Consider the following 56,013-nt stretch of genomic DNA (forward strand, 5'->3'; position numbering starts at 1 on the left):
CTGGTGCCCTTGTTCATCAGAACGATGGTGGCGGTCGTCGCACCCCCGTCCCCGCTCCGCTCCGGGAGCGCGTCCTCACCCGTGGCGAACGCGGCCTCCAGGTTCTCGGTACGGCAGCGCTCGGCACCCGCGTGCGCACTGCCGCCGCCTTCGGGGGCCTTGGCGTCCGAACCCTGCGCACCGTTCGACGAACCCGACGAGCCGCTGGACCCGGCCGAGGCCTTGTCCTGACCCTCGGCCTTCGTGTCGTTGTTGCAGGCCGTCAGAGTCAGGGCGGCGGCTGCGGTCAGAACCGCGGCGGCGACGCGGAAGGAACGACGGCGGGCAGTGCGGGCAGCGGCGTTGGAACGCATTTCGGGTCCCCCCTGGGAGGTCGGTGTCGTGCTCTGCTCGGTACGACAACAACTCTGGCCGGGGCCACTACCGCAGCACTGCCGCCCCACTAACGTCCGGCTAACACGACCGTGACCAGGGAAAAGATGCCAAGGGGAACTGAGGAACCAGGGCCACCCTCAGTCGTTCAACCGGTTCGGTGAGTACTCCACACACGAGCTCGGCATCCAGCCCGACGCGTACGACCCGAAGCTCGATGTCGGCTTCACCCCACTGCGCGGCGGTGACCCGTCCCACTCCATCGCGCGGCGAGCAGCCGACCGACCCCGCTGAACCACCTCCGCGGCACGCGGGCCGCGGTCAGTCGTTGCTCTTCCGCTCACGCGCGGCGACGTTCGCCAGCCCGGCACGCCGCATGGCCTCGTAGAGGGCATCATCTTCCGGCGGATCCGGCAGGGGGCCCCGCGCAGGGGCCTCGAATGACTGGATCATCAGGGCCACGAGACGGCGCCAGGCGTCAGGGAGGGCGTCGCCGGCGAAGTTGACGACCCCGGCGTTGGCGACGAGCAGGATGACGAGATCCTGGCTCGCGAAGTCCTCCCGCAGCCGCCCGCTGTCCTTGGCGCGGCCGATCAGTTCCAAAAAGCCGTGGTAGGCCGCTGCGTGGCGCTCTTGCAGGGCCTCGGAGTCGGGGAAGGTCGCGGTCAGCACGTCGGCGAATCCGCGGTCGGCGGCCTGCATGGCGCAGATGGCCTCGATGAACCCGGTGAAGCCGTCCCAGGGATCGGCGGCCTTGAGAGCATCCTTGACGGCGGCGACGTAGGCATCCATACGGTCGGCGAAGACAGCGGCGATCAGATCTTCCTTGGCGCGGAAGTGACGGAAGAGGGTGGCGATCCCGACCCCTGCCTCCCGGGCCACGGAGGCCATCGACGCACCCAGGCCGTCACGCTCGAACACCGCCCGCGCAGTGGCGATGATCCGGCCACGGTTTCGCTCGGCATCGCTGCGCAGGGGCTGGGCATCGGGCCGCCGGGCGTCAGGGGTCATGCCCGCCACCCTACCAACCGGAATGACCTATCCATTTTCGGTGTTACGCTGAGCGGAGGTAATCGGATAGGGCTTTCCGTTTAAGAATCGGATAGCCCTATCCGGATGACCGAACGGCCCTGCGGTGACCGCGCCGCAGGAAGCCGCTCACCGCCCTGACCCCGCGCACGGTCCCTCGTGACCGTTTACGAAAGGATCACCATGACCAGCATCGCCATCGTCGGAGCCGGCCCCCAGCTGGGCCTGGCCATCGCGCGCACCTTCGGATCCCGCGGCTTCGACGTCGCCCTGATCTCGCGCAATCCCGACAAGCTCGACGCCCTCGTCGGCGAGCTCACCGCCGAGGGCATCTCCGCCGCCGCGTTCCCCGCAGACGTGCTCGACCGCGGCGCGCTCACCCAGGCACTCAAGGACGCCGCCACACGGTTCGGCGGCATCGACGTCCTGGAGTACTCCCCGGTCGGCGGGTTCGACTCGACCGTCCTGACCACTCCGAGTGCGACCGAACCGTCGCATGTGCAGCACGAGATGGAGTTTCAGCTCTACGGAGCGATCGCCGCCACTCAGGCGGTCCTGCCCGCCATGCGCGAAGCCAGCGCCGGCACCCTGCTGTACACCACCGGCGCCGGCTCCATCGACCCCGTGCCGCAGGTCGGCAACGTCAACGCCGCCGCCGCGGCGCTGCGCAACTGGGCGATCAACCTGCACAAGGAACTGGCCGATACCGGCATCCAGGCCGCCCACGTCGGCATCGACGTGTCGATCGGCATGTCGGTCATCCCCGGCTTCCCGACAGCCGAGCCCGAGGAGATCTCCCCCGTCTACTGGGAACTGCACACCACCCACCGCGACGAGGCCGAGCGCGTCTTCAGCCGCTGACACCTCACCAGGCCCCGGACCCGGCCTCTTGCGGGAGCCCCTGATCGGGACGCGGCCCATCGGCCGCGTCCCGATCCCCTGTCCGCCCGGCCGGCCTCGCTGTCAGCGCTCTGTGTCATTATGCGGACGCGTCCCAGAGGAGTGGGCCGCGGTCTGCTGATTGCCAGGGGGTTGGGGATGGGCGCGGGTACGGAGCCGGACGGCTCGTCCAGGTCCGACGAGGAGTGGGAGCGGTTTCTGCGCGAGTCGGTGGCGGGTGTCGCCGGCGCGCCCAAGGAGCCGTCGGCGCGGGCCCGCGACGTGGCAAAGCGGCTGCGCGCGGAGCCCGACCGCGGCCCGGAGGGCTGGCGCAGCTACACGCCCGCGCGGCCCAAGCGGCGCACGGGCTGGTACGTGGTCGGGCTGCTGGCCTTGCTGGTACTGCTGGTGGTGGCGCTCGCGCCGGGGCAGATAGTGGACCTGTTCGCCGGCGATGACTCCCAGCCGTCGGCGGCCGAGACCGCCCGCCCGACCCAGGCACCCCCGGCGGAGGCGGCCCAACGCCCCACCATGGAGGAGCCGTTCCGCGGCTCGCCGGCGGCGAGCTGGGCGAGCGGAGCGGCGGGAATCACCGTGCCGAAGGCCAGGGCGGTCGGCTGGATGAGCGCGGCCGAGGTCGAGCGGGCCCTCGCCGACAGCCGAGACTTCCTCGTCGTGTCCGGCCTGGACCGCGGGGTGCTGCGGGGCGAGCGCCCCGAGAAGGCGATTGCACTGATCAACCCGCACCAGAAGGACGTCCAAGACCTTCTGAAAACCGCTTTCCGAACCCCGAGCGAGAAGAACGACCCCCTCCTCCTCTTCAGCCGCTTCCAGCCCTCCCGCACCCACCTGGTCGGCGACGTCGTGAAGACCCGAGGCCGGCTCACCTACCGGGAGGGCGAGCGCGGCGCGCTCCAGGTGACCGCCGACGTCACCTTCGTCTACCCGGTCACCCGCGCGGACGCGGGCGGCGACGACGACGAGATCGTGCGCACGATCGTCCGGCGCGAGCTGGTCCTGAGCTGGGACGACCCTGACAAGGTGATCACCGAGCCGGGCACGTTCTCGATCGTCTCGTACAAGTACGACATGACCAACGGTGGCTGCGGCGCCCCCACGGGCTACTTCACCCCACCCTTCGGTACGGACCGCCGGGCGGACGAGGCCGGCACGGAGGTCGACCCGTACGACCGCAGCACACCGGTCGGGCGGGCCAAGTCCTCTGGGGACGAGTGCAGGAGGGCGACGCGGTCCTAGCGGACGGCACTCGGTGGCGGCCGTCGCCCCTATCGCCGTCCAGGCACGCGAAGAGATGGGGAATGAAGCCACGATGCCCTTCTGGGACACCGTCTGTCACATCGACGTCACCCGCGACGCCATCGCGCTGCCGGCCAGCCGCCCCCTCAGCGTGGCTGCAGCCAATGACGCGCGGAGGCCAGCGTCACCTCGATGTCATCGCTCCATGAACAGACTTCCAGCCACGACAGGTAGCCGCCCTGCGCGAAGGCCAGGACCTCGCCAGGGATCTCACCGGCCTCGGTGACGAGGCACGCTTCGGCCGCCACGACGGTGCGGGGGCCGGTGGGGGCGGGCTCCACCTTGCTGGTGTCGAGTTCGAAGTAGGCGGTACCACACCCGCATGTGCAGCGAGCTCGCACCCTGAGGTGCGGAACCTGCCTTCGAAGCGCGGCATGAATCGGATTGTCCGAGTTCAGGACTATCGCGAGCACGTCGGCTACGTCAGAAGACAGGCTCCCGGTCATTCCGGCACCGTATCTGACCAGAGGCTTGGGATTCCGACGAAGCCCGACCTTTCGCCGTTTGGCCGGGCGGCGTGGTCACGCGTCCAGCACCAGGTCGGTGCCGGCTTCGTCGCCTGCCGCCTACGCCGATCGGCCCGGTCACCCACTGATCGAGGGGCCGGGCCGACCAGGCGGAGGGGAGTGCTCAGCCCTGGCGGGCCTTGAATCGGGGGTCCTTCTTGTTGATCACGTAGGTCACACCCCGGCGGCGCACCACCTGCGCACCGGGCTTCGACTTCAGCGAGCGCAGGGACTTGCGTACTTTCATGATGTTCTCCTCCTGCTCACGCGCCGGTCCGCGGTCAGCGGCCGGCCGACGCCGTGCGGCCGTAGCGCCGCTCGAAACGCTCCACCCGGCCGGCGGTGTCGAGAATCCGCGAGGTGCCGGTGTAGAACGGGTGACTGGCCGACGAGGTCTCGACGTCGATCAGCGGGTAGGTGTTGCCGTCCTCCCACTCGATGATCCGCGACGTGTGCGCGGTCGAACGGGTCAGAAACGTCGCGCCCGCCGCGCGGTCGCGGAAGACCACCGGCCGGGAGACAGGGTGGATTCCAGGCTTCATGATGTTTCCTTCCTCGTGACCGTCCGCGAAAGGGCAACGGCTGGGTTCATCGCTCCTCGCGGAAGAGGACGTGTTCCCCGGCCACCGGGTCGAACTTGCGCAGGACGAGCCGGTCGGGATCGTTGAGACGGTTCTTGCGCGTCACGTAGGTGACGCCGGTCCCGGCCGTCGACTTCAACGTGACGACGGGGCGCACGGTGGTGCGTGCCATGAACTCCTCCTTCCGCTCACATCCGGCGGGCCCTTGACCCCGCCCATGTGAGCGACGTTCCTGTCAACGCCACCCCCCGCTCCTGCATTCCCGACGGCTGCCGAGCCTATCTGCCGCGCGGCCCACGAGGTGCAGTGCGGCGCCTCGGGCGCTCAGGAGGCGGGCGGCCTCGGTGCCCAGACCCGAGCTCGCCCCCGTCAGCACAATGGTCTTGCCCGTGAGGTTCATGGGAGCGTCATCCTTTCGGCGCGCCGCTGACCGAGAGGCGGCCGGCGGTGGGGCTGGGGGATTCGACGGCGTCCAGCAGGCACTGGGCCAGGTCGGCGCGGCTGATCGCCAGGGGCGAGGGGGTTTTGATGTCGGGGTGGGCGGACCAGGCGGGTGAGGCGGGCCGGTCGGTCAGCGAGCCGAAGTAGGCGATGGTGAAGTCGAGCCCCGAGGCGGCGAGGATCGCCTCCGCGGTGTCGAAGTCCTGGTAGTCGCGGCGGATGAGCAGCCGGGTCAGCGCCTTGAGCGGCCACGCGGTGTGCTGCCGTGAGGCGCCGCTTCCCCAGGCCAGCGGCATGGCGATACGCCGTACCTGATGCAGATGCATGGCGGCCATCAGATTTGCGGTGGCCCGGGCCATCACCGCAGAGCCGGTACGCGCCTTGAGCCAGAGCGGATTGCCCAGTGCGCTGACGATCGCGTCCTGCCCGTCGACGGCGCGGCGTACGGCGGGCAGGTCATCACCCACAGCACCCTCCACGACGCGCAGCCCCGGCGTCTCGGCCTGCCCTGCACTCCGTCGTACGAGCGCGGTCACCTGGTGTCCGCGCTCCAGGGAGTGGGTGACCACCTGCCTGCCAAGGCCGCCGTTGACGCCGACCACGAGGAGCTTCATCTCCGTCATCGCAAGGTCCACTCCACCCACGTTTCAGCTGGCCTGAAACTCAGGGCCCGGTCTTGTGTCGCGCCTGCCGGGACTGGAGCCTGCCCGGAACTCCAGTTAAAGTCAAACTGAAACTTTCCAAGGAGGAACGAGGAGTCGTGACCGCCCAGCCCCCGCCCAACAGCACCGCCTTCCTGCTCGCCGCCCTGGGACGGCGAACACGCCAGGACGTCGAGCGGGCACTCAAGCCGACCGGTTACACGCTGCGCCACCTCTCGGCCATCGGCCACCTTTTGAGGGAACCGGGAATGTCCTACAGCGAACTGGGCCGCAGGGCAGGGATCACCGCACAGAGCGCCCAAGCCACCGTTCGGCAACTGGAAGAGCGCGGTGCCGTCGAGCGCCGCACCGACCCTGGACGAGGCCGCACCGCAGAGCTCCACGTCACGGCAACCGGCCAGGAGCTGCTGCGAGCGGGGCGCGATGCCTACGCCGACGTGGATGCCGCCCTGGAACGCGTGCTCGGGAAGCAACGACGCCAAGACCTCACCGGACTTCTCCTGTCGGCGTTGTCCGGAGGCTCTTCAGGGAAGGACTGAGCTGGGGCGATCACCCTGTTACGACGCGCGCTTCGACGCCCCTGGGGAGCGGTGGGCGCCCGCCGGAAGAGCGAGGATGTCGTCGATCAGTCGAGGACGCCAAGGGGGATGTCAGACCTGGGCGGGCTCCTCGGGGATCGGTGACGTCGGAGGCACGGGGCCCCAGGCGAACGGCGGATCGGGGATCCCCCGGCGCAACACCGGAGCGACCTCGGACTGGAACAGTTCCAGTGAGTCGTGATGTTGACCGTCCGTCAGCCCACCGGCCTCTGCGTGGAGGTGCAGCACGGTGTGGCCGAACTGCTCGTGGTAGCGGTGGACCTTGTCGATGATCTGCTGCGGGCTGCCGATCAGTGCCGAGCTGCGTTCCACGAAGTCCTCGATGGTAGGGAAGACCGGCTCCAGGCCCAGCCGCTTCTGGAACGCCACGTTGCCCTCGAACACGGGCCGGTACGTGGCGATCGCCTCCTGGGACGTACGGGCCGCATAGATGCCCGCCGTTCCCGCGCCGACGGCGATGCCGGCCGGGTCGTGCCCGTAGTGCTCCCAGCGCTCGCGGTAGTGGCGGATCAGTTCGGCGTACGGTTCGATGGGGTTGGTGACGTTCGCCGAGAACAGCGGGTCGCCGTAGCGGGCCGCGAGGTCGACCGACTCCTTGCTGGTCGCGCTGCCGTGCCAGACCCGGATCGGTTGCTGCAGCGGCCTGGGCCACACCTCGGCGTCCGTCAGCTCCGGGCGGAAGCGGGTTTTGGCGGTGACCTTGTCCTGCCGCCAGATCTGCCGGAACACCTCGTAGCTCTCGGCGTTGCGCTCCCACTGATCCTCGGGCGTGACGTGGAACAGCTCGCGCTGGGCGGAGCCGTTGCCCTTGCCGATGATCAGCTCGAGGCGTCCGCCGGAGAGATGGTCCAGGGTCGCGTAGTCCTCGTAGGCGCGCACCGGGTCCAGCAGGCTGAGGGTGGTCACGGCGGTGAACAGTCGGATGTGGGTCGTCAGGGCGGCGATGTGGCTGAGCACCACCGGCGGCGAGGAGGAGATGAACGGCCGCTCGTGCCGCTCCCCCACCCCGAACCCGTCGAAGCCCAGTTCCTCGGCGAGCAGCGCGCCCGCGACGACCTCGCGGAAGCGCTCGCCGGTCGGTTTCCGCACGCCGGTCACCGGGTCCGGGGCGTGCACGATCAGCGTGATGGCGAGGAACTTCACGACGCCACCCGCTCACTGCGTACGTCGTCCGGGTGGGCGAGGCCGAGGTGGTCACGGAGGGTCGGGCCCTCGTACTCGGTGCGGAAGACGCCCTGTTCCTGGAGCAGCGGGACGACCTGGTCGGCGAAGACGTCGAGGCCGCCGGGGGTGATGTGCGGGACGAGGATGAAGCCGTCGGCGGCGTCCGCCTGGACGAAGTCGTTGATGGTCTTCGCGACGGTGGCCGGGGAGCCGACGAAGTTCTGCCGGTTGCCGGTCTCGATGACGAGATCGCGAATGGACCAGTTGTTGGCGGTGGCGAGCTCCCGCCATGCGCGGGCGGTGGCCAGCGGATCGCGGTACATGCGCACCTGCGCCCGGCCGCGGGCGATGTGGTGCTCGCCGGGTTCCGGGTCGATGTCGGGGAGCGGGCCGTCGGGATCGTACGAGGACAGGTCCCGGTTCCAGACGAATTCCAGGTGCTTGATGGCCGTGGCCCCGCTGACCTGTTGGCGGCGGACCTCCTTGGCCAGTTCCTCGGCCTCGGCGTCGGTGTCGCCGAGGACGAAGGTCGCGGCGGGCAGGATCAGCAGGTGGTCGGGGTGGCGGCCGTAGGTGGCCAGTCGGCTCTTCACGTCCGTGTAGAAGGCCTGGCCCTCCTTGAGGGTGGCGTACCGGCTGAAGATCGCGTCGGCGCCGGCGGCGGCGAACTCGCGGCCCTCGTCGGAGTCGCCCGCCTGGAAGATGACCGGGCGGCCCTGCGGGGAGCGCGGGACGTTGAACTGGCCGTGGATGTCGAAGTGCCGGCCGGTGTGGACGAAGGCCCCGGCCTTCGCGTCGCGCAGGAAGGTGCCGGTGACCTGGTCGGCGAGGATCTCGTCGCCGTGCCAGGAGTCGAAGAGATCGCCCGCGGTGGCCAGGAACTCCTTGGCGCGCGAATAGCGCTCGTCCTGCGGGAGGAAGCCGCCACGGCGGAAGTTCTCGCCGGTGAAGGCGTCCCAGGAGGTGACCACGTTCCAGGCGGAGCGGCCGCCGGAGAGGTGGTCGAGGCTGGCGAACTGGCGGGCGACCTCGTAGGGCTCGTTGAAGGTGGAGTTGATGGTACCGGTCAGGCCGAGATGCTCGGTGACGGCGGCCAGCGCCGCGAGGATGGTGAAGGTGTCGGGGCGGCCGACGACGTCCAAGTCGTATATTTTGCCGCCCTGTTCGCGCAGTCGCAGTCCCTCGGCGAGGAACAGGAAGTCGAACTTGGCGCGTTCGGCGGTGCGCGCGAAATGGACGAAGGAGCTGAACTCGATGTGGCTGCCGGCCTCGGGGGCGCTCCACACGGTGGTGTTGTTGACGCCGGGGAAGTGGGCTGCCAGGTGGATCTGCTTCAGCGGCTTGCTCATGGTCGTACGGTCTCCCTCGGGCTCAGGCGGCGGCGTAGCGGTTGGCGGGGCGGGCCAGGCCCAGCAGTCCGCGCAGGGTGTCGGCCTCGTAGGCGCGGCGGAAGGCGCCCCGGCGCTGGAGTTCGGGGACCAGGCCACGGGTGATCGCCGCAAGGTCGTGGCCGAGGACGGCGGGACGCAGCCGGAATCCGCTCAGTCCGGCCGACCTCCATTCCTCTAGCAGGTCGGCGAGCTGGGCTGGGGTGCCGGTGAAGATGCGGGCATCGCTGGCGTACGGGGATCCGGCGAGGGCGTCGAGGCGTTCGTGTCGGGCCGTCGCGGCGGCCGGGTCGTCGTCGAGGAAGACCACCAGGTCACCGAAGACGTGCAGGGGCTGGTCGGCGCGGCCTGCCGCTTCCTGCTCGGCGCGGATCTCCGCGACGATCGCGCGGGCGTGGTCGGCGTCGCGCGGAGTGACGTAACCGATGTCGGCCTGGCGGGCCACCAGCCGGTACGGGACCGTCCAGTGGGCGAGAGCGCTGACGACGGGCTGGCCCTGTGGCGGGCGTGGAGTGATGGACGGGCCCTTCACGCTGAAGTGCCTGCCCTCGAAGTCGATGTAGTGCAGCTTGTCGCGGTCGATGAAACGGCCGGTGGCGGCGTCCCGGATCTCGGCGTCGTCCTCCCAGCTGTCCCAGAGCCTGCGCACGACCTCCACGTAGTCGGCGGCCTCGTCGAAGAGGTCGGCCACCACCTCCTGCGCGGCCGGGCTCTCGTAGGCGTCGATGTGGGGGATCGTGCGGCGGCCGAAGTGGGCGGCCTCGTTCGGGCGCGCGGTGATCTGTGCCCGCAGGCCCGCCCGGCCGGTGCTGACATAGTCGAGGGTGGCGATGGCCTTGGAGATGTGGAACGGCTCCGTGTGGGTGACCACCGTGGTCGGGACCAGGCCTATGTGCCGCGTCAGCGGGGCGATACGGGCCGCGAGGAGGACGGCGTCCAGGCGGCCACGGACCTGGTCGGTGCGACCGTCCGGCTCGAGGAAGTGGGAGGACTGCAGGCCGAGGCCGTCCTCGAAGGTCACGAAGTCGAGCAGGCCGCGCTCGGCCTCGGCGACCAGATCGGCCCAGTATCGGGCGGCGAACAGGTCCCGGGGGCGGGCCACCGGCTCGCGCCAGGAGGCGGGGTGCCAGCCGGTGCCGTCGAGGGCGACGGCGAGGTGCAGCGGAGAAGAGGGTGCTGAGGACACGAGTGGGTGCCTTCCTGGAGGTCCGTACGACATCACCGGCCCGCATGTGAGGAGTGGCGGGCACGGCGGCGGGCGAGCGCGGCGGGAGGGGGTCCCCGGCCGGAGGCGGGGGGGGATGGGTCAGGCGCGACAGAGCGCGCCGGCCACGCGCCGCAGATCGATGTGCGGCCGGGAGTGGAGGCGGATACGGCGGCGCGGGTTCAGGGCGCGGGGACGGGGGTGGGGCAGGTGTCGCATGTGCCGCACCTCCGTCCGTCGCGCCGTACCGCGCACCTCATCGTGACTCATAACAGCCAAGCTCCGCGGCCTGTTCCCGGCGTGCGCAGGTGAAGGATGGTCGTCCGAGCCACAGAGACGGAGCGCTTCGCCCCGGCATGCGGCGCCTGGTGGCGGCGCCTCTCACCCGGTGAACTCCTTCGCGGACTTGCGCGGCGGCGTGCGGTGGAGGTCAGCTACACAGCGCGGTGGCGACGCGCATCAGATCGACAGCGCGCCGCTGGGTGAACCGCGAGGAAATCCGCATGTCGGCGACGCTATCCGCGCCCCCTTCGCACGTCAACAACGGCAGTCGGCCAACCCACTGTGCAACGACCGCTTGGCGCGCCCGCCATGCGCCCGTTACCCCGGCCGTCTGCTCGGATCCCGCCGAGCACGAGAGGCGGGCGAGTGGCCGCACCGCGGACAGTACACACCGTGGCACCGGGACCACTTGGTGATCGACACCGCGGGGCGTGACATCGCCCTCTGCGTCGCGGACCTCCGCAACGCCGTCGAAGGACTTCGCGCCGCGTCACGGTTGCGGCCCGCGCCGCGCGTGCATCGGAGCAGGCATCATCCCCGGCACCTCCTTCGCCGCCCCGCACGTGTCCGGCGCCGCGGCGACTGCCGCCCGCCGGATCTCACCGGCGGGCGGCAGCCCGGCGCGCGGGAGATCAGGGGTCGGTGGACAGGGGCGTCGGCCGGGGATTCGTCCAGGCCTCGGGGTCCTCGGCAAGGAGCAGGACCTCATCGGGCAACGTGGCGGTGGCCACGTCGGCCAGCGTGACCTCGCCCAGGATCTTACGGACATTGGCGCGTACCGCGACCCACAGCGGCAGCAGCGACTCCGCGGGACCGGTGTAGGAGAGCTGGGGTGGGCGCACGCCCCGCACCGACACCAGCGGCCCGTCGGCCACCCGGATCACGTCGGCGATGGCGATCTCGTCCGCCGGGCGGGCCAGCCGGTAGCCGCCGTTCCCACCGCGCCGGCTGGTCACCAGCCCGCCCCTGCGCAGATCGCCCAGGATGCCTTCCAGGAACTTGTGCGGAATGCCCTGCGCCGCCGCGATCGCCTCGGCCTTGAGCGAGGTGTCGTGTCCTGCCGCCGCAAGTTCCAACGCCGCACGCACCGCATAGTCCGCTCTCGCCGAGATCTGCATGCCGAGATTATCCGCCACTGTCGCGCCCACCCCGCCACCGGCTGCGCACGCCGTCAGGAGGGGATGGTGAACGGAGGGTGCGCACCATTGAGGAAGTAGTCCCCGACCTCGCGGAGTCTGTCGGCGACGGGCTCGCGCAGGGTGTGCGTCCGGGCGTTGCGCCAGAAGCGGTCGAATCCGTGCCGCAGAAAGGCGGCACGCGCGCCGATGACATCCAGGGCACGTGTGGTGATCTCCTGCGCGGCCCGGGCGGCGGCGGACTCGGCCACGCTCGCGAGTACGGCGATCTCCGCGCACTCGTCGTCGTCGAGGTCTTCGCCACGTGCGAAGCCACGTCCCAGCGCCTCGACCGCCTGGTCGGCGAGAGCGGACGCGGAACGTGCGGCAACGGTCAGTTCCCCGTACACGCTCAGCACGTACGGGTCCCGCGACGGACTGCCCGGCCAGGGCTGTTGCGAGGAGGGCTGCCAGGAAGAGTTCACCACCCTGCTGTACTCGCGGACTTCGGCAAGCAGCCCCTCGGCGACGCCGAGACAGAACTGCACGGAAACCAGGCGGGCGGTCGGTGCGGCCAAGCCGGCGAAGGGGGGCAGGGCGCCCTCGTCCGAGGAGACGGAGCCGAACACGTCGTCGGCCGCGACCGGTACGGAGTCGAACTCCACACTGCCGCCGGCCGCCAGGCGCTGCCCGAAGGTGTCCTCGTCGTCGACGTACACGACGCCGGGGTGGGCGGGATCGACGAGGACGGCCAGGGGATCACCGCTACCGGACCGAGTGGCACGGACGACCAGCCGATCGGCGATGCCGACTCCGGTGACACAACTCTGCCGCCCGTCCAGCACATAGCCGCGCGCGGTGGGGGTCAGTCCGGGAGTCGGTTCGCAGGAAACGAGACCGCCTCCCCACCACCACTGCCTCGCCGCGGACTCCTGCTCGACACGGGCGGCGAGGGCGGGACTGGCGAAGAACCGGGCGCTGGAGGACAGGAAGTAGTGGCAGCCGAGGAGGTAGCCGATCGCGCCGTCGGCCGCTGAGATCGTCCGGACGACCGCGTAGGCCGTACGCCAGTCCGCACCTCCCGCCTCTCCCGCGTCTCCCGCGCCGTGTCCGGCCGCCGCCGGCAAGGTGAGCAGCCCTGCCTCGCGCAGCCGCGCAGCCTCGTCGAGCGGTGCCTTCCCGGCCTGCTCACGGTCGACCGCGTCCGTGGCCAGGTCGTCCGCGATCTCCCGGGCTATGCGCAGCCAGTGGTCGTGTCCGGTTTCCGCGTCGATCGCCTCACCCACCGTCGTCACGCTCGCACCCGCCTCACGGAACAGCACGTGTCGCCAAAGCTCTTCTCCGCGTCAGGCATGTATGTGCGGCCCACCCGCCGTACGGTGACGAGGCGCTGCTGCGTAACGGACATGTAGAGCATGCTCACTCGCCCCGGCGGCCGGCGTCAACATTTCCCTACTAAATCGATAGGAAAACTGGAGAAAGCGCTGTGTCCTGGCTGATTTTCACCGGGCAGCGCGCTGCTGCCGCGAGGGGGCACGGCCCCTGTACATATGACTGACAAGAACCTGTCACACGCGGACCGGAATGCGGGTTCGCCCGACGCCCGTTCCGACTGGCATGACTATTGGCGTAACGCTCAACGCGTCCGACGCGCAGAACCAGGTCGATGCCACCGTGCTGCTGGCCCAGGAGGCCGCAGCCGCCGGTCTGCGGTCGGCTTGGTTCGGCCAGACCTTCGGCGCGGACTCACCCCAACTCGCGGCGATCGTCGGGCGGGCGGTGCCCGGACTGCATGTGGGCACCTCCGCGATCCCCGTCTTCGGTCGCCACCCGCTGCTCGTCTCCAGCCAGGCCCAGACCGCCCAGGCCGCGACACACGGCCGCTACCACCTCGGTCTGGCCCTGGGCACGAAACTGCTGACGGAGACCGGCTTCGGTCTGCCCTTCGAACGCCCCATCGCCCGTCTGCGGGAATTCCTCACCGCACTGCGGCAGTTGACGCAGAACGGCACGGCCGACTTCCACGGTGAGCTGCTCACCGCCACCACCCCGATCCCGGCGCGCGTACCGGGCGCCGAGAGCGGTGTCCCCTTGCTGGTCGCCGCGATGGGGCCGCAGGCGCTGCGGGCCAGCGGTGAGCTCGCGGACGGGATCCTGCCCTATCTGGCGGGGCCGCGCGCCTTGGCGGAACACATCGTTCCCGCCCTGACCGCCGCGGCCGAGGCCGCCGGCCGTCCCGCGCCCCGGATCGTGGCCCTGGTGCCCGGCGTGGTCACGGACGACGTGGACGCGGTGCGGGCGAAGGCCACCGAGAGCCTCGCGTTCTACGAACAGATCCCGTCCTACGCGCGGGTCATCGAACTCTCCGGCGGCCGACGGGCCGCCGACGTGGCCGTGATCGGGGACGAGAAGACAGTCGAAGCCGAGGTACGGCGCTACCGCGACGCCGGCGCCACCGAGGTCGTGTTCTCGGGCACCGAGATCGCGGGAGAAGCGGACCGCCGGCGCACCTGGGCACTCCTCGGCGAACTGGCCGGCTGAGAGCGACCGTCGGGCCGCCGGCCCGATGGATGTCCTGCACCTTGTGCGAGGCCGAGCCTCGCGGAACGAAGGAGAACGCATGACCACCGAGATCACCACGACGGACCTCCAGGCCTTCACCGAGAACTGGCTGGACTGGTACCGCGCCCAGGAGGCCCGGCTCGCCGACCCGCACGGGTTCCTGGCGATCACCGGCCTGCACTGGCTCGACGACCGGCCGCAGCGCTTCCCCGACGCGCCCGGCGCATGGCACACCGGTCGCGACGGGGTCGTCGTCACCCTCGACGCCGGCCAGGAACTGGTCGTCGACGGAACGCCGGTACGGGGCGAGCACCGCTTCGGCGTGCTTCCCGAGCGTGGCGGCATCGACGCGGTCTGGGGAGACGCCGTCATCGAGGTCGCCAGGCGCGGCGGCAACGACATCGTGCGCCCCCGGCACCCGGACGCGCCGCTGCGCACCGCCTTCACCGGAACACCCGCCTACGCCCCCGACCCGCGCTGGGTCGTGACGGGCCGATACCTCCCCTTCGGCACACCGCGGCCGACCACCGTGGGCGCCGCGGTGGAGGGCCTTGAGCATGTGTACGACGCGCCGGGCCGGATCGAGTTCGAACTGCACGGACGTCAGCTGTCCCTGACCGCCTTCCCCGGACGGGGCGCGGGCCGGCTGATGGCGCTGTTCACCGACGCGACGTCCGGGGTCACCACCTACGCCGCCAACCGGGTCCTGGCCCTCGAGCCGCCCGCCGCCGACGGCACGGTCGTCCTGGACTTCAACCGCGCCGCGAATCTGCCGTGCGCCTACACGGACCTGGCCACCTGCCCGCTGCCACCGGCCGAGAACCGGCTGTCGGTGGCGATCGAGGCAGGTCAGAAGACTCCCCGCGAGCGCGGCGGGTCCTGAGCCGGGCTGTCGGCCGACGGCATTGACGTACGGCGGGACCGCTCCGTACGATCACGAATGGCATTGAGCGTCAGCGTCAAGCCCTGGCTCGCTGACCGGCAACCCTCCCGCGCGGTGGGGTGCTCCAGGTGAAAGCCCGGCGGGATCACCGACGATCCCCGCAAGCGCGTGGCCCCGTGGGCGGGCCGGAGATGTGGAGGACCGGTATGCGGCACGGTGGTGACCTCAGTACCTCCTTCGCCGTCGCCACGGTGTTCTCCCGGCTCTCGCGTCGGCGCCACATCGACCTGAAGCGCGCGACCAGCTGTCTCTGTCAGGCCTGACGGCCCTTCCCGCCGCCGGTCGGAGTCCGGCCCCGGTGGTCGCCGCACTCGTTTCCGCCTGATCCCCGTTTCCCCCTGATCCCTGTCTGCACAGCGCTCCCCCGCCACCGGCGTCGCGCCGGCCGGGGCCGCACGCCCATGCGCGGCCGTGCCTCATACGGCACCCCATGCCTGGTGACACGAGTAGGAGAACCCCTCCGTGACAACACTTCCGGATTTCAGATCCTCCCGATGGGCGGCGCTGGCCGCCCTGGTGACCACCAGTGTGCTGCTGACCGCCTGCGGGTCGAGCGGCGACGGCTCCGGCTCCGGCAGCGGCCGGGCGAAGTCCGGCGGCACTCTGACCTTCGCGGTGGGTTCGGACGCCGGCTGCGTGGATCCGCAGCAGGTTGCCAGCAACGACACCATCTACTCGGTGCGCCAGATCGTGGACTCCCTGACGGACCAGGACCCCAAAACCGGCAAGATCGTGCCGTGGCTGGCCAAGAGCTGGGACATCAGCTCCGACACGACGACGTTCACCTTCCATCTGAGGTCGGGTGTCACCTTCAGCGACGGGTCGAAGCTGACTGCGCAGGTGGTCAAGGACAACTTCGACGCGGTGCCGAAGCTCGGCGCCCTGGGGACCCTGGCCGAGGGCTACCTGAGTGGCGTCAAGAGCACCACCGTGGTCGACCCGCTCACCGTCAAGGTGGCCTTCAAGGAGCCCAACGCCCAGTTTCTGCAGGCCACTTCCACGCATTCGCTGGGCATCGAGTCGTCGGCGAGCGTGCGGAAGACACCGCAGCAGAAGTGCAGTGACGGGGTGGTCGGATCCGGGCCCTTCGTGCTGAAGCAGTACGCGCAGAACCAGTCGATCACCCTGGCCAAGCGCGGCGGGTACGCATGGGGTTCCTCGCGGTGGCGCAAGAAGGGCGAGGCGTATCTGGACAAGCTGGTGTTCAAGGTCGTACCGGAAGCGGGCGTGCGGGCCGGCAGTCTCCAGTCCGGCCAGGTGGCCGCGATCAGCAGCGTGGGCAGGGCCAACGAGGCGACGCTCAAGGGCGGCCAGGTCACTCTCCAGCGACGGGCCAACCCCGGCATCGTGTTCGGTCTCGGGCTCAACAGCTCGCGGCCGGCGCTGAAGGACGCGAGGGTGCGCCAGGCGATCCTGTCGGCCATCGACCGGCGGCAGATCGCCGACACCGTGTTCCCCACCGGCACCAAGGCGGCGACCAGCGTCCTCGCACACACCACGCCCGACTACACCAACCTCGCCCCTGACCTGGCCTTCGACGCGGCCAAGGCGAAGTCCCTGCTGGACGAGGCAGGCTGGAACACCGGCAGCGACGGCATCCGCACGAAGAACGGCAAGAAACTGAGCCTGACCATCGACTGGATCCCCAACTCGGCAACCAACCAGCCTGCTCTGGAACTGCTTCAGCAGCAGCTCAAGGCCGTGGGCGTGGCCGTGACCCTCAAGCAGCTCCAGGTCACTCAGCTGGCGCCGACGCTGCAGTCGGGCGGCTACGACGCGGCTTGGGGGAACATCACCCGTGCCGATCCGGACATCCTGCGCAGTTCCTTCTCCACCGAGCTGGCCAATTTCTACCGTGTGCCGGCGGGCAGCCTGGATGCGGCGCTGTCCGCGCAGGCCGCCACCACGGACCCGGTCAAGCGCGAGCAACTGGTGGGCCGGGCCCAGCAGTTGATCGTACGGAGTGCCTACTACGCACCGGTGGTGGAGCTCCAGACCCAGCTGGGCGTATCGAAGAAGGTGCACGACCTGAACTTCGACGCCTCCAGCCGGATCCAGCTGCACGACACCTGGATCGGCTAACCCGTGCGCCGCTATGTGATCAAACGGCTCGCCCAGGCGGCCGGAGTGCTGTGGGCGGCCTACACGGTCTCGTTCCTGGTGCTGGACTATCTGCCGGGCGACCCGGTCACGGCGATGGCCAGTGCCGGAATGGACTCGGGGCAGGTCGATCCGGAGCAGATCGCCGCCCTGCGGCACGAGTACGGCTTCGACAAGCCGGTGCTGGTGCAGTACGCCGAGTACCTCGGCCGGGCGGTGCGCGGGGACTTCGGCGACTCGGTCGCCACCGGCCGGCCGGTCGCCGGGGCGCTGGCCGACGCGCTGCCGCAGACCCTCCAGCTGACCGGCGCGGCCCTGCTGCTCGCGGTGCTCCTCGGTGGCGGTCTGGCGGTGGTGGCGACGTACACCTCTCGGCGCTGGCTGCGACAGCTGCTGCTGTCGCTGCCGCCGCTGGGAGTGTCCGTTCCCACGTTCTGGGTGGGGCTGCTGCTCGTCGAGACGTTCTCCTTCCGGCTGCACTGGTTTCCGGCGTTCGGCAACGACGGCCTTCGGGGGCTGGTGCTACCGGCCCTGACGCTGGCGGTCCCGACCGGCGCGCAGATCGCCCAGGTGCTCGCCAAGAGCCTGCTCACCGCGCTGGACCAGGCGTATGTGGAGACCGCGCGGGCCAAGGGCGCCGGCCGGTGGCGGGTCCATCTAGGGCACGCGCTGCGCAACGCGTCCCTGCCGGCGCTGACGGTCGTCGGCCTGCTGGTGGGGCAGCTGATCGCCGGTTCGGTGGTGGTCGAGACCGTGTTCTCCCGTGACGGCCTCGGCCGCGTGACCGCGGCGGCGGTCACGGCCCAGGACATCCCGCTGGTCCAAGGGGTGGTGGTGTTCGGGGCACTGATCTTCGTGACGACGAACCTGGTCATCGACCTGGTCTATCCGCTGCTGGACCCGCGGATCGTGGTGGCCTCGGGCAGAAGGGCGGGCATCGCATGAGCCAGAGCCTTGACGAATTCCCGGCCAACCCGGCCAACCCGGCCAACCCGGCCGAGGCCGCCCCCGGCCTCGCCCGGCCGGCCGACCCGGGCCCCGCTCCCGGACCGGGGCATCGCATCGACGTACGGCGGGGCTTGCGATTCCTGGTGCGCCGCCCCGGTCTGCTGTTGTCGGTCGCCGTCCTCGTGCTGGTGGTGCTGGCCTCGTTCTGGCCGGACCTGTTCACCTCGCAGGATCCGCTGAAGGGGGTGCCGTCGCAGAACTTCCGCGGCCCGAGCGGCACCCACTGGTTCGGCACCGACGAGCTGGGACGCGATGTGTTCTCCCGCGTGGTGCACGGCGCCCAGTTGTCCCTGAAGGCCACGCTGATCGCGGTGCTGGTCGCGTTCGTGGTCGGCGGTCTGCTCGGCGTGGTCGCCGGGTTCGTGGGCCGCTGGGTGGACGACGTGCTGATGCGCTTCGTCGACGTACTGCTGTCCATCCCCGCGCTGTTCCTGTCCCTGGCCCTCGTCACCGCGCTCGGGTACGGGACGGTGAAGGTGGCGGTCGCGGTCGGCATCGCCAGTGTCGCCGCGTTCGCCCGAGTGGCGCGCGCGGAGGTGCTCCGGGTGCGTCAGGCGGTGTTCGTCGAGGCGTCGCGCTCGTGCGGGGCCCGCTGGTACTCGGTGCTGGGCCGGCATGTGCTGCCCAATGCCGCGGGCCCGGTGATCGTCCTGGCCACCCTCGACTTCGGCTCCTCCATCCTGGCCGTGTCGGCGTTGAGCTTCCTCGGCTACGGGGCGCCCCCGCCAGCCCCGGAGTGGGGCACGTTGATCTCCGACGGCCGCAACTACCTCGCCAACGCCTGGTGGCTGACCGCGCTGCCCGGACTGGCCATCGCCGCGACCGTGCTGGCCACCAACCGCATCGCACGGGCGCTGGACGGCGAATGGTCCAGGCAGCGATGACCGGCACCACCACGACCCCACCCGGAGCGGACGAGAACGTGACGCACACACCACAACCCCTGCTGGAGATACGCGGCCTGTCGGTTTCGTACCGCACCCGGGGCGGTACGGTCTCGGCCGTCCGGGGCGTGGACCTCGATGTATGGCCAGGACAGGTGACGGCGGTGGTCGGCGAGTCGGGCTCCGGCAAGAGCACGACCGCGCACGCGATCACCCGGCTCCTGCCGGGGAACGGCGGCATCGACGCGGGCACGGTCCGCTTCGGCCGGCGCGACCTGGCCACGCTGTCGGAGGTGGAGCTGCGCACCGTACGCGGGGCGCGGATCGGGCTGGTCCCCCAGGACCCGACGGTCTCGCTCAACCCGGTCAAGCGGGTCGGCGAACAGGTCGCCGAAGTCCTGCGCATCCACGGTCTGGCGACCCGTCGCTCGGCCCCCGCCGAGGCGATCGCCGTCCTGGACCGGGCCGGGCTGCCCGACGCGGCCGTCCGGGCCCGGCAGTACCCGCACGAACTGTCCGGCGGAATGCGGCAACGCGCCCTGATCGCCATCGCCATCGCCGCGAAGCCCGAGCTGATCATCGCGGACGAGCCGACCAGCGCGCTCGACGTCACCGTGCAGCGGGTCATCCTCGACCACCTCCAGCGCCTCACCGAGGAGTCGGGCACGGCGGTCCTGCTCGTGACCCACGACCTCGGGGTCGCCGCCGACCGGGCGCAGCGCCTGGTGGTCATGTCGCAGGGCAAGGTCGTCGAGGCGGGCCCCACCCGCGACATCCTGGCCGACCCGCGGGACGAGTACACCCGGCACCTGCTGGCCAGCGCCCCGAGCCTGACCACCACCCGTCCCCGCGCGGCTGTCCCCGCGCCGAAGACGGACACGGCGCCCCTGGTCGAAGCACGCAACCTGGTCAAGGAGTTCAGGCTGCCCCGCACCGGGGACCGGCCCCGGACACTGCGCGCGGTCGACGACGTCAGCTTCACCCTCCATCGCGGCCGGACCCTGGCACTGGTCGGCGAATCGGGCTCGGGCAAGTCCACCACCGCACGCCTGGTGCTCCGTCTCGCCGACGCGACCGCCGGACACGTCCTGTTCGACGGCACCGACGTCACCACCGCCCGAGGCCCCCGGGCCAGAGAGCTGCGCCGCCGCGCCCAGCTCGTCTACCAGAACCCGTACGCCTCGCTCGACCCACGCTTCTCCATCGGCGATGTGATCACCGAACCGCTGCGTGCCTTCAAGGTCGGCGACCGCTTCTCCCGCCTCACCCGGGCCCGCGAACTGCTCGACCGGGTGGCGCTTCCCGCCGCCACGCTGGAACGCCGCCCGGCGGAGCTGTCCGGCGGGCAGCGTCAGCGTGTGGCCATCGCCCGCGCTCTCGCCCTCTCCCCCGATCTGGTGGTGTGCGACGAACCGGTCTCCGCGCTCGACGTGTCCGTGCAGGCCCAAGTCCTGGATCTGCTGGCCGAGTTGCAGGCCGATACGGGCGTGGCGTACCTCTTCATCTCCCACGACCTGGCCGTCGTACGCCAGATCGCGCACCAGGTCGCCGTCATGCGAGCCGGCCGCATCGTCGAGACGGGCCCACCGGAGGAGCTCTTCACCCGCCCCCGACACGAGTACACCCGCGACTTGCTTGCGGCGATCCCCGGCGGTCGCGTCCTCTCCCCCGCCGCCGAGACCACCACGAGCTGAGGACCAGCAGGGCGCCGCCTCCGGTCATATCTCCTCCGGACTGCCGGTCAGGACGACTCGGCCGGTGATGTGCTGCGGGTTGACGAGGAGGTTGTAGATCGGGCATTTGCGCTCGACCGTCTCGTGCAGCTCGCGGATGCGCGCCTTGGCGGCCGGTGAGGTGATGTGCACGGTGTACGAGATGTTGTGCGGGTAGATCGGCACCTGCTCGAACCCGGGCGCTCCGGCGCGCGGGTCCTGGTCGGCCTGCACCTCGACCTCGAGGGAGTCCAGCGGGATCCGCAGGTCGGCGGCCTGGATGAGGAAGATGTGGGTGAGGCAGCTGGAGAGTACGCCGAGCTGGATCTCGGGCGAGGCGGGCCCGAGGTCGTAGCCGGCGAAGTCCAGCGGGGAGTCACTGAGGATCTGGTGGTGGCGGATCCGGATGCGCCGTACGCCGCTGCGGTCCTCGGCCTTGGTCCTGGCCCGCAGCCGGTTCGGTTCGGACAGGGGGCGGACCCGCTCGGCCTCCCGCTTGGCGAGCAGCGCGGCGCGCTTGACCTCGAGGTAGGCGCGCAGTCCGGGCTGCGGGTCGGGGGCGGTGTCGAGCAGTTGGTCCGCTGCCTGCCGCTCTTCGTCCTTGTTCTTGCGGGTGGTGTCGGCTGTCGCGGTGGGGGACATGGCATGGCTCCTTCGGTTCAGGGCTGCGCGGGCGATTCGGGGTCACCGAGGGTCAGCATCAGGCGGTTGGCCCAGGCGAAGAACGCGGCGGCCTGGACGGCGTCGAGGATGTCCAGGTCGTCGAGGTCGAGTTCACGCAGGGCTGTGACATGGGCCTGTGCTGCGGTCGGCGGTGTGGTGGTCAGGGCCGCCGCGAGGTCCGTGATGGCACGCCAGCGGTCGTCGAGGGGTGCGTCCACACCTTCGTCCAGAAGCCGCTGGACATCCCCGTCCCGCTTGCTGAGCTGGGAGGCGAAGCGGCTGTGCACCGAGGCGCAGAACACGCAGCCGTTCACGCGCGAGGTCACGGTGGCGGCGAGTTCGCGCTCCTGCCGGGGCAGGCCGCCCCGGGTGTAGAAGATGCCGTTGTCGGTGGCGGTGCGCTCACCGAGCACCGCCGGGTCCAGGGCGAGCAGCCGGAAGTACGGGGACTGCAGACGCTGTCCGGGCAGGACCGCGCGCTGCTCGTCCGTCACGTCCCCCACCGCGACGGGTTCCAGCCAGGGCGTCCAGCCCAGCTGTTCCTGCGTGAATCCGGTCTGGGGCGCGTCCAGCGGGCCGCGTACGGGGCCCGGCTCGGACCGCTCGTCCCCGCGGATCAGCGCCAGGCCGGCGAGCAGCCGGACCTGGAAGCTGACGTACGCGATGAGCTGCGACACCGTGATGATCTCAGCCGCGCCGAGCCCGGCCTCGGCCAGGGCGTCCAGGTCGGCAGGGGTGGCTGCCGCGGGCCGCAACACCAGCAGGTCGGCGTGCGCGAGGATGGCGCGCAATCGGCCTTGTCCGGACAGCGGTTCGGGGGCGGGCGGTTCGGTGGCGGGGCGCGGCGGTCGGACGTCCTCGACGGCCGTCACGAGCTCCTTCGTCGCACCGTCCGCACCGAGCAGCTGCCTGGCGTAGTGCTCGCCCAGGAGCTGGTCGCCGTGCAGCCGCGCCACCCGCAGCGCGGCGGCGAACCGCTCGGTGGTGGTCACGGTGGTGGCGGGGGCGGCGGATGCGAAGAGCGCGTCGTAGCTGCCCTGCGTGTGACCGGTCGCCTCCGGTCGGCGGGCGCGCAGCCGCGCCAGCGGTGAGCCCGGTTCGATGCCGAGCAGCGTGTCGATCAGATCGGTGGGTGTCCCGGATCGGGTGTTCATCGTGAGTGGCCTTCCTCGGCGGGGGAATCGGTGGTGGTGGGGACGTGCTCGGGGGCGGTTTCCGCGCCGGGGCGGGGAACATCGTCATGGCCGGGCCGCCAGCCCAGCGCCGGGGCGACCTCGGTGGCGATCAGCTCCAGTGACCGGAGCGTCTTCTCGTGCGACGGATCGATCGAGTGGACCTGGACGATCAGGTCGCTGGCCGGCGGGAGCAGCCGGTCGGCGCCGAGCGAGGCGATGACGTCCTCGGGGCTGCCGACATGGGCGTCGTCCTGCGTGCGCCGGGCCGCTGCCTCACCGGCCACCGCGGCGAACCGGCGAAAGCCGTCCTCGGCGTCCGCCAGCGCCTCCGCGCGGCTCGGGGCCACGTACACCGATCGGGACAGGCCGATCCGGGGAGCGGCATCCGGCCGCGCCCAGTGCTCCAGATAGGCCGAGGCCAGGGGGTGTTGCGCCTCGCCGAGCGGTACGCGGGGCGGCTCCGGCCGACCGTCCGGCACCGGGCTGAGAGCGGTACGGGCCAGCAGCAGACCACTGCCGTTCCGCGCGGCCCGTATCGCGCCCGCCACCCCGAAGGTGGCCTCCCAGAGCCGGTCACCGAGGGTGTCGGCGGGTGGGAAGAGCGGCGGGGCGCCGGGCACGGGCTCCTTGCCGGACAGCGCGTCGCGCACCACCCGCAGGGCCCGTTCGTAAGTGTCGCGGCGGTCTTCCGCCCGTTGACCGAAGACGGAGAACACGAGGTCACCGCCGCCGGTGCCGAAGCCGAGCTCCAGCCGTCCACCGCTGAGCGCGTCGAGCACCGCGGCGTCCTCGGCGAGCCGGAACGGGCTCTCCAGGGGCAGGGTGATGATCCCGGTGCCGAGCCGCAGCCGTGTTGTGCGAGCCGCGGCGGCCGTCAGGAAGACCAGCGGCGACGGTAGCCCGCCCTGGTCGCGCAGGTGGTGCTGGGCGACCCAGCCGGTGTCGAAGCCGAGTTCCTCGGCGGTGGTGAACACTTCCAGTGCCCGCGCGTACAGCTCAGCGGGCGGGACGTCGTCGACCAGGCGGGTGAAGACGCCGAGCCGGAACGGCTTTCGTACAGGCATCAGTTGGCCTTTCCGAGGTAGGACTCGCGGACGGACGGGTCGTCGAGCAGCTCGCTCGCCTGCCCGTGCAGCACGATCGATCCGGTGCGCAGCACATAGCCGCGGGAGGCGATGGACAAGGCCAGTTCGGCGTTCTGCTCGACGATGAGCACCGCGACGCCCAGCGTGCGGTTGACGTCGGCGATCATGTCCAGCACCCGGTCGACGAAGAGCGGGGACAGCCCCATCGTGGGTTCGTCCATGCAGATCAGCCGCGGTCTGCTCATGAGCGCACGGGCGAAGGCCAGCATCTGCTGCTCGCCGCCGCTGAGGGTGCCGGCGTGCTGGGTGCGGCGTTCGGCCAGGCGCGGAAAGGACTCGTAGAGCCGATCGATGTCCTGGCGGATCTCGCCGCGTCCGGCGCGGGTGAAGGCGCCGATGTGCAGATTCTCCTCGACCGTCATTCCGGTGAAGACCCGTCGGGCCTCGGGGACGGAGGCGATGCCCCGGCGCACCCGAGCCCTCGTGGGGAGGGTGTCGATCCGTTCGCCGTCCAGCAGGACCTGGCCGGCGGCCGGTCGCAGCAGGCCGAGGACGGTTTTCATGGTGGTCGACTTGCCGGAGGCGTTGCCGCCGAGCAGGGAGACGATCTCACCGCGTCCGACCTGGAGGGACACCTGGGTGAGCGCCTGTGAGGGGCCGTAGTGGACATCTACGTCCTTCAGTTCGAGCAGCGGCGCCCGTGTCTTCAGCGGCGGCGCGTGTGTCTCCGGCGCGGGCACCATCATCGGGACGCCTCCTCGCGCTGCGCACGGCGGCGGCCGAGGTAGGCCTCGACGACCCGCTCGTCGTCGCGGACCTCCGCGGGCGTCCCGGCGGCGATCGGCTGTCCTTCGTCCATCACGATCACCCGGTCGGAGACCGTCATCACCAGGTCGATCTTGTGCTCGACCAGCACGATCGTCTGCCCCTCGGCCTTCAACTCGAGGAGCTGGTCGAGAACTTCGGCCGTCTCGGTCTGGTTCATCCCGGCCGTCGGCTCGTCCAGGAGCAGCAGCGCCGGTTCGAGGGCGAGCGCGCGGGCGATCTCGGTGCGCCGCCGGTTTGCGTACGACAGGGTGTGCGCACGGTGGTCGGCGCGCGGCAGCAGCCGTGTCCCGAAGCGGGCGAGTTGCGCTTCGGTCCGCGCGGCGGCCTCGGACTGTTCGCGTCGTACGGCCGGCGGTTGTACGAGGGCCAGCAGCAGCTCGGCCAGCAGGGGGAGCCAGCGCAGCACGGGCAGGTGGCGCAGCCGGGGGAAGGGCCGGGTGCGCTTCAGCGTGGCGTACTGCCCGACGTAGACGTTGTCCGCGACGGGCAGGCTCGCGAAGACCCGGCCGTTCTGGAAGGTGCGGGCGATGCCCAGTTCCGCCCTGCGCTCGGCGGGCAGCCGTTCGATGCGGCGGCCGTGCAGCCGGATCTCGCCGCTGTCGGGGGTGAGCAGCCCGCTGAGCAGGTTGAGCGTCGTGGTCTTGCCTGAGCCGTTGGGGCCGATGATGCTGACCACTTCGCCCTGCCGGACCTGGAACGAGACGCCGTTCACGGCGCGTACGGCACCGAAGGAGCGGGCGAGATCGGCGACTTCGAGTACGGGCGCGGGCGCGGGTACGGGTGCGGGAGAGCGTTCGGCCGTCATGCCCGCCTCGCCCACAGGCCCTGTGGCCGGAATCGGATGAGCAGCAGCAAGAGCACTCCGTAGGTCAGAAGCCTGGCGTCCTGCGCCATCCGCAGGAACTCGGGGGCGCCCACGAGGACCACCGCGCCCAGCACGGCGCCGAACGGGCTGTTCATCCCGCCGAGCACGATGATGGTCAGGGCCAGCATGGACAATTCCGGGCTGAACATCGTCGGGTCCAGATAGCTGTACTGGTGGGCCAGCAGGCTTCCGGCGAGCCCGGCGACGAAGGCACCGACGGAGTACGCCAGCGCCTTGTAGTCGGCCGGGCGCAGACCCGAGGCGCCAAGGGCCGTCTCGTCCGCGCCGACCGCCGACCAGACGGTGCCGAGGAAGGACTTCTGCAGCCGTACGACGAGCCCGAGCGCGACCAGCAGGACGGTCAGGTCGAGGAGATAGGTCTCCGTGGGCGTGATGATCTGGTGGCCGAAGAGGCTGGGCGGTGGGATCGCCGTGATGCCCAGCGGGCCATGGGTCAGCCAGTCGAGGTTGAGGATCGCGGCCACGGTCACGGCGCCGATGCCGAGGGTGGCGATGGACACGTAGTGGCCGCTGAGCCGCCACGTCGGGGACATCAGAACAGTGCCGACGGCCGCGGCCGCCAGGCCGGCGGCGAACAGACCGGCCAGGAAGGGCCAGCCGTGTTCCCCGACGAGCAGCGCCGAGGTGTAGGCGCCCACGGCCATGGGCCCGGCCTGGCCGAGCGAGATCTGGGCCGCCGAACCGGAGACGAGAGTGAGGGAGAGGGCCAGGATCGCGAAGATCAGCACCTGGGTGCCGGTCGTCAGCTGGTAGTCGTCCGCCACCCACGGCACGACGCCGGCGGCGACGCCGACCAGGGCCAGGGCCTGCCACCACCTCAGCCGGATGGGCCGGCCGCCGCCGAGGAACGTCCCCGTCAGCGGCTCCGCGGAGATCAGGGGCACCTTGCCCAGCAGCCCCCCGGGCCGGAGCCAGAGCACGAGCAGCAGGACGCCGAAGATGATGAGGTTGTCGACACCGGCGCCCCAGTAGGAGATGCCGAAGGCTTCGACGATGCCCAGCGCCAGCCCCCCGAGCACGGCTCCGGGCAGATTGCCGAGGCCGCCCAGGGTCGCGGCGGTGAAGGCGGTCAGCCCCGCGGCCGTACCTGAGCTGGGCGAGATGTTGCTGTTGTACATGCCGACCAGGACACCGGCCAGGCCGCCGAGCGCCGAGGCGAGCATGAAGGACAGGTTCCGCACCCTGCCCACGGGCACGCCCATCTGCAGCGCCGCATCGGAGTCCTGGGCGGTGGCGCGGATGGCCTGCCCGTACTTCGTAAACTTGAGGAAGCCGCCGAGCAGCAGGATGCAGCCGACGCTCACCGCGAACATCACCACGTCGAGGGTGCCGAAACGGAAGCCCCCCACCTGGAAGTTGAGCGTGTCCAGAGCCTGCGGAAACCGCCGGGTGTCGGGGCCGAACACCACTTGGGAGAGGTTGTCCAGGACGACCGACACCGCGTACGTGGCCAGCAGCGCGGCGATGGGCGGAACCTTGGCCAGCGGCTGGACCGCGAGCACGTTGACGGCCAGGCCCAGGACGGCGGTGAAGGCGCAGACGCCGACGATCGCCGCCCACAGCGGCCAGTGCTGCTCGGCGATGAGCCACCAGCCGGACATGGTGCCGACCGCGAAGACCGACCCCTGGGCGAAGTTGACCACATTGGATACGCCGAAGATCAGCGAGAGTCCGATCGCGACGAGTGCGTAGGTGTTGCCGTGGATGATCCCGGCGAGCAGTGTGTCGATCATGGTTCGACCGTCATCCCTCGGCCGGGACCTGCTCGCCGTTCTTGACGATCACCGCGACGGGGGTCGGCGGGTCGGCAGGACGGCGGTCGGACTGGAAGCGGAACTTTCCGTACTGCACGCTCGGCAGATCGGTCGAGCTCTTCAGCCCCTGGAACACGCCCTGCCGGGTGGCCCCACCCTTCTTGGCCGCGTGCACCAACTGGGTCAGCGCGTCGTACGCGTACACCTCGAACGCGCCCGGCACATGCCCGTACTTCGCCTTGAACGCCTTGGTGAACGCCTTGACCCGGGGCTCGGTGGAATTGGGGAACCAGGTCGCCGTGGTGAGCGCGCCCTCGGCGTCCTCCCCCGCGAGCTTGATGCCCGTGGCCGTCAACTGCTCGGTGAAGATCTTGGCGGTGACCCCCGCCTTGGGCGCCTGGGTGAGGATCGCCGCCGCGTCGTTGTCGTAGCCGATGTCATAGACGAGATCGGGCTTGGAATCGCGGGCCTTGATCAGCAGCGGCCGGAAGTCGGTGGTGGAGGGGAGGTAGGCGGAGCTGTACGTGACCGTCAGCCCGAGCTTCTTCGCCCGCTTCTGGAAGATCTCGAAGACCTGCTTCCCCCAGTCGGTGTTCTGATAGACCACCGCGACCTTCTTGCCGAACTTCGCCAGCTCATCGGTCTGCTGAACCTCGGCGGTGGCCTGCGAGATGCCCGGGCTCCACATGTACTGCCCGCCGAGGGTGAACTTCGGCGAGGAGTTGGTGAAGCCGTACTGGACCAGCTTGTTGCGCTCGTAGACCGGTGAGGCGGCCATCGAGGCGGGGCTGGAGAAGTCGCCGAGCTCCGCGATGATGGAGCTGTCATTGACGAACTTCTGGGCGATCGGCACGGATTGCTTGGGGTCGGACTGGCTGTCCTCCCACTTCAGCTTCACCTTGCGGCCGTTGATGCCGCCGTCGGCGTTGATCTGGTCGAGCGCGAGGTCGAAGCCCTGCTTGTAGAACTTCCCGTACTCGGCGTACTGGCCGGTGACGGGGGCCGAAACCCCGAAGTAGACGGGGCCGGTGCCGTCGGCCGACGCGCCGGAGCCTTCGCCGCACGCCGCCAGGACCAGCAGGGAGGTGGTCGTCAGGGCCCCGATGAGCAGGCGTCTCTTGCTGGATATCACGGTCGTACTCCTGATGAGGACATGGCAACGCCGGGTCGCCGCCGCCCGGACGTGCGGGCGCACACGGCAGTGGCCGGAAGGAAAGAAGGGGAAGAGCGGAAAACGCCACATGGCGGGGTCTGAAGCCCGTAACGCAGGACAAGGCCGCGGACGAAGTCCGGACGCTACCTACCTGTCGCGGGGGCGGACCCCACCGAGGTCAGACGCGACAGAGCGTGCCGGAGACCCGCAGCAGATCGATGTGGCGCCGCAGGGCGCGGGCGAAGCCGACGAGGCGGACGGGGGCGTCGTACACGGCAGACTTCACGACAGCTCCCTCCCGTCAGATCCTCGGACTCGATGCGTTCCGACCGTAGCCGGGCGCGTTCTTCCACGTCAAGGCTTGAACGTATACACGCGTGTACGTAGTCTCCTCGGGATGAACGCCCATCCCGGACTCCTCGACCACATCGTCCTCGCCACACCCGATCTCGAGGCGACGGTCGCCGACTTCGCCCGGCGCACCGGCGTACAACCGGCCCCCGGCGGCGCCCACCCTGGCCGCGGCACCCGCAACTACCTGGTATCGCTGGGCGGTTCCGGCTACCTGGAGATCATCGGCCCGGACCCCGACCAGCCCGAACCCCCGCGGCCCCGCCCCTTCGGCATCGACCAACTGACCGGCCCCAGGACGGTGACCTGGGCCATCAGCCCACCCGACCTGGACAAGACCGTCGCCGATGCCCACGCGGTCGGCTACGACCCGGGGCCGGTACTCCCGATGAGCCGCCGCCGCCCGGACGGCACCCTGCTGACATGGCGCCTGACCTCCTTCGACACCGCACACCCCTCCGGCCTGGTCCCGTTCCTCATCGACTGGACCGGATCGGCCCACCCCACCGAGACCGCCCTCCCGCAGACCCCATTGCTGGACCTGTCCGCCCACACCCCCGACCCGGACGGGGTCCGTGCCCTCATCCTGGCCCTCGGCACCACCCTGCCACTGAGCTCGGGCCCTTTGAGGCTCTCCTTCACCGTTGACACCGCAGGTGGACCGGTGACCTTCGGATGAGCGTCTACGACTCCGCCGCCGTGCAGTACGAATCCATCCGCGCCATGATCGTCGGCGGTGAACTCCCCCCAGGGGCCGTCCTCCTGGAGACAGCGCTGGCGAAGAAGCTCGGCGTCTCCCGCACCCCCGTACGGGAAGCACTCGCCCGGCTGGCCCAGGAAGAGCTGATCAACCGCGAGATACGCGGCTACGTCGTCAAGACGCGGACCCCGGAAGAGATCCGCGAGATCTACGACGTCCGCATCACCCTCGAGTCCGCCTGCGCCGCGGCGGCCGCGGAACAGGCATCCCGTCGTGACCTGGCGTCACTGGAGCGCATCACCACCGAAGCCGAACACTGCACCGACCACGAGAAGCATCTCGAGCTCAACGCCGAGTGGCACCAGGCCCTGCGCGCCGCGGCACGCAACGGCACGATGTCCCGGCTGCTCGACGGGCTCGGTGTACTCCAACAGATCTACAACGCGCAGATGACACAGGTCGAGCACCTGAACGAGGCTCTCCGCGCCGGCCAGGAGGAACACGTCCTGATCCTCGATGCCCTCCGCCAAGGCGACGCGGAAACAGCGCGCACGACGATGATCCGCCATCTGTCCCGCACCCGGGACCTGAAGGTCGACGCCTTCCAGAGGAATCACTCAGCCATCCGGTGTTAGCGCCCGCTGCCTACCAGGCAGTGGCGATTCAGGACCAGGCGCTTTCAGGCTCCGTGCGGTGAGTCCAATGAGCGTTGTTCTTCTTGCAGGGGGGCCTCCCAGGTGGCGGTGATGTCGCGGGCGACATCACGTAGGAGGTCGATCAGCATATCCGCGAGTGGTGTGAGGCCGGCGTCGGTTCTGGTCAGGGCGTAGAGCTGGCGGTAGGGCCTGGGGCTGGCCAGTTCGCGATGGGTGGTGCCGGGCGCATGGGTCAGGGCCAGGCGCGATACCAGAGCCACAGCGCTGCCTGTGCCGACGAGGGCCTGGACGACGTCGTAGGACTCGGTCTCGAACCGCACGGTGGGAGTGAAGCCGGCCTCGCGGGCAGCGTCGTGGAACTGTTCGCGGGCGGCGTGGCCGGCCAGGATGGAAACCCACGATTCGTCGCGCAGTTGTTCCAGGTGCAGTTCGCTGTCCGCGGGCTGCCCGGTGGCCAGTGGGTGGTCGTCGGGGAGAACCACGACCATCGGGTCCAGCAGGAGCGGGTGGGCGCGTAGATGCGGGGGCGGCGCGAGCGGTGTGCCCCAGGACGCGACGATGGCGAGGTCCAGGCGCCCTGCGCTGATCTCGTCCGCTCCGCGTCCGGACACCACGTCCACGACGGAGACGTCGGCGTCCGGATGGCGGTGCCGCAGGGCCGTCAGGGCGGGTGGCAGCAGGTGCAGGGCAGCCGCCTGGAACGTTCCGATCCGCAGCCGTAGGGAGAGGTGACCGAGCAGTGCGGCCAGTTGCGCCTCGGCCTTGTCCGACGCCTCCTCCACGGTTCGACCGTGGGAGGCGAGCAGCGCACCGGCCGCGGTGAGTGTTGCTCCGCGAGGACCACGGATGACGAGGGGCACCTGCCAGTCGCGCTCGGCCTTGACCACCTGCTGTGTGACCGCCGCGGGCGTGAGCTGGAGGGCGTGAGCCGCCGCCGTCAAGGAGCCGTGCCGCTCGATCAACGCGAGAAGCCGGAGCTGTCCCGGGTCCACCACCATTCACTGATCCTAACGCTGCACCCTTCTCTTTTAACTTCTCTTATAAGTGCGGGAGAGGAAGCCTGGTGGTGCACCGTGCACCCATCGACCGCGATCCCTGGAAGGGTTCTTTCCCCATGCCTACGCATGTGCCCGTTTTCATCGCCACCACGTTGCTGCTGGCGATGCTGCCAGGCGCGAGTACAGCCATGATGATCCGGCAGGTTCTGGAAGGCGGGCAACGCACGGTCCGAGGCACGCTCGCGGGCAACGCCACCGGCTTCCTGCTGTGGTCCACGGCCGCCGCGGCCGGGCTGTCCGCTGTCCTGCTGGCCAGCCCGCCCGCGTACGCGGTACTCCGGATCGCGGGCGGCATCGTGCTGATGATCCTCGGGGTGAACACGCTGCGGACCGCGCTCACCGCCGTCTCCACCCGTCCGCCCCGCGAGGGCGGGCGCCGCACCGGCTTCGCGGGCGGATACCTCACCGGCCTGAGCACCAACCTCGGCAACCCGAAGGCCGGCGTGTTCGCCGTCTCGGTGCTGCCCCAATTCGTGACGGCGAAGGGCCCGGTGTTCCTGTCGACCGTCGCCCTGGGAGCTCTGTGGGCGCTCGTCAGTGCCTCTTGGTACCTGTTGCTCATCTGGGCCGTCGGCCGAGGGCGCGCCTTGGTATCGCGGCCGACTGTCCTGCGGGGGCTCAGTGTGACGACCGGGGTCGTCCTGCTCGGGCTGGGCGCCGCGGTGGCAGCGGGCGTCTGAGGGCCGGGCCGGTACTTCCTCCAGCAACCGACCGCGCGGGCCATCTGCCGCGCCCCCTGTGACGGCGCCCAGCGCGTGACCAGTCATCCAGATGCGCCACCCGCAAGGCAGAGGCGATCTCATGGGCGTCCGCTTCGCCCCTTGGCCTCTCGTCGTCGTCAGGGTCGTCGTCGTCAGGGTCGCCACAGCGTTCCATCGTCGTCAACGCTGACCGTAACGAGAACACCGTCCAACTCGACGACAGGCGTGGTCTCGTGGGCGCAGGCGTGGGAGTGGCCGGAGGGGCCCCACCGCACACCCGACCACCTCCTGGGTAACCCAGGCTGTGAAGAACCTGGTCATGGACCTCGAGGACGTAGGCTGCATCGACACCAGGATCGACGACGTCACATACTGACCCTCGTCAAAATCTGACAACCGGATCTTCTGCGTCCGGGCCTTCCAGGACAGCGACTTCTGCCGCAACCACGATGAGGAATCGCAGTGAACGCACCTACGTCGCCGGCCGTTTGGGCGACCGGCGAGACCATCGACGGCCGGTACCGGGTGATCGGCGAGCTCGGCCGGGGCGGGATGGGCGTCGTGCACCGGGTACGGCATCTCGCCTGGGGCATCGACATGGCGGTGAAGAGTTCGCGGCCCGAACTGTTCCCGAGCCCCGGCGATCAGGAGCTGTTCATCAGGGAGGCCGAGACGTGGGTGTCCCTCGGGCTCCATCCGAACGTCTGCGCCTGCCATTACGTGCGGGTGATCGACGGTGTTCCCCGCGTGTTCGCCGAGTACGTCGACGGCGGCAGCCTGGCCGATTGGATCGGCGACGGGCGCCTGCACGCCGGGGATGCGCGACAGGCCCTCGCCCGTGTTCTCGACACGGCGGTCCAAGCGGCCCGTGGACTCGAGCACGCCCATCGCAGAGACCTGGTGCACCAGGACGTGAAGCCGGCCAACATTCTGCTCGACGGCACGGGCGCCGCGAAGATCACCGACTTCGGTCTCGCCCGGTCCAAGGCCACCACGGCCCCGGCCGACCTCCACATGGCGCCGGGCATCAGCGTGTTGGTGCCGTCCGGCGGCATGACGGTCGGCTACGCGTCCCCGGAGCAGCTCGCGGGCGAGCCCGTCGGGCGGCGCAGCGATGTCTACAGTTTCGCGGTCTCGGTCCTGGAAATGTTCACCGGCGGTGTGCATTGGGCGGCTGGTTCGGTCGCGGGTCTCGCGCTGGAGGAATACCTGGCCGACCCGTCGAATCCGGTCGCGGCGCCGCCGGAAGTCGCCCACCTGCTCCGGCGCTGCCTGCGGCAGCACCCGGCTCACCGGCCGGCCTCGATGGCGGACATCGCGGATGTACTGACCGGAATCTACGAGCAGGCGACCGGCTCGGCGTATCCGCGTCCCATGTCGCAGGCCGCCGATCTGCGCGCCGACGAACTCAACAACCGTGGTCTGTCGCTCCTCGACCTGGACCGGGCCGCCGACGCCGAACATGCCTTCGACCAGGCGCTCGCGGTCGACCCGCACCACGTCGGGGCCGTGTACAACGGTGGCCTGTTCCGGTGGCGTACGGGGGCGATCACCGATGGGGAACTCATCGCCCAATTGGAGGCGATCCCACGTGGGTCCGGCGCGTCCTCCTGGCAGGCGCAGCTGTCTCTGGCCCGGGTCCACCTCGAACGCGGCGACCTCGCGGCGGCACGCGACCTGCTCGACGCCCTCGCGCGCGAACGGCCCGACGACACCGACGTACGGGCGGCGCTGCGGGTGGCGGCCTCCGGAACCGTGGCCGATGCCCGCCACACCCGCACCCGCGAGTTTCGCGAGCCGTTCGCGGTGCCGTTCGCGCCGGTGAAACTGCTCGCCCGGCACGAGGTGATGGGCTACCTGCCGATCCGGTTCACTCCCGACGCACGCCTCGCGCTGAGCGGCCACTGGGACGGCGTGCTCCGGCTGTGGGACACGGCGACCGGCGCACAGCGGTTGGCAGTCAGGGGCCACCGTACGCAGGTACTCGGCGTCGACCTCACCCCTGACGGCTCGTACGCGCTGTCCACGAGCCGCGACGGCACGGTGCAGTTCTGGGATCTCAGGGCGGGCAGGTGCACCCGCGTCATCCGCTCCGCCGCACGCGACACGGGGTGCCCGGTCAGGTTGAGTGCCGACGGACGCATCGGGGTGTGGCAGGGCGCGGACGGGCGCGTCCAGGTCTGGGAACCGCGGACCGGGACCTGTCGGTGGTCGCTCGGGGCGGCATTCAGGGACAACTACCTGGACGGCGCGCCGTACGAGGTGAGCGCCGACGGGCGCCATGTGCTCACCGCCGAGGAGGACGGGGCGCGGCTGTGGAGCGTGGCCGATGGCCGGTGCCGGGTGCTGCCCGCCGACTCGGAGACACATGCGCTGTGCTTCAGTCCCGACGGGCGGATGGTCGCGGTGGCCGGCCAGGACCGGGTGATCCGGTTGTGGGATGTGGGGGACGGCCGGCAGGTCCGTACGTTGCGTACGTTGACGGGGCTGACCGCCGCGGCCGGTCACCTGGCGTTCGGCGACGGTGGGCGGCTGCTGCTGTCCGGAACGACCGGCGATCACACCGTTCAGATCTGGGAGCTGAGCAGCGGCCGGTGTCTGCGGACCTTCACCGCCCAGGCGTACGGAATGCACCACGTCGGTTTTCCGGACAGCGACGACCGGTTCGGCGCTTCCGTCGGCGGGCATCCCGAACTGCCGATGCATCGCTGGCGGTTGCCCGACACCGAATACGCCGCCGAGCCGCACGTGATCAAGCCGCGCGAGTACGCGGAGGTCAACCGGCTCGGCGAACTGGCCGGGGAACTGCTCGCCGACGCACGCCAGGCGATGTCGAACGGCCGGCACCGGTCAGCCCTCGCCCTGCTGACCCGCGCCCGGGAGATACCGGGATACGAACGCGCGCCCCAGGTCCTGGCCGCCTGGCACGAACTGGGCCGCTCGGCGCGCCGCATACGGCTGCGCTCCGCCTGGTCGCGGCCACTGGACACCGGCCACCTCTCCTTCGGCGCCATCACGGCGATCGGTGTCGCCGCGGATGTCCGGCTCGCCGTCAGCGGGCAGAGCGACGGCACCGTACGGATCTGGGATCTGGACAGCGGCACGTGCACGCACATCCTCGACGATCACCAGGGCAGGGTGGGCGGGGTGGCGTTGAGTGACGACGGCCAGTACGTCCTGTGCCACGGCACCAAGCCGCTCGCGATCACTCGGCGGCGACTGGCGGACGGCGAGTGCCGTCGGGTGACTCCAGACTGGGACATGAGGAGGACCATCAGGTTCACCGGCGACGAAAGGTACGTCTGGCTCGGCGGCGGTGACGGTGTCCTCCGCCGATGGGACCTGGACGACGACCGCTGCACCGCGACGATCAGCGGGAACGGCCCGGTCAACGTGATCTCCATGTCCGCGGACGGACGGCTCGCGGCGGTCGGCGACAGCAACGGTGTGGTCCGGCTGCGGGATCTCGACACCGGAGCCTGCCTGCGGACCTGGACCGGCCCCCGGGAACCGATCCTGTCGGTGTGCCTGAGCGCCGACGGCCGCCTGGCCATGTCCACACACCAGGTCATGTCCTCGGGCGCCAAGGACGAACCGATCCGGCTGTGGGACGCCGGTGCCGACCGCTCCGTACGCGAGTTCGCGGGGTACGAGGGCTGGGTCTCCGCCGTGCGGTTCACACCCGACGCCCGGTTCGCCTTCTCGGCCGGCCACGACAGATCCATACGGATGTGGGAGGTCGCCACCGGCCGATGCCTGCACGTGTTCGAAGGGCACCACCAACGCATCCGGCACCTTGAACTCACCCCCGATCTGCGCAACCTGGTGTCGGCGGGAGACGACGGCATCCGGCTCTGGGACCTCGACTGGGAGCTGACGGCCGACTGAGCGGAGCGGGATGCGTACTGCCCGACGCCGCGGACGGCAGGCACACGTTCACCGTCTCGTCCCCCGATGCCCTGAGCCCTCCCCTCACACACAAGGAGACGATCCTCTGTGACGCCCTCGGCCACCATCACGCTCACGCTCGTCGAGGGCCGGGTGAAGCCCGGCGCGTACGTTTTCGAAGAGCGCACCACCTGCGTCCTCGGCCGCTCCACCGACTGTTCGCCGCAACTACCCGACGACTCCGACCACAAGACCGTCTCCCGCCACCACTGCCTGCTCGACATCAACCCGCCGGACATCCGCATCCGCGACTTCGGCAGCCTCAACGGCACGTACGTCAACGGCGAGAAGATCGGCCAGCGGCGCCGCGGCCTCACTCCCGAGGAGGCCGCCGCGGATTCCTACCCCGAGCACGACCTCAAGGACGGCGACCGGATCCGCCTCGGTGACACTGTGTTCCGCGTCGACATCACGCGGCCGCAGGTCGCCACGCTGAGGCTGGCGCGCTGCGCCAAGTGCGAGCGCGAGCTGGGCGACGAGGCGGGCGGCCGCCCCGGCGAGTTGTTGTGCGCCGCCTGTCAGGCCCGGCCCGACGCCGTGCTCAAGCTACTGCTCGGGCTGGCGCACGGCGGCCGCGCCGACCTCAAGGCCATCCGCGGCTACTCGGTGATCCGGGAGCTCGGTCGTGGCGGCATGGGCGCGGTGTACTTGGCCCGGCACGAGGCCACCGGCGTCGAGGTGGCGCTGAAGGTGATGCTGCCGAAGGTGGCGGCGAGCGAGACGGCGCGCGCCCGGTTCCTGCGGGAGGTGGCGCTCACCCGGGCGATGAAGCATCCGCACGTCGTCGCGCTGCACGACGCGGGCTTCGGATACGGAACCTTCTATCTGACAACCGAGTTCTGCACCGGCGGCAGCCTGGACCGGCTCGTCGCCGAACGCGGCGGGCGACTCCCGGTCGAGGAAGCGGTGCCCCTCGCGGTGCAGGCGCTCAAGGGCCTGGAACACGCGCACGGGCAGGGCGTCGTCCACCGCGACCTGAGCCCCTCCAACATCCTGCTGCACCGGGAGACCGACGGCTCGACGACGGCGAAGATCGCGGACTTCGGCATCGGAAAGGCCTTTGACCAGGCGGGCCTGAGCGGGCTGACACGCACCGGCACCACGGCGGGCAAACCGATGTTCATGCCGCGCCAACAGGTCATCGACTTCCGCAAGGCCACCCCCGCCGTGGACGTCTGGGCATTTGCCGCCTGCCTCTACCACACGCTGACCGGAAAGACCCCGCGCGAGTTCCCGCGCGCCAAGGACCCCTGGCAGGTGGTCCTGCAGAAGCCGGCGATCCCGATCCGCCGCCGCGACCCGGCCATCCCGCAACGCCTCGCGGAGGTCATCGACACGGCGCTGCGGGAGCCCCCCGAGATCGGCTTCGCGAGCGCGGCGGAGCTGCGCGAGGCGCTGGAGCGGGCGGGCCGGTGAGCCCTGGCCGGAGGCGCGACGTTCGGGTCGTCGTCAGGGGCACGTAGGCCGAGGCTACGCCCCCATTCCAGCTGCCCGGCCCCAGACGGCTCCCAACATGCCGGGAAGGCATCAGGACGCTCCGATTCGGCATTGGCGGCATGGCCTCCGTCTGCTCGACCATCGGTGTGCGGATGTCCGGTCCCCTCCGGACACATGCGGTCGTATCGAGTTGAGCCAGTGAGGAAACACATGAACGAGCAGCCCCCGCCCTCCTGGGTGACGAGCTATGTCGACGCCTGCAACAGGCACGACTCGCAGGCAGTCGTCGACATGATGAGCGAGGACATCCAGGTCGTCGACACCGCTTTCGGTGGCCTCTTCGAGGGCAGGGAAGCGGTCAAGGCGTTGATCGACGGTATGGACACGAATCTCTCGAGCGATTACGTCTTCACCCTGGGCAAGGTCGTGGAATCGGGCGACTCCTACTCGTTCGAGTGGGTCCTCTCCGGCACGCATGACCGCTCCAACTCCGACCTGGGGATACCGGCCACCGGCAAGAAGTTCGAATGCCCCGGCGTCACCATCGGCGTGCGGACCAACGGGCTCATCACCGAGAACCGCGACTACTGGAACCTCGCGGGCTTCCTCATGCAGACCGGCCTCATGCCGTCGCTGGGCTGAACCGTTCGCCACACGGCCGATCCACTGACGGTGACGGCCATGGCCGTCACCGTCGTGTCCGTAGCAGCCACGGCTCCGTTCAGTCCGTTCACGCCGGCGCCGCCGGGCGGCCGACGCCGGATGTCAGTCCGGGCCCGGGCCGAGCATGCGGCAGGAGAGTTCGGCGAACTGGCTCAGCTCGGGCATGGTCCGGTGCTTGCTGTAGGCCAGGGCGACCATGCGCGGCGCGACGCCCTCCAGCGTCAGGTAGGCGACATCGTCACGGCGGTAGAAGCCGGCCATGCCGGCCGGCATGACATAACATCCGGCACCGGAGGCAACACCTTCCAGGCACTCCTCGATCGTCACCGGAAACCGCCCGGCATCCATCTGCGGCGCGAGGGATTCGCGCGGCAGGCGCCCGCGCCATTCCGGGACGTCCTGCGGGTCCTGCAACAGGATCATGTCCCGCAGGTCCTCGACATGCACCGCCTTGAGCTCCGCGAACGGATGCACGCTCGACAGCGCCACCACACGGGGCTCCGGAAAGAGCGGGACCACCTCGAACATGCCCTCCGGCAGCGGCAGTCGGACGTAGCAGACGTCGACCCGACCATCGATCAAGAAGTCGACCTGGTCGGTGATCGAGGTGTGCACGACCTCGATCTCGAGTTGCGGCGCCATCGCGGCGAACTCCCGAACGATGGGGGTGACGACGATGCCCGGCATGAAGCCAATGGCGAAGTGGTTCACCTCCCGGTTCGCCATCCGCACCCGCTGCTGCACCGCATGTGACATCGCCAGCATCGGCCGGGCGTCCTCCAGCAACTGGTGTCCCGCCCGCGTCAGTACAGTGCCCTGCCGGTCCCGCAGGAAGAGGACCACACCCAGATCCTCCTCCAACGCCCGGATCTGGCGGCTGAGCGCCGGCTGGGTCATGTAAAGACGGCTCGCCGCTCGCACGAAGCTGCACTCCTCGGCCACGGCCACGAAGTAGCGCACCCGGCGCATATCGAGGTCCATGAGGCTCATGGTAGCCGCGCAAGCGATGGCATATGCCGAAACGGCTTCAGATTCGGACAGATAGGCGTGAGCCGTGCAGCCCTCGATCGATCCACCGTGATCCGGCCAGGTCCCGCCGGAACGGCCTTGACTGGCGCCCTACGGACAGGATGTCAGGGAGCGACGTCCCGGTTGCGCCAGCTGAGCGAATAGGCTGCCTTGCGAGCGCGCATCACTTCTCCGAGAGGTCGATGCTCCGTTGCCGCGATCCAAGGGTTGAAGCTGCTCTTCTCGACGGTCTCGGCCAATGCCTCGTCCGGTACTTGCCGAGGCAGGCGCAGTCGCGCCACGGTGAGCCACGGCGCGTCCCATCGGACCGAGGGGTCTTCGATCGGCGTACGACTCTCGTCCTCGAAGAACTGGGCCTGGAACAGGAACTCCAAGTCGTCGTCCGCAAGTCGCATATGGATATCGGCGGCCAGATCCTTGCGAGCTTTTTTGTTGATCTTCGTCGAGGCGGCGCACAGTTTCAACCGGGCCGCGTAGTCGCCGAACGCGATCGGCATGATGCTGAAGAAGTCATGCGTGGCGAATCCGCTGAACGGTTTCACCATATCCCGGAAGTTCGCGACGGCGCTGCGTGTGAGCTGTGGCTTCGTTGCGGCCTTGCGGAGAGCCGCTCCGGGTGCGCTCGTGGAGAGATCGACGATTTCGACGACGTCCGCGCTGCCGCCGACCTTCAGAGTCTCCTGACTGACGAGGGTGAAGTTCTGCTCGACATCGGCGGACGACGGCGTCGCGGCCCCGAGCACCTTGATCGCGAAACCGCGGATGTCAGGGGCCCGGTCGGTGGAGAAGTTTCCGTTGGACAGCCGAACATGTGCCTCGTAAACAGAGGGAGCGGCAAAAATCCCTTGCCTCGCATGTTCCGGAAGCCCCTTCTCCACCACGAGAGCCGCCCTCAGCGCGGCCACTTGCTTGCGGTGCAACGCCCTGCCGTGGCCATATTTCTTCAGGCGTTGACGTTGCAGTTCACTGAAAACGTGCACCTGTTCCGCATGCTGGGCACATTCGTCGGGCAGGAATACTTCGTACCACTGAGTGCTCGGCATATTCTGAAACCTCTTCAATGTTCAGGCCCTCCGTCAGGCGGAAGGCGGTTACAGCATGGCGCCGGAGTCGGCACCCATGAACGTCGACCCCGCCGTCAAGGCCTTCGGGGTTGTTGTGCGCTTGCACGGATGACGCCTATACGGGGCAAGCAGCGGGGCAGCCTGCATATGAGTGCGTAGATCACCGCCCCGAGGAGCGATTCGTCCACCTTTCGCCACAAGAACCTCACCGTTTCCGTTCCTTCACATTCATTTTTCCGTCTCCCGCCGAGCATTGCGGCCGACGACATGTCATGCCAATGCCGATTGCCCGAACCGTCATGCCGATCGGGCATGGAAGCAGCACGGCCGCCGCCCGGGGTGGCCAGCGCGGCGACCTCGCGGCGGAGAGCGAGGCCCCGGGCTCGGCCACCGGAGCAGTTCGAGCGCTCCCCACCCTTGGCAATCCTCATTAATTAATATTTAATCGTCGGACGGGTGGCAACAGCCTTCTTCCAGAGACTCATTCACGACCCCACCGGAGCCCCCTCTTGGACCTCGCAGACTTCCTCGGCCGTCTGAACCGTCGCAGGCTCGCCGCCATCGTGCGCGGACGCTCGGCGGACGCCGCCCTGCAGACCGTTCTCACTCTCGTCGAGGAGGGAGTCGACTTCATCGAGGTCTCCCTCAACACCGACGACGCCTGCGGTGTGATCGCGAAGGCCGCCCGCTCGGCCGGCCAGGACGCGTTCATCGGTGCGGGCACCGTCGTCACACGCGACGACTTGATGCGCGCCCAGGACGCCGGGGCCGCATGGGTGGTCACCCCCGTCATGGGTGAGGGCGTCACCGCCGCCGTGGAAGAGCGCCTACCCGTACTGGCCGGAGCCCTGACCCCCACGGAGGCCGCCGCCGCCATGGCCGCCAGCGCCACCGCGGTGAAGCTCTTCCCCGCCTCCCTCGGCGGACCCGCCTACCTCCGAGCCCTGAAAGACCCCTTCCCCGACCTTCCGGTGGTGCCGGTCGGCGGTGTGGACGCGCAGGCCGTCCCGGAGTACTTCGCGGCCGGGGCCCTCGCCATCGGCGTCGGCTCGCCGCTGGTCGGCGACGCGGCCCACGGCGGCGACCTGGACGGACTGCGGCTGCGGGCCCGCCGGTTCCGCGCCGTATGCCAAGGAGAGGAACCCGCCGCGTGACGTCCGGAGCAGCCGCCGATGTCCTGACCTTCGGCGAGACGATGCTGTCCCTCCAGTCCGAAGGGCCGCTGGCCACCGGTGCCCCGGCCCGTACCGCGGTGGCCGGGGCGGAGTCGAACGTCGCCGTCGGGCTGGCCCGGCTGGGACACCGCGTGTCCTGGGCGGGCCGCCTCGGCGCGGACGAGCCGGCCCGCCTGATCCTGCGGACGCTGCGCGGCGAAGGCGTCGACGTGCACCACGCCACCACCGACCCCGACGCGTCCACGGGCGCCCTGCTGCGCGAACACCTCGTGGCCGACGTGACGCGTGTGCACTACTGGCGATCGGGATCCGCCGCCTCCCGCCAGCGGCCCGAGCACCTCGCCCCGGCGCTGGCCGCGGGCGCCCGTGTGCTGCATGTCACCGGCATCACCTGCGCTCTCGGCACCGGCCCGCTCGCCTCGGTGACCACCGCCGTCGAACACGCGCGGGCACACGGCTGGACCGTGGTCCTCGACGTCAACTACCGCGCTCGCCTCTGGAGCAGGGACGAGGCAGCGGACACCCTGCGTCGGCTCCGCGGCAACGTCGACGTGATCATCGCGTCGGACGACGAACTGCGCCTGGTCGTGAGTGACGACGGCACGGAGGGCGAAGCCGCCCGGGTGAGCCGACTGCTGGCCGGCGGAGCACGCGAAGTGGTCGTCAAACGCGGAGGCGACGGCGCGGACCTGTACGGCGCCGACGGCCGTCACTTCCACCAGCCCGCCCACAGCGTCCCGGTCCTCGACACGGTGGGCGCCGGGGACGCCTTCTGCGCCGGATACGTCTCGGGCCTCCTGGACGGTCTGCCGCCGGCCGACCGCCTGCGACGCGCGGGCACCACCGGCGCGTTCGCGGTCGCCGCCCGCGGCGACTGGGAAGGCCTGCCCCACCGCGACGAACTCGCCCTCCTCGACGCCCCGCCCGGAAGCGCCATCCGCTGACGGCCCCGCCCCCGACCACCCACCACCGGAGTCCCCATCCATGTCCGCGCACACCCGCACACCCGAGGTCGGCACCGAGTTCACGCCCCTCGCCGCCGACCGGCTCGAACTGGGAGAGGGGGTACGTCTCCTGGACGACGGACGCATCGTGCTCGTCGACATCCTCACCGGCCGGCTGCTGACCCTGCCTTACGATCCCGACGCCGCTCTGATCGAGCTGGCCCGCCTCGACGAACCGCTCGGCGCGGTCGCGCCCTTGGGCACGGGGGCCGGCTTCCTCGCCGCGGCGGGCACCGGTTTCGCCTGGCTCGCCGAAGACTCCACCCTCACCAGCCGTAAGCGACTGCCGGACCTGGAGGGGCCACCACTGCGCCGGATGAACGACGCCGTATGCGACGCGCAGGGCCGCTTCTGGGCCGGCTCGATGGCCTACGACGCCGGTCCCGGCGCGGGTGCCCTGCACCGGCTGGCCCCGGACGGCACGGTCGTCACCGTCTTGAAGGACCTGACTGTGCCCAACGGCCCGGCGGTCAGCCCCGACGGAGCCACCCTGTACCTCGCCGACAGCGCCCACGGCACCGTGTACGCCTACCGCATGGATCCGGCAACGGGGGCGCTGTCCGGCCGCCGGGTCTTCTGCCGGCTCGCCCCTGGCAGCGGCAGCCCCGACGGGATGACCGTGGACGACGAGGGCCGGCTGTGGTCGGCGGTCTGGGGAGCGGCAGAGGTCCGCTGCTACGCGCCGGACGGACAGCTCCTGCTGACGCTCGGCCTCCCAGCCGGACAGCCCACGAGTGTCTGCCTGACAGGCAACCGGCTGATCGTGACCACCGCCCGGTACGGCCTCGACGCTCCCGGCCCGCTGGACGGAGCCGTGCTGTCCGTCCCCTGCGACGCCACGGCACCCACGGCGTCGCCTGCCGCTTCCCGTTCCGATCAGCTCATCGGACCGCTGGTGCCGAGGCCCTGACCGCGCCACGGCACACAGGGACCAGCAGTACCCATCGCGACCGCCGTCAACTCCCGTGTCCGACCTCCGCATCCGATCGGAAGCAGTGATGACGACACCTCCCTCTTCTGGAACCCGCCGGAACCCGCCGATGAGCGGCCGGCTCGCCGGGGAGACCGCCCTGGTCACCGGAGCGGCCCAGGGCATCGGCGCCGCGATCGCGGCCGTCGCCGCCCGCGAGGGTGCCGCCGTCGCGATCGTGGAGGCTGGTCAACAACGCCGGCCGCAACTCCTATGCCGGCCCGGTCACCATGACCGCCGCCGAGTGGGACGCGGCCCGCAACTCCGACCCGGTGTTGGAGCGGACCGTGGTCGAGGCCCATCCTCTGGGCCGCATCGGAACGCCCGACGAGGTGGCCGAGGTGGTGTGCTTCCTGGCTTCTCCGGCCGCGTCCTTCGTGACCGGGGCGGACTGGCGTGTGGGCGGGGGGCTCACGGCCCGCCATGCCGTACCGCCGGCCCCGGCGTCATGACGGAACCGGGACGGGATCCTCTCTTGGCACCCCTTAATAATTCATATTTAATCTAGGGGCTGCTGTCGCCCTTCCCGAGGAGTCCGCTCATGCATCCCACCGCCACCTCCCCGGCGGACCGCTTCCACGGCCGCTGCGTGCTGGTCACCGGTGCCGCCTCCGGGATAGGCGCGGCCACGGCGCACCGGCTCGCCGCCGAAGGCGCACGCGTCGTCGTCGCGGACATCGACGAGGAGGCGGGCAAGGCCGTGGCGGCGGCCGTCCGGGAGGCCGGCGGCCACGCGCTGTTCCAGCGCTGCGACGTCTCCGAGGAGTCGTCCTGGGACGATACGGTGCAGGCCGCCCGTGAAGCCTTCGGCCCGGTTCAAGCGCTGGTGAGCAATGCCTACGCGGTAAGGGTCGCGGCGGCCCATCAGACCAGCGCGGCCGAGTGGAACCGGCAGCTCGCGGTCACCCTCACCGGATCGTTCCTCGGCGTACGCGCCTGTCTCGACGATCTGATCGCGACCGGCGGCAGTGTGGTGCTGGTCTCCTCGGTGCACGCCCTGGTGGGCTTGCCCGGGCGGCCCGCATACGCCGCGGCGAAGGCCGGCCTGACGGGGCTGGCCCGGCAGTTGGCCGTCGAGTACGGCGGCCGCGTCCGGGTGAACAGTGTGCTGCCCGGCCCCGTCCTCACCCGCGCCTGGGACGGCATAGGCGAGGAGGACCGGCGGGCCACAGCCGCGGAGACCGCTGTCGGGCGCCTCGGCCGCCCCGAGGAGGTCGCCGCCGCGGTCGCCTTCCTGGCCGGCGACGACGCCTCGTTCATGACCGGTGCCTCACTCGTCGTCGACGGCGGATGGAGTGTCCTGAAGAACTCCTCGTGAACCTCTCCGGACCTCAGTGACCGGTCTCTTGCCCCCACGCCTCGCCTTTTGGAGCAAACCTCTTGAGAATCTCCCGGGTTGAAACGTTCGCCGTCCCGCCCCGCTGGCTGTTCTGCCGCATCGAGACCGACGACGGCGTGGTCGGGTGGGGCGAGCCGGTCGTGGAGGGCCGGGCGGCGACCGTCCGCACCGCCGTGCATGAGCTCGCCGAACATCTGATCGGCCAGGACCCCATGCGGATCGAGGATCACTGGCAGGTGATGACCAAGGGGTCGTTCTACCGCGGTGGCCCGGTCCTCTCCAGCGCCGTCGCCGGGCTCGACCAGGCTCTGTGGGACATCGCGGGCAGAACACTCGGAGTGCCGGTCCATGTGCTGCTCGGCGGTCCGGTGCGCGAGCGGGTACGGGCCTACAGCTGGGTGGGCGGTGACGAGCCCGCCGAGATCGCCGATGCCGTCAGGGCACAGGTCGAAGCCGGCTTCACCGCGGTCAAGATGAACGCCTGCGGGCGGATGAACAGGCTTGCCACCGCCGCGGACATCGCCGCCGTCGTCGAACGGGCCGCCACGGCCCGCGAAGTCCTGGGACCCGAACGTGACTTCGCGATCGACTTCCACGGGCGGTTCAGCGCCGCCAACGCACGCCGTGTCCTGCCCCATCTCGCCCCGCTGTCCCCGCTGTTCGCCGAAGAGCCCGTCCTGCCCGAGTACGCCCACCGCCTGGGTGAGGCGGTCGCGGCATCGTCCGTCCCGATCGCCACGGGCGAACGCATCTACTCGCGCACCGAGGCCCTGCCCGCACTGCAGGCCGGTATCGCGGTGCTGCAACCGGACCTGTCGCACGCGGGCGGGATCTCCGAGGTGCGGCGCATGGCGTCGCTGGCGGAGACCTTCGACGTGCTGCTGGCCCCGCACTGCCCGCTGGGCCCGATCTCCCTGGCGGCAAGCCTCCAAGTAGCCTTCAGCACACCGAACTTCCTCATCCAGGAGCAAAGCGTCGGCATCCACTACAACGAAGGCGCCGAAGTCCTGGACTACGTGGTCGACCCTGAGGTCTTCCGGTTCGACGAGGGGCACATCCGCCGGCCTCTCGGGCCCGGTCTCGGCATCGAGGTCGACGAGCAGGCGGTACGCCACGCCGACGGCAGGGCACCGGACTGGCACAGCCCCGTCTGGCGCCATGCGGACGGCTCGTTCGCCGAGTGGTGACCCCTCCCCCACCATGCCGTTCACACCGGTGGGCGGTGTGGACAAAGGCGTGACACACGGCTGCGCGGCGGTGGCTTCGGCCCCGCCGCGCAGGCGTGTTCCCGGGGCGGACCGGCACAGGCGGGCGGCGCCGGTCCGGGACCGTGCGCCGCCCATGGCGTGCGGCTGACCGCTGCGGGGATCAGCCGGGCAGGTCCGCGCCCTTGGCACGCACGGCCGTACGCGGTACGGCCACCAGCTCGGCGGTCTCGACGACGGCCCGGCTGTAGGCCGCTTCCAGCCCCTCGCGCACGGAGGCGTCCACGTAGATGTCGGCTGCGGGGTCCAGGGGCAGGACGCGGATCTCGATACCGTGCAGTCGAACGGCGTCGGCGAAGCGGCGCAGCCCGATCTCCCATTCCGGGCCGTACCAGAAGTGGTCGGCGACGAGTTGTCCGTCGATGTAGGCGCGGGCGGAGTCTCCCGTGTAGCGCAGCCGCAGCAGCACCTCGCCGTCACCGTCCAGGGCCGTTGCCGGGACGTCGACGCGGTACACGGCGGCCTTGTCGAAGTCCGCGTCGCGCGGGGCCGAGGCCCGCAGGTGGGAGCCGCCGGTACGAGCCGGCGCGGCGACCGCGTCCTCCCGCAGGCAGCGCAGGGCCGACTGCGGCAGCCGCGGCGCGGGGCTCAGCGGCCAGCGGGTGAACACACCGTCCCGGGTGGGCCGTCCGACGCCGTCTCCGTGCAGCGTGGCGGGTGCAGGCAGCAGGGCGATGGACGGCGCGGCGGAGGCGATGTGCAGGCGCAGTTCGTCTCCGTCCGCGAGGACCAGGTCGTCGCTGAGCACGAGCCGGTCCTGTCCGTCGAGGCGGATCCGGTTCAGGCGCAGCGCTTCGCCGTGCGACAGCACCAGGATCTGTGCGGTGCCGGACGGGCCGTTCAGGGTCAGCAGCGCCCCGGTGCCGGGCTCGGTCACCGTGACCAGCGTGCCGTCCGCACCCTGCTCCACCCGGGCCGGGCCCTCGACGTCCACGGCCCCGCCCAGGGACAGGGTGGCCGGGATACCGTCGACGGCGGCCAGCACGGTGAGCGTTCCGCCCTCGGAGTGCAGGCGGGTTACGGGCTGGGCGGTGGCCCAGTCCAGGCGCAGTCCGCCGCCGAGGTCCAGACCGATCGGCCAGACGAAGTGCGCTCCGGAGGCCACCCGGACCGGCTGCGCGGGAAGCGTGACGGTGCGGCCGCCGTCGAGGTGGACCCGGAACTGGACGCCGTCGTGGTCCGGCATTCTGTCGTGCGGTTGGTGGTTGTTGACGAACAGGAAGCCGCTCTCGCCCGCCGAGCGGACGGCCCAGCGCAGGGTGACGCGGTCGTCGAGCGAGGCGGGTTCGGTGTCGGGCAGCGCCAGCGGCATCCGCGCCAGGTCCGAGCCGTAGCCGTGCAGGAACAGGTGGAGCAGGCGAAGACCGTGGAAGGAGGGCCGGACCTGGCCGTACTCGCCGAGCGGTGCCTGGAAGTCGTAGGTCACCGTCGGCATGTCGTTGGGGTAGCCGGTGTCGTGGCTCTCCTGGTTGGGTTCCTTCAGGTCCGTGCGCTGCGAGCAGCCGTGGTAAAGGTAGTAGCCCTGCCAGACCGAACCGCTGCCCAGCTTGGTCAGCGCCAGCGAGGTGACGTCCTCGACAGGCACAATGGGCCGGCGGTGGTACGCGATCGCCATACCGCCGCCCAGTTCACAGGTGGCGTACGGGTAGCGGCTGGTGTCCGGCCCGATACCGGTCGCCGTGGCGGAGCGCAGGTCGGCCCCGATGGCGTGGTCGTCCCGGATCGGCGTGAAGAAGAAGTGGCGACGCATCTCCCGGGCCGGCCCGATCCGGGCGTCCTCCCAGAACACCTCCGAGTAACCCCCGTACAGCGGCAGCAATGTGTCGCGCGGGATGTCGGCCGAGCCCCAGGCCGTCGCGGTCCACAGCGGCGCCCGCATGCCGTGATCCTCGGCCATGCGTCGCAGGGTGGCCAGATGCCCGGGCTGGTCGTAGAGCTCGTTCTCCACCTGGAGGGCCACGATCGGGCCGCCGTCGTCGTGGAAGAGGCCGCGCAGTTCGTGGGAAATCCGCCGGTAGTAGGGCTCGACCAGCGCGAGGTAGGCCGGATCGTCGGTGCGCGGGGTGCAGTCGACCTCGTTCAGCCAGTCGGGGTGACCCCCGTTGCGGCATTCGCCGTGGGACCAGGGGCCGAGCCGTACCACCAGGGTCAGGCCGAGCTCGCCGCACAGCGTCACGAAACGGCGCAGGTCGAGATCGCCGTCGAAGCGGAGTGTGCCGCGTTCGTCCTCGTGCTGGTTCCAGAACAGATAGGTGGCCAGCAGGTCGATGCCACCCGCCTTGATCTTGAGTAGTTCCTCTCGCCATTCGGCAGCGGGGTAACGGCTGAAGTGGAACTCCCCCATCACCGGGATCCACGGGCGGCCGTCCCGGATGAGGCTCTGGCTGTCGACCGTCAGCGAGTGCGGCGCGTCGGCGGAACTGCCCATGGGCAGGTGCCCGGCCAGGAGCTTGGAGGCTTCGCGGGCGTGCAGGGACAACATGAAAGGTGGCTCCAATGACGACGGGTGAAGTGCGTCCATCGTCGGTCGGGCCCGCAGCCCCGGTCAAGATGTATTCATAATTAATACCTTTTCCCAGGTGGCGTCGGCCGCGGCTCGACGACCGGGAGCGGGGCCCACCCGGACCCTCGCCGCCCCTCGGCAACCAGCGCAGCCCATCATTTAGACGTTATTTATGAATACATCTTGACAGGGGTGGGGGCCGCCTCGACTATGAACCCACTTCACGAGCCGCCACGCAGGAGCCGCCTGTCATGTTGACGCTTCATGCCCTTGAACCCTCCAGAAACGGAGGCGGCGAATGAACGGGATCAGCCGCCGTTCGGTGCTGCGCGCGACAGCCGGGGCCGGTCTGGGCGCCCTCGCCATGCCCGGTCTGGCCGCCTGCGGCTCGCCCTCGGGCAAGACGGTGACCTCGGGACGGGTCGATATCTCCCTGTGGACCCACGACCCCGGTTACATCAAGACCTTTCAGGCAGCGGTGGGCGAAAAGGCCCTGATGCGGGGCTCCCGGTTCGACTACCGGATGAACATCACCAACGCGGCCGGCAGCGACGTCGTCACCCGCATGATCGCGCAGGCGGTGGCGGACGGGAAAACCCCCGACCTGGCCGGCGTCATCATCGACCAGTTCCCCCGCGTCATGGGCTCCTCGATCGCCGAGAACCTCTTCGTCGACCTGAGCGCCACCGTCAAGCCCGTCGACGGACAGTTGCTCAAGCTCGCCCCCTACTCGGTCGACAAGATCCCTTACGGGCTGGACTCCGACAACTCCATCACCGTCCTCTATTACCGCCAGGACCTCTTCGCCGAATACGGCGTCCCCGAGGACATCGACACCTGGCAGGAGTTCGCCCGCGTCGGCGGACGTCTCCACGACAAGCACGGCGTCAGCCTGGGCATGGTCGCAGGCGGTGACAACGGCTCCATCGTCAACGGTTTCCTGCAGTTCCTCCTCCAGCGCGGCGGCGGCGCCTTCGACGCCTCCGGCGACCTGACGCTCGACTCCGCCGAAGCGGTCGAGGTCCTCGACTTCATGGCGCAGGGGGTCCGGTCGGGCTTTCTGATGTCACTGCCGGATCCATACGGCGCCGCCTGCGCCGCCGCCCTGAAGTCGGGCCGGCTGGTGGCCACCGCCATGCCCAACTGGTACAACGTCTACGGTCTGCAGGCCAACGCGCCCGAGCAGAAGGGCAAGTGGCGCATCAGGACGCTGCCGCGGTTCTCCGGCGGCGGCCATGTGGCCTCCACCCTTGGCGGCACCGGATTCTGCGTCCTCAAGGACAAGCCCCACACCGAGGCCGCCCTCGAACTGCTGCGCAGGGTCTACCTCACCCGCGAGGGGCAGCTGCTGCGCTACCGCGAAGGCGGCTTCCTGCCCACCCTCAAACCGCTCTACGACGACGCGGAGCTCCGCTCGATCACCGACGGCTACCTCGGCGGTCAGCGTGTCTTCGACGTCTACCGCGAAGCGGCGGCCGATCTGCCGCTCTTCTACCAGGCACCCGGAATGCAGATCCTGGCTGATGTGCTGGGCGGCCCGATCCTGAGGGCGCTGCAGGGCAAGACCTCCGCCGCGGCGGCGCTCAAGGCCGGCATCAAGGCCTACCGACAGCAGGTGAAGCGATGACCCATCCCGTTGCGACCCCCGCGCGGACCCAAAGGCGCACGGCCCGGGCCGCGAACAAGGCCAAGGACCCCGCCGAGCGCTCCTGGTGGAGCCGCCACCAGCGATCGCTCGCCCCCTACGTGTTCATCTCACCCTTCTACCTGCTGTACGGGCTGTTCCTGCTGGTGCCGGTCGTGGTCGGCCTCTACCTCAGCTGCACCGAATGGGCCGGGCTCGGCACCCCCCGCTGGGTCGGCCTGCGCAACTACCGTGATCTGCTGACCGACCCCAGCTTCTGGACTGCCGTCAGCAACACCGCCCTGTACGTGGTGTTCACCTTGTGCGTCGTCGTACCCGCCGCGCTGCTGATCGCCCAGGCGCTCAACACCCGGGGGCTTCGCGGGCGGGATCTGTTCCGGATGACGTACTTCATGCCGGTGGTGATCTCCCCGATCGTCATCACCCTCGTCTTCGGGCTGATCTTCGACAAGGACTACGGGCTGATCAACGCCACCCTGCGGGCCGTGTTCGGGTTCGGGGGCGTCGACTGGCTCGGTGAGCCGGCCTGGGCGCGGGTGACGGTGGTCATCCTGGTGCTGTGGCGCTGGACCGGCTACCTCACCATCTTCTTCCTGGCCGGACTGCAGAACGTGCCGCGGGAGCTGTACGAGGCCGCCGCCATCGACGGCGCCGGCCCGGTGCGCCGCTTCTGGGACGTCACCCTGCCGGCGCTGCGTCCGGTGACCGCGTTCATCGCCGTGACCGTCCTGGTCAACACGGCGCAGATCTTCGACGAACCCTTCCTGCTGACCCAGGGCGGTCCCGGCGAATCGACCCTGTCCGTCGCCATGTTCGTCTTCCGCGCCGGTTTCCAGCGCCAGCAGCTCGGCTACGCGTCCGCCGCCGGCGTGCTGCTCTTCGTCGCCGTGTTCGTCCTGGGACAGCTCGCCATGCGGGCCCTGGGTGTAGGAAGGAGCGCCCGATGACCTCGGTCACCGCACCCGACACCGTTTCCACCTCTCCCTCCCCTTCCGCCCACGCCCGACCGCCACACCGGGCCGAACGCGGACGGGTCGCGAGCCGTGCCCTGCTGTACGCGTTCCTGATCGCCCTGCTGGCCGGCTTCGCCCTGCCGTTGCTGTGGGCGCTGTCGGCGTCGTTCAAGTCCCGCGGCGACATCTTCTCCTACCCTCCGCAGCCGCTTCCGCTGTCCGGGACCCTGGCCAACTACCGGGGACTGCTGGACGGTTACCCGTTCTGGACCTGGCTGCTGACCAGCACCGTCGTGGCGCTGATCTCCACCGTGGCCGCTGTGGGGCTGTGCTCTCTGGCCGGCTTCGCCTTCGCCAAGTACCGCTTCCGCGGTCAGCACGTCCTGTTCAATGTCATGTTCAGCTCGCTGGCCGTGCCGTTCGCGGTCATCGTCGTACCGCTGTTCATCATGGTCGCCAAAGCGCATCTGACCACACCGTACTTCGCGCTGGTCGTGCCCTGGGTGGCGCCTGCGTTCGGCATCTTCATGATGCGCCAGTTCGTCGAACAGTCCGTTCCCGACGCCCTGCTGGATGCCGCACGGGTCGACGGCTGCACGGAGTTCGGCCTGTTCCGCCGCGTCGTGTTCCCGCTCTTGCGGCCCGCGCTGGGCGCCCTGGGCGTGTGGTCTTTCCTCACCAGCTACAACAGTCTCCTCTGGCCGCTGATCGTCGTCAGCGACCCCGGCGACTACACCCTCCCGATGGGTCTGCAGGTCGTGTTCGGCGCCACCGGCCGCCAGTACGACCTGGTCCTCGCCGGGTCCGTACTCGCCGTGGTGCCGAGCCTGCTGGTCTTCTACGTCCTGCGCAAGCAGCTGCTGGAGGGTCTCACAGCGGGCGCTGTCAAGAGCTGATCCCTTCCGGGGGCGTGCCCCACTCCGACAAGCAGCCAGGAAGCGTACGCGCGCCTGGCTCGCTCGAACCCGGCTGGACGAGCCGGGGGCCCACATCGAGGAGTAGTTCCTGTGCATATCCGCAAAAGCGGTGCGGTGGCGACCGGCGTCGGTCTGCTGCTCACAGCGACAACGCTCACCGCCGCACCCCGGAGCTCCGCTGCGAGCGCACCGAACCTCCTGGTGAATCCCGGCTTCGAAAGCGGATTGACCGGCTGGACGAACATCGGCACCGCGGACTCCGCGTACACACAGACCGCGATGCCCCACAGTGGACGGACCGGTCTCGTCCACGCGTCGAACGGGCAGTGGGCGGTGAACACGGTTCAGACTCTGACCGGTCTGACCCACGGCACCTACACGCTCTCCGCCTGGGTCAAGAATGACGGGGCGGCCTCCGCCGGTCTGGAGGCGTACTCCTGCGGTGACACGTCCCAGACCCTCGACCTCCCCAAGTCCCCGCAGTGGACCCGGGTGACTCTCATCGTCTCGGTGCTCAGCCCCTCCTGCACCGTCGGCATCTGGTCCAACTCCAGTGGTGGCACGCTCCAAGCCGACGACTTCTCCTTCACCCGCATCACACCGGGATCCGGTGGCGCGATGCCGGTCGGCGGCGACATCACCTACCGGCGGATGAACGCGGCCGCGGGCGGTGTGTACACGGACAGCGCCGACCGCAAGAAGGACGTGCTCGACATCCTCGCCCCGCAGGGGTTCAACCTGGCCCGTATCCGCGTCTACAACAAGCCCGGCAACGTCGTGACCAACGGCGGAGAGAAGCAACAGCTCCAGCCGGGTTGGCAGGACATCGACGACGCCGTGAAGAACGCGCGGGACGCCGAGGCACGGGGGATGAAGATCTTCCTGTCCTTCCACTACAGCGGCTTCTGGACCAACCCGGGACTGCAGATCAGGCCCGCGGACTGGGACGGTTACTCCCAGAGCCGGCTGGAGTCGGCGATCTACGACTACACGACCCGCTCTCTCCAGGCCATGAAGCGCGCGGGCGTCACCCCGCAGTACGTCTCCATCGGCAACGAGATCAACAACGCCCTCGCGGACGTGAGCCGCTGGACCAGCCCGGCCGATTACTTCGCCCTGCTGAAGTCGGCCTCGAAAGCGGTGCGGGCGACCTCGCCGACAAGCAAGATCGTGATCCACCTCACCACCCCGGACCGCGCCGCCTACACGGACTGGATCAACAACGCACGGGCCAACGGTCTCGACTACGACATCATGGGCGTATCGCTGTACCCGTTCTGGACCAACATGTCGATCGCGTCCCTGGCGAACTTCGCGAGCTGGGTCGGATCCGCGAGCGAGAAGCCGGTCATGGTGGTGGAGACAGGCGCGCCGTGGACGCTCAAGGCGAGCGGCGCGAGCGAGACGACCATGATCGCGCAGAACCACCTCGACCCCGACGGTCCGGAGAACTACGGCGCCACGCCCGACGGGCAACTGAGGTGGACGCGCGAGTTCTTCCGCGCCATGCACGACACGGGCAAGGTGGTGGGAATCTCGTACTGGGACCCGATCGCGATCGACTTCGCCGACGGGCCCGACCCGAACGGCTGGATCGTCGGCGGCGACAACGAGGTCGAGGACACGTCCTTCTTCGGATACGGGCCGACCCACAAGGCGCTCCCTGGCCTGAGTGCTTTCCGTACCTGGTGAGACGCGGCCGACCACCGACCCAGATGTATTCATAATTAATGTTTAGCTATAGAATAAACTATTGACTCTATCAGTTCCTCGACACCAGGGAGCATTCGCCATGGCGTCCTACTCCGGCCGCGGCGTACACGGCCAGGTCGTACATCAGCTGGGCACGCGCATCGTGGGAGGCCGGGTCGCCGAAGGCGCGACGCTGGACATCGGCGCGCTCGGAGCCGAGTTGGACGTCAGCCTGACCGTCATGCGAGAGGCGCTGAAGGTCCTCGCCGGTAAGGGCTTGATCGACGCTCGGCAGAAGCGCGGCACGTTCGTCAGGGAGCGAACCCACTGGAATCTCCTCGACGCCGATGTGATCCGCTGGCGTATGGAGACGGGCGACGGCAGTCAACTGCTGCGCGATCTCGCTGATGTGCGCTCCATTGTCGAGCCGGCCGCGGCACACCGGGCCGCCCTGCACCGCACCGACGCCGACCTGGTTGCCCTCGAAATCGCCCTCGACGCCATGGGGCAGGCACACGCCGAGTCCAGCGACGCCGCCGAAGCCGACGCGGCGTTCCACAGAGCACTGCTCGCCGCCACGGGCAACGAGATGCTGCAGAGGATGGACATGCTCCTGGAGCCGGGCCTCAGGGAGCGCGACCGCATGGTGCACGCCCACGGTGACGCCGACGACCCGGTTCCCAGCCATCGTGTGGTGCTCGAAGCCGTACGCGACCAGGACCCCGCCCGAGCGGAACTCGCCATGCTGGACCTGTTGGCCAAGGCGACCGAGGACCTCGACCACCTCGCCCGTTCTCCCGACTCCACTCCCCGGCCCTGAGTGACGGTCCGGATTCCCGCTCGCCGCTCTCGGCCTGGCCGGCACGGTGCCGCCGGCCCTGGGGCTCGGTGCGGACCCGGCGGGGGTCAGCCGGACGTGGCGGGAGGCGGGACGGGGGCCCACGCCTTGGGCGACGAGAGCACGAAACACGTCGCGGGTTTACCCAGTTCGTTGAGCTGGTCGATGAGCGGCTCGAGCGCCCCGATGTCGCGCGCGACCACACGCAGGATGTGGTCGTCGGTGCCGGTGACCCGGTGGTCCTCCAGGATGTGCGGTGCGGCCTGAGCGATGTGGGCGGTCTGATGGGACTGGCGGACGCCGTTGGTGGACAGCACGACGAAGGCCTGCACAGGCCAGCCCGCCTTGACCGGATCGACGCGCGCTCCATAACCGGTGATCACCTGGAGGCTCTCCAGCCGTCGTACCCGTGTGGCCACGGCCGGCGGACTGAGCCGAGCCGCCGAGGCCCGCTGTTGTTCATGACCGTGTCCGTGCTGTGGGGGGTGCCGTACCTCCTGATCAGCGTGGCGCTGGAGGGGCTGGGCCCGGTGAGCGTGGTGGCGGGGCGGGTCGCCCTGGGGACCCTGGTTCTGCTGCCCGTGGCATGGCGGCGGGACCTTCCGCGGCTGCTGCGGAAACGGTGGCGTCCGCTGCTGCTGCTCGCCGTGGTGGAGGTCGCGGTGCCGTTCACACTCATCGCGGTGGGCGAGCGTACGGTGTCCTCCGGACTCGCCGGGGTGCTGATCGCCACGGAGCCGCTGTTCATCCTGGGCCTGGGTGTCCTCCGGGGCAAGCGCGAGCGGATGGCGCGCGGGGCGTGGGGCGATGCGGCTCTTGGGTTCCTCGGTGTCGTCGTCCTGCTCGGAGTGGCGGGCGCGGGTGCGGGTGCCACGCTGGTCCTGGCGGCTGCGGCCTGCTACGCGGCGGGCGCCGTCATGATGCACCGGCTGTTCCCCGGCACCCCTCCCGTGGCCGTCACCACGGGCATGCTGGCCGTGGCCGCGCTCACGGAACCCGCTCCGCAGGTCACGGACCGGGTCCTGTTCGCGGTCATCGGCCTGGGCGCGGCGTGCACCGCAGGGGGCTTCACCGCGTTCTCCGCCCTGATCAGCGCCCAGGGCCCCGCGCCCGCCGCGTTCATCACCTACGTGGCCCCCGTGGTGGCCGTCTCGGCCGGTGTACTGCTGCTCTCCGAGCCGGTCACCGCTCGCACGGTCACCGGCACCCTGCTGGTCCTGACCGGCGCCGCCCTGGCCGCCCGCCGGCCCGCGGCGCCGGCCTCTGCCGAGTGACGCCGACGACCGGCCCAGGAGCCTCTTGCGGGACAGCTCGCTCACGGCCGTTCCCGGGACCGGTGTCGGCCGGTGGGAAGAGGCACCGGATCGGCGCCGGGGGCGACGGTGTTGGACACGCTTCCGACGCCTTCCACGGTGAGGGTGACGGTGTCGCCGGGCTTGAGCGGCGGTGGTGTCCGCTCGCCCCGTACGCCCCACAGTTCGGCCAGGCAGCCGCCGTTGCCGCAGGTGCCGGAGCCCAGAACGTCACCGGGCACCACGTACGTACCACGGGAGGCGTACGCCACCATCTCCTCGAACGTCCAGCTCATGTTGGACAGCAGATCCTGGCCGACGACCTCGCCGTTGACCTCGGCGCTGAGCACCAGCCGCAGGAAGCCCTCGCCGTCGCGGTACGGCTCCAGTTCGTCGGCGGTCACCATATAGGGGCCGAGAGTGGTGGCGGTGTCCTTTCCCTTGCAGAGGCCGAGGCCGACCTTCATTTCGACGGACTGCAGGTCGCGGGCGGACCAGTCGTTGAAGACGGTGTATCCGAC

Annotated in this window: 53 protein-coding genes, 2 pseudogenes and 1 riboswitch (1 of these 56 only partly in view); of the genes and pseudogenes, 28 read left to right on the forward strand and 27 right to left on the reverse strand. The window is 70.1% G+C overall.

Annotation, left to right across the window (positions count from 1 at the left end):
* Together ACWDSL_RS13085 and ACWDSL_RS13090 are read right to left on the reverse strand one after the other, a co-directional pair.
* Positions 1-353 (reverse strand): annotated as a pseudogene (locus ACWDSL_RS13085) (DUF4232 domain-containing protein); the annotation flags it as partial.
* A 340-nt stretch (positions 354-693) separates the two neighbouring features.
* On the reverse strand, positions 694-1,383 hold the full coding sequence (locus ACWDSL_RS13090; RefSeq protein WP_450484809.1) for a TetR/AcrR family transcriptional regulator: 690 nt from the start codon (positions 1,381-1,383) through the stop codon (positions 694-696).
* Between the two features lie 201 nt (positions 1,384-1,584).
* Between ACWDSL_RS13090 and ACWDSL_RS13095 the strand changes: the two genes are divergently transcribed.
* Positions 1,585-2,262, forward strand: coding sequence for an SDR family NAD(P)-dependent oxidoreductase (locus tag ACWDSL_RS13095; RefSeq protein WP_450484701.1), 678 nt, complete (start codon positions 1,585-1,587; stop codon positions 2,260-2,262).
* A 177-nt stretch (positions 2,263-2,439) separates the two neighbouring features.
* Positions 2,440-3,537: a hypothetical protein gene (locus tag ACWDSL_RS13100; RefSeq protein WP_450484703.1), complete on the forward strand. Its 1,098-nt coding sequence runs from the start codon at positions 2,440-2,442 to the stop codon at positions 3,535-3,537.
* A 146-nt stretch (positions 3,538-3,683) separates the two neighbouring features.
* On the opposite strand, the gene ACWDSL_RS13105 is transcribed toward ACWDSL_RS13100, so the two are convergent.
* The 5 genes from ACWDSL_RS13105 to ACWDSL_RS13125 form a co-directional block, all read right to left on the reverse strand.
* A complete protein-coding gene (locus tag ACWDSL_RS13105; RefSeq protein ID WP_450484705.1) occupies positions 3,684-4,043 on the reverse strand; it encodes a hypothetical protein in 360 nt (119 codons plus the stop codon).
* 184 nt (positions 4,044-4,227) lie between these two features.
* Positions 4,228-4,350, reverse strand: a complete 123-nt coding sequence (gene ykgO / locus ACWDSL_RS13110; protein WP_398529548.1) for a type B 50S ribosomal protein L36 — start codon at positions 4,348-4,350, stop codon at positions 4,228-4,230.
* 34 nt (positions 4,351-4,384) lie between these two features.
* Positions 4,385-4,645: a type B 50S ribosomal protein L31 gene (locus tag ACWDSL_RS13115; RefSeq protein ID WP_450484707.1), complete on the reverse strand. Its 261-nt coding sequence runs from the start codon at positions 4,643-4,645 to the stop codon at positions 4,385-4,387.
* A gap of 46 nt (positions 4,646-4,691) precedes the next feature.
* Entirely contained in the window at positions 4,692-4,856 is a 165-nt protein-coding gene (gene rpmG / locus ACWDSL_RS13120) for a 50S ribosomal protein L33 (RefSeq protein WP_398529550.1), read from the reverse strand.
* A 235-nt stretch (positions 4,857-5,091) separates the two neighbouring features.
* Complete coding sequence (locus ACWDSL_RS13125) at positions 5,092-5,748, reverse strand: NAD(P)-dependent oxidoreductase (RefSeq protein WP_450484709.1); 657 nt, start codon at positions 5,746-5,748, stop codon at positions 5,092-5,094.
* A gap of 137 nt (positions 5,749-5,885) precedes the next feature.
* On the opposite strand from ACWDSL_RS13125, the gene ACWDSL_RS13130 reads away from it, so the two are divergent.
* On the forward strand, positions 5,886-6,326 hold the full coding sequence (locus ACWDSL_RS13130) for a MarR family winged helix-turn-helix transcriptional regulator (protein ID WP_450484710.1): 441 nt from the start codon (positions 5,886-5,888) through the stop codon (positions 6,324-6,326).
* A gap of 111 nt (positions 6,327-6,437) precedes the next feature.
* Here ACWDSL_RS13130 and ACWDSL_RS13135 read toward each other — a convergent pair whose 3' ends face one another.
* From ACWDSL_RS13135 to ACWDSL_RS13165, 7 genes are all read right to left on the reverse strand, one after another.
* Positions 6,438-7,529, reverse strand: a complete 1,092-nt coding sequence (locus ACWDSL_RS13135) for an LLM class flavin-dependent oxidoreductase (RefSeq protein ID WP_450484712.1) — start codon at positions 7,527-7,529, stop codon at positions 6,438-6,440.
* Complete coding sequence (locus ACWDSL_RS13140) at positions 7,526-8,899, reverse strand: NtaA/DmoA family FMN-dependent monooxygenase (protein ID WP_450484714.1); 1,374 nt, start codon at positions 8,897-8,899, stop codon at positions 7,526-7,528. Before ACWDSL_RS13140 ends, ACWDSL_RS13135 begins: the two co-directional genes overlap by 4 nt.
* Before the next feature lie 22 nt (positions 8,900-8,921).
* The gene (locus ACWDSL_RS13145) at positions 8,922-10,124 is read right to left on the reverse strand and encodes an LLM class flavin-dependent oxidoreductase (RefSeq protein WP_450484716.1); all 1,203 of its coding nucleotides are present in this window, start codon (positions 10,122-10,124) and stop codon (positions 8,922-8,924) included.
* A 120-nt stretch (positions 10,125-10,244) separates the two neighbouring features.
* Entirely contained in the window at positions 10,245-10,412 is a 168-nt protein-coding gene (locus ACWDSL_RS13150; RefSeq protein ID WP_450484718.1) for a putative leader peptide, read from the reverse strand.
* A gap of 160 nt (positions 10,413-10,572) precedes the next feature.
* Entirely contained in the window at positions 10,573-10,647 is a 75-nt protein-coding gene (locus tag ACWDSL_RS13155; RefSeq protein WP_370656874.1) for a putative leader peptide, read from the reverse strand.
* A 409-nt stretch (positions 10,648-11,056) separates the two neighbouring features.
* Positions 11,057-11,542: an RrF2 family transcriptional regulator gene (locus tag ACWDSL_RS13160; RefSeq protein ID WP_450484720.1), complete on the reverse strand. Its 486-nt coding sequence runs from the start codon at positions 11,540-11,542 to the stop codon at positions 11,057-11,059.
* Positions 11,543-11,595: 53 nt separating this feature from the next.
* Positions 11,596-12,834 (reverse strand): acyl-CoA dehydrogenase family protein, encoded by a 1,239-nt coding sequence (locus ACWDSL_RS13165; RefSeq protein ID WP_450484722.1) that lies wholly within the window; start codon positions 12,832-12,834, stop codon positions 11,596-11,598.
* A 322-nt stretch (positions 12,835-13,156) separates the two neighbouring features.
* Here ACWDSL_RS13165 and ACWDSL_RS13170 point away from each other — a divergent pair, with 322 nt between their 5' ends.
* The 6 genes from ACWDSL_RS13170 to ACWDSL_RS13195 all read left to right on the forward strand — a co-directional run bounded on the left by ACWDSL_RS13170 (position 13,157) and on the right by ACWDSL_RS13195 (position 20,730).
* Positions 13,157-14,080 (forward strand): LLM class F420-dependent oxidoreductase, encoded by a 924-nt coding sequence (locus ACWDSL_RS13170; protein ID WP_450484724.1) that lies wholly within the window; start codon positions 13,157-13,159, stop codon positions 14,078-14,080.
* A gap of 79 nt (positions 14,081-14,159) precedes the next feature.
* Complete coding sequence (locus ACWDSL_RS13175; RefSeq protein ID WP_450484726.1) at positions 14,160-14,984, forward strand: DUF1684 domain-containing protein; 825 nt, start codon at positions 14,160-14,162, stop codon at positions 14,982-14,984.
* Positions 14,985-15,043: 59 nt separating this feature from the next.
* A riboswitch (SAM riboswitch) is annotated at positions 15,044-15,157 on the forward strand.
* Between the two features lie 349 nt (positions 15,158-15,506).
* A complete protein-coding gene (locus ACWDSL_RS13180; RefSeq protein ID WP_450484728.1) occupies positions 15,507-17,126 on the forward strand; it encodes an ABC transporter substrate-binding protein in 1,620 nt (539 codons plus the stop codon).
* A gap of 3 nt (positions 17,127-17,129) precedes the next feature.
* A complete protein-coding gene (locus ACWDSL_RS13185; protein ID WP_450484730.1) occupies positions 17,130-18,089 on the forward strand; it encodes an ABC transporter permease in 960 nt (319 codons plus the stop codon).
* Positions 18,086-19,036 carry an ABC transporter permease gene (locus tag ACWDSL_RS13190; protein WP_450484732.1) on the forward strand — a complete coding sequence of 317 codons (951 nt, stop codon included), beginning with the start codon at positions 18,086-18,088 and terminating at the stop codon, positions 19,034-19,036. The genes ACWDSL_RS13185 and ACWDSL_RS13190 overlap by 4 nt, the downstream gene beginning before the upstream one ends.
* Complete coding sequence (locus ACWDSL_RS13195) at positions 19,033-20,730, forward strand: dipeptide ABC transporter ATP-binding protein (RefSeq protein ID WP_450484734.1); 1,698 nt, start codon at positions 19,033-19,035, stop codon at positions 20,728-20,730. The genes ACWDSL_RS13190 and ACWDSL_RS13195 overlap by 4 nt, the downstream gene beginning before the upstream one ends.
* A 24-nt stretch (positions 20,731-20,754) precedes the next feature.
* Here the strand turns inward: ACWDSL_RS13195 and ACWDSL_RS13200 are convergent, their stop codons facing one another.
* From ACWDSL_RS13200 to ACWDSL_RS13230, 7 genes are read right to left on the reverse strand one after another with little or no spacing between them, the layout of a single operon-like run.
* Complete coding sequence (locus ACWDSL_RS13200) at positions 20,755-21,390, reverse strand: OsmC family protein (protein WP_450484736.1); 636 nt, start codon at positions 21,388-21,390, stop codon at positions 20,755-20,757.
* Between the two features lie 17 nt (positions 21,391-21,407).
* Positions 21,408-22,565: an alkylhydroperoxidase domain protein gene (locus tag ACWDSL_RS13205; protein WP_450484738.1), complete on the reverse strand. Its 1,158-nt coding sequence runs from the start codon at positions 22,563-22,565 to the stop codon at positions 21,408-21,410.
* The gene (locus ACWDSL_RS13210; RefSeq protein ID WP_450484740.1) at positions 22,562-23,650 is read right to left on the reverse strand and encodes an LLM class flavin-dependent oxidoreductase; all 1,089 of its coding nucleotides are present in this window, start codon (positions 23,648-23,650) and stop codon (positions 22,562-22,564) included. Before ACWDSL_RS13210 ends, ACWDSL_RS13205 begins: the two co-directional genes overlap by 4 nt.
* On the reverse strand, positions 23,650-24,417 hold the full coding sequence (locus tag ACWDSL_RS13215) for an ABC transporter ATP-binding protein (protein ID WP_450484742.1): 768 nt from the start codon (positions 24,415-24,417) through the stop codon (positions 23,650-23,652). Before ACWDSL_RS13215 ends, ACWDSL_RS13210 begins: the two co-directional genes overlap by 1 nt.
* Complete coding sequence (locus ACWDSL_RS13220; RefSeq protein WP_450484743.1) at positions 24,414-25,304, reverse strand: ABC transporter ATP-binding protein; 891 nt, start codon at positions 25,302-25,304, stop codon at positions 24,414-24,416. The genes ACWDSL_RS13215 and ACWDSL_RS13220 overlap by 4 nt, the downstream gene beginning before the upstream one ends.
* Positions 25,301-27,118, reverse strand: a complete 1,818-nt coding sequence (locus ACWDSL_RS13225) for an ABC transporter permease (RefSeq protein WP_450484745.1) — start codon at positions 27,116-27,118, stop codon at positions 25,301-25,303. The genes ACWDSL_RS13220 and ACWDSL_RS13225 overlap by 4 nt, the downstream gene beginning before the upstream one ends.
* A 10-nt stretch (positions 27,119-27,128) precedes the next feature.
* On the reverse strand, positions 27,129-28,271 hold the full coding sequence (locus ACWDSL_RS13230) for an ABC transporter substrate-binding protein (RefSeq protein ID WP_450484747.1): 1,143 nt from the start codon (positions 28,269-28,271) through the stop codon (positions 27,129-27,131).
* Between the two features lie 418 nt (positions 28,272-28,689).
* Between ACWDSL_RS13230 and ACWDSL_RS13235 the strand changes: the two genes are divergently transcribed.
* The gene (locus ACWDSL_RS13235) at positions 28,690-29,322 is read left to right on the forward strand and encodes a VOC family protein (protein WP_450484748.1); all 633 of its coding nucleotides are present in this window, start codon (positions 28,690-28,692) and stop codon (positions 29,320-29,322) included.
* A complete protein-coding gene (locus tag ACWDSL_RS13240) occupies positions 29,319-29,978 on the forward strand; it encodes a GntR family transcriptional regulator (protein WP_450484750.1) in 660 nt (219 codons plus the stop codon). The genes ACWDSL_RS13235 and ACWDSL_RS13240 overlap by 4 nt, the downstream gene beginning before the upstream one ends.
* A gap of 44 nt (positions 29,979-30,022) precedes the next feature.
* Here the strand turns inward: ACWDSL_RS13240 and ACWDSL_RS13245 are convergent, their stop codons facing one another.
* On the reverse strand, positions 30,023-30,997 hold the full coding sequence (locus tag ACWDSL_RS13245) for a LysR family transcriptional regulator (protein ID WP_450484752.1): 975 nt from the start codon (positions 30,995-30,997) through the stop codon (positions 30,023-30,025).
* A gap of 116 nt (positions 30,998-31,113) precedes the next feature.
* Between ACWDSL_RS13245 and ACWDSL_RS13250 the strand changes: the two genes are divergently transcribed.
* The 4 genes from ACWDSL_RS13250 to ACWDSL_RS13265 all read left to right on the forward strand — a co-directional run bounded on the left by ACWDSL_RS13250 (position 31,114) and on the right by ACWDSL_RS13265 (position 37,785).
* Positions 31,114-31,737, forward strand: a complete 624-nt coding sequence (locus ACWDSL_RS13250; protein WP_450484754.1) for a LysE family translocator — start codon at positions 31,114-31,116, stop codon at positions 31,735-31,737.
* A 483-nt stretch (positions 31,738-32,220) separates the two neighbouring features.
* On the forward strand, positions 32,221-35,646 hold the full coding sequence (locus tag ACWDSL_RS13255; RefSeq protein ID WP_450484756.1) for a protein kinase domain-containing protein: 3,426 nt from the start codon (positions 32,221-32,223) through the stop codon (positions 35,644-35,646).
* 108 nt (positions 35,647-35,754) lie between these two features.
* Positions 35,755-37,122, forward strand: coding sequence for a protein kinase domain-containing protein (locus tag ACWDSL_RS13260; protein ID WP_450484758.1), 1,368 nt, complete (start codon positions 35,755-35,757; stop codon positions 37,120-37,122).
* A 231-nt stretch (positions 37,123-37,353) separates the two neighbouring features.
* Complete coding sequence (locus ACWDSL_RS13265) at positions 37,354-37,785, forward strand: ester cyclase (RefSeq protein ID WP_450484760.1); 432 nt, start codon at positions 37,354-37,356, stop codon at positions 37,783-37,785.
* A 123-nt stretch (positions 37,786-37,908) separates the two neighbouring features.
* On the opposite strand, the gene ACWDSL_RS13270 is transcribed toward ACWDSL_RS13265, so the two are convergent.
* Positions 37,909-38,787 (reverse strand): LysR family transcriptional regulator, encoded by an 879-nt coding sequence (locus ACWDSL_RS13270; RefSeq protein WP_450484762.1) that lies wholly within the window; start codon positions 38,785-38,787, stop codon positions 37,909-37,911.
* A 152-nt stretch (positions 38,788-38,939) separates the two neighbouring features.
* The gene (locus tag ACWDSL_RS13275; RefSeq protein ID WP_450484763.1) at positions 38,940-39,878 is read right to left on the reverse strand and encodes a hypothetical protein; all 939 of its coding nucleotides are present in this window, start codon (positions 39,876-39,878) and stop codon (positions 38,940-38,942) included.
* Positions 39,879-40,408: 530 nt separating this feature from the next.
* Between ACWDSL_RS13275 and ACWDSL_RS13280 the strand changes: the two genes are divergently transcribed.
* The 7 genes and pseudogenes from ACWDSL_RS13280 (at position 40,409) to dgoD (ending at position 45,574) form a co-directional block, all read left to right on the forward strand.
* Entirely contained in the window at positions 40,409-41,053 is a 645-nt protein-coding gene (locus ACWDSL_RS13280) for a bifunctional 4-hydroxy-2-oxoglutarate aldolase/2-dehydro-3-deoxy-phosphogluconate aldolase (RefSeq protein WP_450484765.1), read from the forward strand.
* On the forward strand, positions 41,026-42,018 hold the full coding sequence (locus ACWDSL_RS13285) for a sugar kinase (RefSeq protein WP_450484767.1): 993 nt from the start codon (positions 41,026-41,028) through the stop codon (positions 42,016-42,018). Before ACWDSL_RS13280 ends, ACWDSL_RS13285 begins: the two co-directional genes overlap by 28 nt.
* A gap of 40 nt (positions 42,019-42,058) precedes the next feature.
* Entirely contained in the window at positions 42,059-42,988 is a 930-nt protein-coding gene (locus tag ACWDSL_RS13290; RefSeq protein WP_450484769.1) for an SMP-30/gluconolactonase/LRE family protein, read from the forward strand.
* A 130-nt stretch (positions 42,989-43,118) separates the two neighbouring features.
* Positions 43,119-43,241: pseudogene (locus ACWDSL_RS13295) on the forward strand (hypothetical protein); the annotation flags it as partial.
* A 37-nt stretch (positions 43,242-43,278) separates the two neighbouring features.
* On the forward strand, positions 43,279-43,500 hold the full coding sequence (locus ACWDSL_RS13300) for an SDR family oxidoreductase (RefSeq protein ID WP_450484771.1): 222 nt from the start codon (positions 43,279-43,281) through the stop codon (positions 43,498-43,500).
* 89 nt (positions 43,501-43,589) lie between these two features.
* Entirely contained in the window at positions 43,590-44,366 is a 777-nt protein-coding gene (locus ACWDSL_RS13305; protein ID WP_450484773.1) for an SDR family NAD(P)-dependent oxidoreductase, read from the forward strand.
* Between the two features lie 62 nt (positions 44,367-44,428).
* Entirely contained in the window at positions 44,429-45,574 is a 1,146-nt protein-coding gene (dgoD, locus tag ACWDSL_RS13310) for a galactonate dehydratase (RefSeq protein WP_450484775.1), read from the forward strand.
* Between the two features lie 181 nt (positions 45,575-45,755).
* Here dgoD and ACWDSL_RS13315 read toward each other — a convergent pair whose 3' ends face one another.
* A complete protein-coding gene (locus tag ACWDSL_RS13315) occupies positions 45,756-48,134 on the reverse strand; it encodes a beta-galactosidase (RefSeq protein WP_450484777.1) in 2,379 nt (792 codons plus the stop codon).
* A 319-nt stretch (positions 48,135-48,453) separates the two neighbouring features.
* Here ACWDSL_RS13315 and ACWDSL_RS13320 point away from each other — a divergent pair, with 319 nt between their 5' ends.
* The 5 genes from ACWDSL_RS13320 to ACWDSL_RS13340 all read left to right on the forward strand — a co-directional run bounded on the left by ACWDSL_RS13320 (position 48,454) and on the right by ACWDSL_RS13340 (position 54,182).
* Positions 48,454-49,782, forward strand: a complete 1,329-nt coding sequence (locus tag ACWDSL_RS13320) for an ABC transporter substrate-binding protein (RefSeq protein ID WP_450484779.1) — start codon at positions 48,454-48,456, stop codon at positions 49,780-49,782.
* Positions 49,779-50,747, forward strand: coding sequence for a carbohydrate ABC transporter permease (locus tag ACWDSL_RS13325; protein WP_450484781.1), 969 nt, complete (start codon positions 49,779-49,781; stop codon positions 50,745-50,747). The genes ACWDSL_RS13320 and ACWDSL_RS13325 overlap by 4 nt, the downstream gene beginning before the upstream one ends.
* Positions 50,744-51,649: a carbohydrate ABC transporter permease gene (locus ACWDSL_RS13330; protein WP_450484783.1), complete on the forward strand. Its 906-nt coding sequence runs from the start codon at positions 50,744-50,746 to the stop codon at positions 51,647-51,649. Before ACWDSL_RS13325 ends, ACWDSL_RS13330 begins: the two co-directional genes overlap by 4 nt.
* A 111-nt stretch (positions 51,650-51,760) precedes the next feature.
* Positions 51,761-53,362 (forward strand): glycosyl hydrolase 53 family protein, encoded by a 1,602-nt coding sequence (locus tag ACWDSL_RS13335; RefSeq protein ID WP_450484785.1) that lies wholly within the window; start codon positions 51,761-51,763, stop codon positions 53,360-53,362.
* Positions 53,363-53,462: 100 nt separating this feature from the next.
* Positions 53,463-54,182 (forward strand): FadR/GntR family transcriptional regulator, encoded by a 720-nt coding sequence (locus tag ACWDSL_RS13340; RefSeq protein ID WP_450484787.1) that lies wholly within the window; start codon positions 53,463-53,465, stop codon positions 54,180-54,182.
* A gap of 86 nt (positions 54,183-54,268) precedes the next feature.
* On the opposite strand, the gene ACWDSL_RS13345 is transcribed toward ACWDSL_RS13340, so the two are convergent.
* A complete protein-coding gene (locus ACWDSL_RS13345; RefSeq protein ID WP_450484789.1) occupies positions 54,269-54,619 on the reverse strand; it encodes an Lrp/AsnC family transcriptional regulator in 351 nt (116 codons plus the stop codon).
* A 36-nt stretch (positions 54,620-54,655) separates the two neighbouring features.
* Between ACWDSL_RS13345 and ACWDSL_RS13350 the strand changes: the two genes are divergently transcribed.
* Positions 54,656-55,474 (forward strand): DMT family transporter, encoded by an 819-nt coding sequence (locus tag ACWDSL_RS13350; protein ID WP_450484791.1) that lies wholly within the window; start codon positions 54,656-54,658, stop codon positions 55,472-55,474.
* Positions 55,475-55,515: 41 nt separating this feature from the next.
* Here ACWDSL_RS13350 and ACWDSL_RS13355 read toward each other — a convergent pair whose 3' ends face one another.
* Positions 55,516-56,013 carry the 3' portion of a fumarylacetoacetate hydrolase family protein gene (locus tag ACWDSL_RS13355; RefSeq protein ID WP_450484793.1) on the reverse strand. The gene runs 297 nt beyond the window's last position, so only the last 498 of its 795 coding nucleotides appear in the window; its start codon lies beyond the right edge, outside the window; its stop codon occupies positions 55,516-55,518.

The sequence above is a fragment of the Streptomyces sp. NPDC000941 genome (genome assembly GCF_053599555.1).

Excerpts from the sequence above, each read along its gene's own strand:
- ACWDSL_RS13090 (WP_450484809.1), bottom strand. The coding sequence starts at position 1,383 with ATGACCCCTGACGCCCGGCGGCCCGATGCCCAGCCCCTGCGCAGCGAT.
- ACWDSL_RS13095 (WP_450484701.1), top strand. The coding sequence starts at position 1,585 with ATGACCAGCATCGCCATCGTCGGAGCCGGCCCCCAGCTGGGCCTGGCC.
- ACWDSL_RS13100 (WP_450484703.1), top strand. The coding sequence starts at position 2,440 with ATGGGCGCGGGTACGGAGCCGGACGGCTCGTCCAGGTCCGACGAGGAG.
- ACWDSL_RS13105 (WP_450484705.1), bottom strand. The coding sequence starts at position 4,043 with ATGACCGGGAGCCTGTCTTCTGACGTAGCCGACGTGCTCGCGATAGTC.
- ykgO (WP_398529548.1), bottom strand. The coding sequence starts at position 4,350 with ATGAAAGTACGCAAGTCCCTGCGCTCGCTGAAGTCGAAGCCCGGTGCG.
- ACWDSL_RS13115 (WP_450484707.1), bottom strand. The coding sequence starts at position 4,645 with ATGAAGCCTGGAATCCACCCTGTCTCCCGGCCGGTGGTCTTCCGCGAC.
- rpmG (WP_398529550.1), bottom strand. The coding sequence starts at position 4,856 with ATGGCACGCACCACCGTGCGCCCCGTCGTCACGTTGAAGTCGACGGCC.
- ACWDSL_RS13125 (WP_450484709.1), bottom strand. The coding sequence starts at position 5,748 with ATGACGGAGATGAAGCTCCTCGTGGTCGGCGTCAACGGCGGCCTTGGC.
- ACWDSL_RS13140 (WP_450484714.1), bottom strand. The coding sequence starts at position 8,899 with ATGAGCAAGCCGCTGAAGCAGATCCACCTGGCAGCCCACTTCCCCGGC.
- ACWDSL_RS13150 (WP_450484718.1), bottom strand. The coding sequence starts at position 10,412 with ATGAGTCACGATGAGGTGCGCGGTACGGCGCGACGGACGGAGGTGCGG.
- ACWDSL_RS13160 (WP_450484720.1), bottom strand. The coding sequence starts at position 11,542 with ATGCAGATCTCGGCGAGAGCGGACTATGCGGTGCGTGCGGCGTTGGAA.
- ACWDSL_RS13170 (WP_450484724.1), top strand. The coding sequence starts at position 13,157 with ATGACTATTGGCGTAACGCTCAACGCGTCCGACGCGCAGAACCAGGTC.
- ACWDSL_RS13175 (WP_450484726.1), top strand. The coding sequence starts at position 14,160 with ATGACCACCGAGATCACCACGACGGACCTCCAGGCCTTCACCGAGAAC.
- ACWDSL_RS13190 (WP_450484732.1), top strand. The coding sequence starts at position 18,086 with ATGAGCCAGAGCCTTGACGAATTCCCGGCCAACCCGGCCAACCCGGCC.
- ACWDSL_RS13195 (WP_450484734.1), top strand. The coding sequence starts at position 19,033 with ATGACCGGCACCACCACGACCCCACCCGGAGCGGACGAGAACGTGACG.
- ACWDSL_RS13200 (WP_450484736.1), bottom strand. The coding sequence starts at position 21,390 with ATGTCCCCCACCGCGACAGCCGACACCACCCGCAAGAACAAGGACGAA.
- ACWDSL_RS13205 (WP_450484738.1), bottom strand. The coding sequence starts at position 22,565 with ATGAACACCCGATCCGGGACACCCACCGATCTGATCGACACGCTGCTC.
- ACWDSL_RS13210 (WP_450484740.1), bottom strand. The coding sequence starts at position 23,650 with ATGCCTGTACGAAAGCCGTTCCGGCTCGGCGTCTTCACCCGCCTGGTC.
- ACWDSL_RS13215 (WP_450484742.1), bottom strand. The coding sequence starts at position 24,417 with ATGATGGTGCCCGCGCCGGAGACACACGCGCCGCCGCTGAAGACACGG.
- ACWDSL_RS13220 (WP_450484743.1), bottom strand. The coding sequence starts at position 25,304 with ATGACGGCCGAACGCTCTCCCGCACCCGTACCCGCGCCCGCGCCCGTA.
- ACWDSL_RS13225 (WP_450484745.1), bottom strand. The coding sequence starts at position 27,118 with ATGATCGACACACTGCTCGCCGGGATCATCCACGGCAACACCTACGCA.
- ACWDSL_RS13235 (WP_450484748.1), top strand. The coding sequence starts at position 28,690 with ATGAACGCCCATCCCGGACTCCTCGACCACATCGTCCTCGCCACACCC.
- ACWDSL_RS13240 (WP_450484750.1), top strand. The coding sequence starts at position 29,319 with ATGAGCGTCTACGACTCCGCCGCCGTGCAGTACGAATCCATCCGCGCC.
- ACWDSL_RS13245 (WP_450484752.1), bottom strand. The coding sequence starts at position 30,997 with ATGGTGGTGGACCCGGGACAGCTCCGGCTTCTCGCGTTGATCGAGCGG.
- ACWDSL_RS13250 (WP_450484754.1), top strand. The coding sequence starts at position 31,114 with ATGCCTACGCATGTGCCCGTTTTCATCGCCACCACGTTGCTGCTGGCG.
- ACWDSL_RS13265 (WP_450484760.1), top strand. The coding sequence starts at position 37,354 with ATGAACGAGCAGCCCCCGCCCTCCTGGGTGACGAGCTATGTCGACGCC.
- ACWDSL_RS13270 (WP_450484762.1), bottom strand. The coding sequence starts at position 38,787 with ATGGACCTCGATATGCGCCGGGTGCGCTACTTCGTGGCCGTGGCCGAG.
- ACWDSL_RS13275 (WP_450484763.1), bottom strand. The coding sequence starts at position 39,878 with ATGCCGAGCACTCAGTGGTACGAAGTATTCCTGCCCGACGAATGTGCC.
- ACWDSL_RS13285 (WP_450484767.1), top strand. The coding sequence starts at position 41,026 with ATGCCAAGGAGAGGAACCCGCCGCGTGACGTCCGGAGCAGCCGCCGAT.
- ACWDSL_RS13290 (WP_450484769.1), top strand. The coding sequence starts at position 42,059 with ATGTCCGCGCACACCCGCACACCCGAGGTCGGCACCGAGTTCACGCCC.
- ACWDSL_RS13300 (WP_450484771.1), top strand. The coding sequence starts at position 43,279 with ATGACCGCCGCCGAGTGGGACGCGGCCCGCAACTCCGACCCGGTGTTG.
- ACWDSL_RS13305 (WP_450484773.1), top strand. The coding sequence starts at position 43,590 with ATGCATCCCACCGCCACCTCCCCGGCGGACCGCTTCCACGGCCGCTGC.
- ACWDSL_RS13315 (WP_450484777.1), bottom strand. The coding sequence starts at position 48,134 with ATGTTGTCCCTGCACGCCCGCGAAGCCTCCAAGCTCCTGGCCGGGCAC.
- ACWDSL_RS13320 (WP_450484779.1), top strand. The coding sequence starts at position 48,454 with ATGAACGGGATCAGCCGCCGTTCGGTGCTGCGCGCGACAGCCGGGGCC.
- ACWDSL_RS13325 (WP_450484781.1), top strand. The coding sequence starts at position 49,779 with ATGACCCATCCCGTTGCGACCCCCGCGCGGACCCAAAGGCGCACGGCC.
- ACWDSL_RS13330 (WP_450484783.1), top strand. The coding sequence starts at position 50,744 with ATGACCTCGGTCACCGCACCCGACACCGTTTCCACCTCTCCCTCCCCT.
- ACWDSL_RS13340 (WP_450484787.1), top strand. The coding sequence starts at position 53,463 with ATGGCGTCCTACTCCGGCCGCGGCGTACACGGCCAGGTCGTACATCAG.